42 protein-coding genes, 5 tRNA genes, 3 rRNA genes and 5 pseudogenes (1 of these 55 running past the window's edge) are annotated in these 57,671 nt (G+C 53.1%); 35 read left to right on the top strand and 20 right to left on the bottom strand.

Translation table 11 applies throughout. The features are described from left to right. The 3 genes in view from DAI21_RS00285 to nlpE are tightly spaced (at most 34 nt apart) and all read left to right on the top strand, a layout consistent with a single transcriptional unit that may run on beyond the window. Window positions 1-266, top strand: the end of a protein-coding gene (locus DAI21_RS00285; protein WP_107702215.1) for a YaeQ family protein. The gene continues 280 nt to the left of window position 1, outside the view; the window shows 266 of its 546 coding nt (coding positions 281-546); its start codon lies off the left edge, out of view; its stop codon occupies window positions 264-266. After that, entirely contained in the window at window positions 263-685 is a 423-nt protein-coding gene (gene arfB, locus DAI21_RS00280; RefSeq protein WP_100777540.1) for an alternative ribosome rescue aminoacyl-tRNA hydrolase ArfB, read from the top strand. Before DAI21_RS00285 ends, arfB begins: the two co-directional genes overlap by 4 nt. A gap of 34 nt (window positions 686-719) precedes the next feature. Beyond that, complete coding sequence (gene nlpE / locus DAI21_RS00275) at window positions 720-1,418, top strand: envelope stress response activation lipoprotein NlpE (protein ID WP_100777539.1); 699 nt, start codon at window positions 720-722, stop codon at window positions 1,416-1,418. Window positions 1,419-1,469: 51 nt separating this feature from the next. Here nlpE and proS read toward each other — a convergent pair whose 3' ends face one another. The 6 genes from proS to metN form a co-directional block, all read right to left on the bottom strand. Then, complete coding sequence (proS, locus tag DAI21_RS00270; RefSeq protein WP_107702214.1) at window positions 1,470-3,188, bottom strand: proline--tRNA ligase; 1,719 nt, start codon at window positions 3,186-3,188, stop codon at window positions 1,470-1,472. Between the two features lie 113 nt (window positions 3,189-3,301). Continuing rightward, window positions 3,302-4,009, bottom strand: a complete 708-nt coding sequence (gene tsaA / locus DAI21_RS00265; protein ID WP_107702213.1) for a tRNA (N6-threonylcarbamoyladenosine(37)-N6)-methyltransferase TrmO — start codon at window positions 4,007-4,009, stop codon at window positions 3,302-3,304. Beyond that, window positions 4,006-4,410 (bottom strand): Rcs stress response system protein RcsF, encoded by a 405-nt coding sequence (gene rcsF / locus DAI21_RS00260; RefSeq protein ID WP_107702212.1) that lies wholly within the window; start codon window positions 4,408-4,410, stop codon window positions 4,006-4,008. Before rcsF ends, tsaA begins: the two co-directional genes overlap by 4 nt. 107 nt (window positions 4,411-4,517) lie before the next feature. Then, the gene (gene metQ / locus DAI21_RS00255) at window positions 4,518-5,333 is read right to left on the bottom strand and encodes a methionine ABC transporter substrate-binding lipoprotein MetQ (protein ID WP_100777535.1); all 816 of its coding nucleotides are present in this window, start codon (window positions 5,331-5,333) and stop codon (window positions 4,518-4,520) included. A gap of 38 nt (window positions 5,334-5,371) precedes the next feature. Beyond that, a complete protein-coding gene (locus DAI21_RS00250; protein ID WP_003856130.1) occupies window positions 5,372-6,025 on the bottom strand; it encodes a methionine ABC transporter permease MetI in 654 nt (217 codons plus the stop codon). Then, complete coding sequence (gene metN / locus DAI21_RS00245) at window positions 6,018-7,049, bottom strand: methionine ABC transporter ATP-binding protein MetN (protein ID WP_102104640.1); 1,032 nt, start codon at window positions 7,047-7,049, stop codon at window positions 6,018-6,020. Before metN ends, DAI21_RS00250 begins: the two co-directional genes overlap by 8 nt. A 188-nt stretch (window positions 7,050-7,237) precedes the next feature. Here metN and gmhB point away from each other — a divergent pair, with 188 nt between their 5' ends. From gmhB to dkgB, 8 genes are all read left to right on the top strand, one after another. Continuing rightward, on the top strand, window positions 7,238-7,804 hold the full coding sequence (gene gmhB / locus DAI21_RS00240) for a D-glycero-beta-D-manno-heptose 1,7-bisphosphate 7-phosphatase (protein WP_107702211.1): 567 nt from the start codon (window positions 7,238-7,240) through the stop codon (window positions 7,802-7,804). A 372-nt stretch (window positions 7,805-8,176) separates the two neighbouring features. Continuing rightward, window positions 8,177-9,716 (top strand): 16S ribosomal RNA (locus DAI21_RS00235). A gap of 71 nt (window positions 9,717-9,787) precedes the next feature. Beyond that, window positions 9,788-9,864, top strand: a tRNA-Ile gene (locus DAI21_RS00230). A gap of 110 nt (window positions 9,865-9,974) precedes the next feature. Further along, window positions 9,975-10,050 (top strand) — tRNA-Ala (locus DAI21_RS00225). A gap of 207 nt (window positions 10,051-10,257) precedes the next feature. Next, a 23S ribosomal RNA gene (locus tag DAI21_RS00220) occupies window positions 10,258-13,162 on the top strand. A 95-nt stretch (window positions 13,163-13,257) separates the two neighbouring features. Beyond that, window positions 13,258-13,373: ribosomal RNA gene (gene rrf, locus DAI21_RS00215) — 5S ribosomal RNA — on the top strand. Together the 16S, 23S and 5S rRNA genes with 3 tRNA genes alongside form the textbook arrangement of a ribosomal RNA operon. 55 nt (window positions 13,374-13,428) lie before the next feature. Continuing rightward, window positions 13,429-13,505, top strand: a tRNA-Asp gene (locus tag DAI21_RS00210). Between the two features lie 163 nt (window positions 13,506-13,668). Continuing rightward, window positions 13,669-14,472 carry a 2,5-didehydrogluconate reductase DkgB gene (dkgB, locus tag DAI21_RS00205; RefSeq protein ID WP_107702210.1) on the top strand — a complete coding sequence of 268 codons (804 nt, stop codon included), beginning with the start codon at window positions 13,669-13,671 and terminating at the stop codon, window positions 14,470-14,472. Here dkgB and yafC read toward each other — a convergent pair. Next, window positions 14,469-15,406 (bottom strand): annotated as a pseudogene (gene yafC, locus DAI21_RS00200) (DNA-binding transcriptional regulator YafC). The gene dkgB and the pseudogene yafC sit on opposite strands and share 4 nt — an antisense overlap. 104 nt (window positions 15,407-15,510) lie before the next feature. On the opposite strand from yafC, the gene DAI21_RS00195 reads away from it, so the two are divergent. From DAI21_RS00195 to DAI21_RS00185, 3 genes are all read left to right on the top strand, one after another. Next, window positions 15,511-16,686, top strand: a complete 1,176-nt coding sequence (locus DAI21_RS00195) for an MFS transporter (RefSeq protein ID WP_107702208.1) — start codon at window positions 15,511-15,513, stop codon at window positions 16,684-16,686. A 138-nt stretch (window positions 16,687-16,824) separates the two neighbouring features. Further along, window positions 16,825-17,625 (top strand): endonuclease/exonuclease/phosphatase family protein, encoded by an 801-nt coding sequence (locus tag DAI21_RS00190; protein WP_100777529.1) that lies wholly within the window; start codon window positions 16,825-16,827, stop codon window positions 17,623-17,625. A 77-nt stretch (window positions 17,626-17,702) separates the two neighbouring features. Beyond that, complete coding sequence (locus DAI21_RS00185; RefSeq protein ID WP_107702207.1) at window positions 17,703-18,473, top strand: class I SAM-dependent methyltransferase; 771 nt, start codon at window positions 17,703-17,705, stop codon at window positions 18,471-18,473. A gap of 55 nt (window positions 18,474-18,528) precedes the next feature. On the opposite strand, the gene mltD is transcribed toward DAI21_RS00185, so the two are convergent. Both mltD and gloB read right to left on the bottom strand, forming a co-directional pair. Continuing rightward, window positions 18,529-19,887 carry a murein transglycosylase D gene (gene mltD, locus DAI21_RS00180; protein WP_102104398.1) on the bottom strand — a complete coding sequence of 453 codons (1,359 nt, stop codon included), beginning with the start codon at window positions 19,885-19,887 and terminating at the stop codon, window positions 18,529-18,531. A gap of 71 nt (window positions 19,888-19,958) precedes the next feature. Continuing rightward, window positions 19,959-20,714: a hydroxyacylglutathione hydrolase gene (gene gloB / locus DAI21_RS00175; RefSeq protein ID WP_107702206.1), complete on the bottom strand. Its 756-nt coding sequence runs from the start codon at window positions 20,712-20,714 to the stop codon at window positions 19,959-19,961. A gap of 32 nt (window positions 20,715-20,746) precedes the next feature. On the opposite strand from gloB, the gene DAI21_RS00170 reads away from it, so the two are divergent. Then, complete coding sequence (locus DAI21_RS00170; protein WP_107702205.1) at window positions 20,747-21,463, top strand: class I SAM-dependent methyltransferase; 717 nt, start codon at window positions 20,747-20,749, stop codon at window positions 21,461-21,463. Here the strand turns inward: DAI21_RS00170 and rnhA are convergent, their stop codons facing one another. After that, window positions 21,464-22,042, bottom strand: a complete 579-nt coding sequence (rnhA, locus tag DAI21_RS00165; RefSeq protein WP_164971799.1) for a ribonuclease HI — start codon at window positions 22,040-22,042, stop codon at window positions 21,464-21,466. Between rnhA and dnaQ the strand changes: the two genes are divergently transcribed. From dnaQ to DAI21_RS00115, 9 genes are all read left to right on the top strand, one after another. Further along, window positions 21,996-22,724: a DNA polymerase III subunit epsilon gene (gene dnaQ / locus DAI21_RS00160; protein WP_164971798.1), complete on the top strand. Its 729-nt coding sequence runs from the start codon at window positions 21,996-21,998 to the stop codon at window positions 22,722-22,724. The two genes, rnhA and dnaQ, sit on opposite strands and share 47 nt — an antisense overlap. 130 nt (window positions 22,725-22,854) lie before the next feature. Continuing rightward, window positions 22,855-22,931 (top strand) — tRNA-Asp (locus DAI21_RS00150). Between the two features lie 381 nt (window positions 22,932-23,312). After that, window positions 23,313-24,032 carry a FadR/GntR family transcriptional regulator gene (locus tag DAI21_RS00145; RefSeq protein WP_100777521.1) on the top strand — a complete coding sequence of 240 codons (720 nt, stop codon included), beginning with the start codon at window positions 23,313-23,315 and terminating at the stop codon, window positions 24,030-24,032. Beyond that, window positions 24,029-25,042: an ABC transporter ATP-binding protein gene (locus tag DAI21_RS00140; RefSeq protein ID WP_100777520.1), complete on the top strand. Its 1,014-nt coding sequence runs from the start codon at window positions 24,029-24,031 to the stop codon at window positions 25,040-25,042. The genes DAI21_RS00145 and DAI21_RS00140 overlap by 4 nt, the downstream gene beginning before the upstream one ends. Beyond that, window positions 25,039-26,121 (top strand): ABC transporter ATP-binding protein, encoded by a 1,083-nt coding sequence (locus DAI21_RS00135; protein ID WP_107702204.1) that lies wholly within the window; start codon window positions 25,039-25,041, stop codon window positions 26,119-26,121. Before DAI21_RS00140 ends, DAI21_RS00135 begins: the two co-directional genes overlap by 4 nt. A 2-nt stretch (window positions 26,122-26,123) precedes the next feature. Then, window positions 26,124-27,638, top strand: a complete 1,515-nt coding sequence (locus DAI21_RS00130) for an ABC transporter substrate-binding protein (protein ID WP_181827370.1) — start codon at window positions 26,124-26,126, stop codon at window positions 27,636-27,638. Window positions 27,639-27,659: 21 nt separating this feature from the next. Then, window positions 27,660-28,601 carry an ABC transporter permease gene (locus DAI21_RS00125; RefSeq protein WP_100777518.1) on the top strand — a complete coding sequence of 314 codons (942 nt, stop codon included), beginning with the start codon at window positions 27,660-27,662 and terminating at the stop codon, window positions 28,599-28,601. A 2-nt stretch (window positions 28,602-28,603) separates the two neighbouring features. Further along, complete coding sequence (locus DAI21_RS00120) at window positions 28,604-29,479, top strand: ABC transporter permease (protein ID WP_100777517.1); 876 nt, start codon at window positions 28,604-28,606, stop codon at window positions 29,477-29,479. 9 nt (window positions 29,480-29,488) lie between these two features. Further along, the gene (locus DAI21_RS00115; RefSeq protein WP_100777516.1) at window positions 29,489-31,090 is read left to right on the top strand and encodes a gamma-glutamyltransferase family protein; all 1,602 of its coding nucleotides are present in this window, start codon (window positions 29,489-29,491) and stop codon (window positions 31,088-31,090) included. Between the two features lie 56 nt (window positions 31,091-31,146). On the opposite strand, the gene DAI21_RS00110 is transcribed toward DAI21_RS00115, so the two are convergent. Together DAI21_RS00110 and fadE are read right to left on the bottom strand one after the other, a co-directional pair. Then, the gene (locus tag DAI21_RS00110; RefSeq protein WP_107704208.1) at window positions 31,147-31,917 is read right to left on the bottom strand and encodes an amidohydrolase; all 771 of its coding nucleotides are present in this window, start codon (window positions 31,915-31,917) and stop codon (window positions 31,147-31,149) included. Window positions 31,918-32,025: 108 nt separating this feature from the next. After that, a complete protein-coding gene (gene fadE, locus DAI21_RS00105; protein WP_100777515.1) occupies window positions 32,026-34,470 on the bottom strand; it encodes an acyl-CoA dehydrogenase FadE in 2,445 nt (814 codons plus the stop codon). A 318-nt stretch (window positions 34,471-34,788) separates the two neighbouring features. Between fadE and lpcA the strand changes: the two genes are divergently transcribed. Beyond that, complete coding sequence (gene lpcA / locus DAI21_RS00100; RefSeq protein ID WP_100777514.1) at window positions 34,789-35,367, top strand: D-sedoheptulose 7-phosphate isomerase; 579 nt, start codon at window positions 34,789-34,791, stop codon at window positions 35,365-35,367. Between the two features lie 46 nt (window positions 35,368-35,413). After that, complete coding sequence (locus DAI21_RS00095; RefSeq protein WP_100777513.1) at window positions 35,414-36,181, top strand: class II glutamine amidotransferase; 768 nt, start codon at window positions 35,414-35,416, stop codon at window positions 36,179-36,181. Here DAI21_RS00095 and dpaA read toward each other — a convergent pair. Then, complete coding sequence (dpaA, locus tag DAI21_RS00090) at window positions 36,152-36,892, bottom strand: peptidoglycan meso-diaminopimelic acid protein amidase (protein WP_100777512.1); 741 nt, start codon at window positions 36,890-36,892, stop codon at window positions 36,152-36,154. The two genes, DAI21_RS00095 and dpaA, sit on opposite strands and share 30 nt — an antisense overlap. A 276-nt stretch (window positions 36,893-37,168) precedes the next feature. Here dpaA and dinB point away from each other — a divergent pair, with 276 nt between their 5' ends. Continuing rightward, the gene (gene dinB, locus DAI21_RS00085) at window positions 37,169-38,227 is read left to right on the top strand and encodes a DNA polymerase IV (protein ID WP_102104390.1); all 1,059 of its coding nucleotides are present in this window, start codon (window positions 37,169-37,171) and stop codon (window positions 38,225-38,227) included. A gap of 113 nt (window positions 38,228-38,340) precedes the next feature. Here dinB and pepD read toward each other — a convergent pair whose 3' ends face one another. Continuing rightward, complete coding sequence (pepD, locus tag DAI21_RS00080) at window positions 38,341-39,798, bottom strand: cytosol nonspecific dipeptidase (protein ID WP_100777510.1); 1,458 nt, start codon at window positions 39,796-39,798, stop codon at window positions 38,341-38,343. Window positions 39,799-40,058: 260 nt separating this feature from the next. Here pepD and gpt point away from each other — a divergent pair, with 260 nt between their 5' ends. From gpt to crl, 3 genes are all read left to right on the top strand, one after another. Further along, window positions 40,059-40,517: a xanthine phosphoribosyltransferase gene (gene gpt, locus DAI21_RS00075; RefSeq protein WP_047174674.1), complete on the top strand. Its 459-nt coding sequence runs from the start codon at window positions 40,059-40,061 to the stop codon at window positions 40,515-40,517. A 108-nt stretch (window positions 40,518-40,625) separates the two neighbouring features. Then, window positions 40,626-41,870, top strand: a complete 1,245-nt coding sequence (gene frsA / locus DAI21_RS00070; protein ID WP_107702203.1) for an esterase FrsA — start codon at window positions 40,626-40,628, stop codon at window positions 41,868-41,870. Window positions 41,871-41,927: 57 nt separating this feature from the next. After that, on the top strand, window positions 41,928-42,329 hold the full coding sequence (gene crl / locus DAI21_RS00065) for a sigma factor-binding protein Crl (RefSeq protein WP_107702202.1): 402 nt from the start codon (window positions 41,928-41,930) through the stop codon (window positions 42,327-42,329). 76 nt (window positions 42,330-42,405) lie between these two features. Here crl and phoE read toward each other — a convergent pair whose 3' ends face one another. Further along, the gene (gene phoE / locus DAI21_RS00060) at window positions 42,406-43,458 is read right to left on the bottom strand and encodes a phosphoporin PhoE (RefSeq protein WP_100777507.1); all 1,053 of its coding nucleotides are present in this window, start codon (window positions 43,456-43,458) and stop codon (window positions 42,406-42,408) included. A 306-nt stretch (window positions 43,459-43,764) separates the two neighbouring features. On the opposite strand from phoE, the gene proB reads away from it, so the two are divergent. The 5 genes from proB to DAI21_RS00035 all read left to right on the top strand — a co-directional run bounded on the left by proB (window position 43,765) and on the right by DAI21_RS00035 (window position 48,520). Then, window positions 43,765-44,868, top strand: coding sequence for a glutamate 5-kinase (gene proB / locus DAI21_RS00055; RefSeq protein ID WP_100777506.1), 1,104 nt, complete (start codon window positions 43,765-43,767; stop codon window positions 44,866-44,868). A gap of 10 nt (window positions 44,869-44,878) precedes the next feature. Further along, window positions 44,879-46,132 (top strand): glutamate-5-semialdehyde dehydrogenase, encoded by a 1,254-nt coding sequence (gene proA, locus DAI21_RS00050; protein ID WP_107702201.1) that lies wholly within the window; start codon window positions 44,879-44,881, stop codon window positions 46,130-46,132. A 111-nt stretch (window positions 46,133-46,243) separates the two neighbouring features. Then, window positions 46,244-46,319, top strand: a tRNA-Thr gene (locus DAI21_RS00045). A gap of 576 nt (window positions 46,320-46,895) precedes the next feature. Continuing rightward, entirely contained in the window at window positions 46,896-47,129 is a 234-nt protein-coding gene (locus DAI21_RS00040) for an AlpA family transcriptional regulator (protein WP_107702200.1), read from the top strand. Between the two features lie 131 nt (window positions 47,130-47,260). Beyond that, window positions 47,261-48,520, top strand: a complete 1,260-nt coding sequence (locus DAI21_RS00035) for an inovirus-type Gp2 protein (protein WP_107702199.1) — start codon at window positions 47,261-47,263, stop codon at window positions 48,518-48,520. A 577-nt stretch (window positions 48,521-49,097) separates the two neighbouring features. On the opposite strand, the gene DAI21_RS00030 is transcribed toward DAI21_RS00035, so the two are convergent. The 5 genes and pseudogenes from DAI21_RS00030 to zorA1 form a co-directional block, all read right to left on the bottom strand. Then, on the bottom strand, window positions 49,098-49,478 hold the full coding sequence (locus DAI21_RS00030; protein ID WP_107702198.1) for a hypothetical protein: 381 nt from the start codon (window positions 49,476-49,478) through the stop codon (window positions 49,098-49,100). Between the two features lie 130 nt (window positions 49,479-49,608). After that, window positions 49,609-52,850: pseudogene (gene zorD / locus DAI21_RS00025) on the bottom strand (type I Zorya anti-phage system protein ZorD). Further along, window positions 52,850-54,509, bottom strand: a pseudogene (zorC, locus tag DAI21_RS00020) (type I Zorya anti-phage system protein ZorC). The pseudogenes zorD and zorC overlap by 1 nt, the downstream one beginning before the upstream one ends. Beyond that, window positions 54,506-55,244: pseudogene (gene zorB1, locus DAI21_RS00015) on the bottom strand (type I Zorya anti-phage system protein ZorB1). Before zorB1 ends, zorC begins: the two co-directional pseudogenes overlap by 4 nt. 12 nt (window positions 55,245-55,256) lie before the next feature. Next, a pseudogene (gene zorA1, locus DAI21_RS00010) lies at window positions 55,257-57,436 on the bottom strand (type I Zorya anti-phage system protein ZorA1). Window positions 57,437-57,671: the final 235 nt, after the last annotated feature.

Raw genomic sequence — 57,671 nt, 5'->3', positions numbered from 1 at the left:
AGGCCTGCACTCAGGCGGCTGAAGTCGCGATTTTCGCCTATAATCAACGTGCTGCGGAGATCTGGTGGCAGCAAAACCAGCGTAAATGCGCGCAGTATTCGCACCTGTCGGTATGGTATCTGGATGACGAACAGCTGGCGCAACTGACCGCGTTTGCCACCCGTACGATGGCACTGCAGGCGACGATTCAGGATGGGGCAATCTGGCTGTCTGATGCTCAGAATAATCTGGAAATTCATCTGACTGCGTGGCAATCCCCCTCATGATTGTGGTGTCCCGAACCGTTACCATTCCTGATAATGAGCTGGAAATTACCGCGATCCGGGCTCAGGGTGCGGGCGGCCAGCATGTAAATAAAGCCTCAACGGCGATTCATCTGCGCTTTGACATTCGGGCCTCCAGCCTGCCAGAGTCCTATAAAGAAGCCCTGCTGGCTGCCAGCCATCATCTGATTACCAGCGATGGCGTCATCATTATTAAGGCGCAAGAGTACCGCAGCCAGGATTTGAATCGCGAAGCCGCACTTTCCCGGCTGGTGGCGGTCATACAGGAGCTTACTGCGGTGCAAAAAAGCCGCCGGGCCACGCGACCGACGCGGGCGTCGAAAGAGCGCCGATTGTCATCAAAAGCGCAGAAATCCACCGTAAAATCACTGCGTGGAAAAGTACGTCGGCCCCAGGAATAACGTACCAGGATTACATTGTTATAAGGAATTCATCGTGAATAAAGCGATATTGTCAGTGTTGGCCGCGTCCACACTGTTTGCATTAATAGGGTGTAACAACCGTGCCGAGATGCAGACTCTGCAACCGACGCATTCGGAAGAGTTGAAGCCGATGCAGCAGAGCTGGCGCGGCGTTCTGCCGTGCGCAGACTGTGAAGGTATTGAAACGACTCTGTTCCTGGAAAAGGACGGTTCATGGGTGATGAACCAGCGCTATCAGGGCGCGAAAGAGCCCTCTTCCTTTGCGTCTTATGGTAAATGGGCACGCACGGCTGAGAAGCTGGTGCTGACGGATGCTGAAGGCGAGAAAACCTATTTCCGTGCCAAAGGCGAGGGCATGGAGATGCTGGATCGAGAAGGGAATCCAATCGAGTCCCAGTTTAATTACACCCTTGCGCCAGTTAAAGCGGCGCTGCCGTCCACCCCAATGGCAATGCGCGGCATGTATTTCTACATGGCGGATGCAGCGGTCTTCACCGACTGTGTAACAGGCAAAAAAGTGAGTGTCGCGAACAATGCCCAACTGGAACGTGATTATGCCGTGGCGCGCGGGAATGACAGCAAGCCGGTACTGTTGACGGTGGACGGTCACTTCACGCTGGAGCCGAACCCTGACAGCGGTGAGATGGTCAAAACGCTGGTGACGGATAAGAATGCGAAGTTTGTGGCGGGTAAAGACTGCGACAGCAAGTAGGACTGAATCAGACGTAAAAGAAAACCCCGCCGAGGCGGGGTTTTTTATGTCTTAACCTTTGATGGCTTTCACCAGGTAATCAAGAATGTCGCCAGTCTTGATCATCTGCTTCTCGCCGCTGCGACGGTATTTGTATTCAATCTCGTCGCTGTCGAGGTTACGGTCGCCGATGACGACTGTGTGTGGGATACCGATCAGTTCCATATCCGCAAACATCACGCCCGGACGCTCTTTACGGTCGTCCATCAGCACTTCGATGCCCTGCGCGCGAAGTTCGCTGTACAGTTTCTCAGCCAGTTCCTGAACACGGTAAGACTTGTGCATGTTCATTGGCAAAATCGCTACCTGGAACGGCGCGATATTGTCTGGCCAGACGATGCCGCGCTCGTCGTGGTTCTGCTCAATGGCAGCAGCCACAACGCGCGTCACACCGATACCGTAGCAACCCATGGTCAGGGTCTGGTTACGACCGTCTTCACCCTGAACGGCTGCGTTCAGCGCCTGGGAGTACTTCGTCCCCAACTGGAAGATATGGCCCACTTCGATACCGCGTTTAATCTGAAGATGACCCTGGCCGTCCGGGCTTGGATCGCCGGCAACCACGTTACGGATATCCGCCACTTCTGGCGTCGCGGTGTCGCGATCCCAGTTGATGCCAAAGTAGTGCTTACCGTCGATGTTAGCGCCAGCAGAGAAATCGCTCATGGCGGCAACGGTACGGTCGATAACGACTGGAACCGGCAGATTAACTGGACCCAGCGAACCTGGACCTGCATTAATCACCGCGCGGATTTCCGCTTCGGTGGCAAATGTCAGCGGGCTTGCAACCTGCGGCAGTTTTTCGGCTTTCACTTCGTTCAGCTCGTGATCGCCACGAACCAGCAGGGCAACCAGCGGATACGCGCTACCTTCAACGGATTTCACCAGCAGCGTTTTCACCGTTTTCTCAATCGGCAGATTGAACTGCTCAACCAGCTCGGCGATGGTTTTCGCGTTTGGCGTGTCGACCAGTTTCATCTCTTCGGTCGCCGCTGCGCGCGGAGTGGCTGGTGCCAGCGCTTCGGCAAATTCGATGTTCGCCGCGTAGTCAGAGGTATCGGAGAAGATCACATCATCTTCGCCGCTCAGAGCCAGCACCTGGAATTCGTGAGAGGCGCTACCGCCGATTGAACCGGTATCAGCCTGTACAGCGCGGAAATCCAGACCCATACGGGAGAAGATTTTGCTGTAGGCACCGTACATCACGTCGTAAGTTTCCTGCAGAGATTCCTGTGAGGTATGGAAAGAGTAGGCATCTTTCATCAGGAATTCGCGGGAACGCATCACGCCGAAACGCGGGCGAACTTCGTCACGGAACTTGGTCTGGATCTGGAAGAAGTTCAGCGGCAGCTGTTTGTACGAGTTCAGCTCGTTACGGATCAGGTCAGTGATCACTTCTTCATGCGTTGGGCCGAGCACAAACGGACGCTCGCCGCGATCAACAAAGCGCAGCAGTTCCGGGCCGTACTGCTCCCAGCGACCACTTTCCATCCACAGGTCAGCGGGCTGAACCACAGGCATGGACACCTCGATAGCACCGGCGTTGTTCATCTCTTCACGCACGATGTTTTCGACTTTTTTCAGGACGCGCAGGCCGGTCGGCAACCAGGTGTACAACCCGGAGGCCAGCTTGCGGATCATCCCGGCGCGCAGCATCAGCTGGTGGCTGATGACTTCAGCGTCGGCAGGTGTCTCCTTCAGTGTGGAGAGCAGATATTGGCTAGTACGCATGTTGTTACGGTTCCATTTCGACGATTGGACCAGGCTGAAACGTCAGACTGACACAAAAAAAGTGGTTTAGTTTACCAGTGTGGCAAAGATGCCAAAAGAGAGGAAAAATAAAATTAGCGCTCTTCCAGCGCAAAGACTTCAAAACCTGCCTCGGTGACGCGCCAGCGTACGTTAAAATCGAGCAACAGGACGGCGTATGTTTTGCCTGCCTCTTCCTCTTTTCTGTAGGCGGGTCGCGGATCTTGCGCCAGAACGTCGACAATAAAATCTTTCAGGCGAGGGTAACGCTTTTCCAGATGCAGGAGCTGTGTGCTGACCTCTGCCGTGAATCCAACGGGCATATCTGCCGATGGGGCCTGCTGGGCATAGCTCGCGCGAGCGTCGGGCAGCGCTTCGGCAAAGGGCAGATAGGGTTTGATATCCACCACGGGCGTGCCGTCGACCAGATCCAGACTGCCTAACTGCAGAATCACCTGATCCTTCTGGCAGCGAATGCCTTGTAGCTCAACGAGCGACATGCCTACAGGATTTGGGCGGAAGGTCGAACGCGTGGCAAACACCCCCATTCTGGCATTCCCGCCCAGTCGGGGAGGGCGTACCGTCGGGCGCCAGCCACCTTCCATCGTTTGATGAAAGATAAACAGCACCCACAGATGGCTGAATGCCTCCAGGCCACGCACCGCATCGGCCTGGTTATAAGGGGCAATTAAGTGAAGTTCGCCGCCGCCGCTTTTGACCAGACCAGGCTGGCGTGGCACGGCAAACTTCTCTTTATAAGGCGAGCGGATAACACCTATCTGCTCAAACTGAAATGCACTCATTTAGCCGTGACGTTAAGGGCGTTGCCCATACACACAGCCTGACGATAGCAGCCTGGCGTACCGCTGGTAACTTCACAGCTGTGCAGCAAGACGGCGTTGGCTTTCATTTTGGCGGCATTAATCTGCAGGCGTTTACGCGCCGTTGGGATATTTGGCGGAGAGTCCTGATTGCTGGCCTGGCAGGATTCACCGGTGACTTCACCCAGATCGCGGAATGGCTTGCCAATCAGATCTTCAGCTTTGGTGTAGATTTTTACCGGCGCAGGACGCGGCGGTTTTGGTTTTGCTGGCTCCACCTTCGGTGGGGTTGCAGTGCTTTTAACAGGTTCAACAGGAGATCTGCTTAGCATTGAACAGCCGCTCAGCATGAGTGCTAAAAGACAGATCGGTAAAGCACGCATAATATTTCCTCAATGAATAATCAAATCGTCAGTTATTGAATCAGTTGCCTGCATAAATGACAAGACGGGCTTTCGCCCGTCTTGAATGATATTACAGAAAGGTCAGATTACCAGCCTTTAACAGCGCCGCCGTTAAACACTTTGTTGGCTTCCTGGTAAACTTCTTCAGACTGGTATGCCTGAACGAATTTTTTCACGTTTTCCGCGTCTTTGTTATCTTCGCGGCTCACGATCAGGTTAACGTACGGGGAGTCTTTGTCTTCAACAAAGATGCCGTCTTTTGCTGGTGTCAGGCCAATCTGGCTGGCGTAAGTGGTGTTGATCACCGCCAGCGCAATCTGCGCATCGTCCAGAGAGCGTGGCAGCTGTGGTGCTTCCAGCTCAACCAGCTTCAGGTTTTTCGGGTTTTCAGTCACATCCAGCACGGTTGGCAGCAAGCCCACGCCATCTTTCAGTTTGATCAGACCCACTTTCTGCAGCAGCAGCAGCGAACGGCCCAGGTTGGTTGGGTCGTTAGGAATCGCGACCTGAGAACCCGGCTGCAGTTCTTCCAGAGATTTGATTTTTTTAGAGTAGCCAGCAATTGGATAAACGAAGGTGTTCGCTACGGCAACCAGTTTGTAGCCACGGTCTTTAATCTGCTGATCCAGATATGGTTTGTGCTGGAAGGCGTTAGCATCGATGTCGCCTTTGCTCAGCGCTTCGTTCGGCAGAACATAGTCGTTAAAGGTTACCAGCTCAACGTCCAGGCCATACTTCTCTTTTGCGACTTTCTGCGCAACTTCTGCAACCTGCTGCTCAGCGCCAACAATGACGCCCACTTTGATATGGTTTGGATCTTTTTCATCCTGACCGCAACCCACCAGAGCCAGGGAGCCGATCAGTGCGCCTACCGCAGCAAAGGTCTTCAATTTAAACGTCATGTTATATCCTTAATTCGTCGAGTTTGCGTTGTGTAACGTTATTTGTGAGTAACAGCCCGGACGATGCGATCGCCAGAGAATTGAATGAGATATACCAGCACAACCAGCAATACCAGAACGGTGTTCATTACGGTAGCGTTATAACCAATATAACCATATTGATAGCCGATCTGACCCAGACCGCCCGCCCCGACAGCACCGCCCATGGCGGAATACCCGACCAGCGTGATAAGGGTAATCGTTGCCGCATTCACCAGACCTGGCAGCGCTTCGGGTAACAGCACTTTGCGTACGATCTGCATTGGCGTCGCGCCCATGGCACGAGAGGCCTCGATCAGACCGGTTGGAATTTCCAGCAGAGCATTCTCAACCATACGCGCGATAAACGGCGCGGCGCCTACGGTCAGCGGCACAATGGCAGCCTGCAGACCAATCGATGTCCCCACGATGACACGAGTAAATGGAATCATCCACACCAGCAGGATAATAAAAGGAATCGACCGGAAGATGTTTACCAGCGCAGAGAGCGTGCGGTAAAGCTTCGCGTTTTCGATAATTTGCCCTGGACGCGTGACGTACAGCAGCACGCCAACCGGCAGGCCAATCACAAAACCAAAGAATCCTGATACGAAGGTCATTGCCAGCGTTTCCCAAACGCCGCGAACCAGCAGCCACATCATCGGCTCAGACATAACCCAGTACCTCTACTTTTACATGGTGTTCCTGCAGCCAGGCAATTGCGGCTTGCGTCTCTTCTTGTGTTCCGTGCATTTCCGTCAGCATGATGCCGAACTTCACGCCACCGGCGTAATCCATCTGAGCGCTAATAATGTTGTTATTCACATTAAAGCGACGTGCTGTTTCGGAAAGCAGAGGGGCATCAACGGACTGACCGGTGAATTCCATGCGCAACATTGGAACGCTGTCAGGAGCTGATTCCACTTTTAAACGCGCCAGATAATCTTCCGGGATATCCAGATGCAGAGTGGACTGAATGAACTGCTGGGCAAGGGGCGTTTTCGGATGCGAGAACACTTCGCTGACGGTGTCCTGCTCGATCAGTTCACCGTTGCTGATTACCGCAACGCAATCGCAAATGCGCTTAACAACATCCATCTCATGAGTAATAAGAAGGATGGTCAGCCCGAGGCGACGGTTTATGTCTTTCAATAATTCCAGAATAGAGCGGGTGGTTGCCGGATCCAGTGCGCTGGTGGCTTCGTCGCAGAGCAGCACTTTAGGGTTGCTTGCCAGCGCACGGGCTATCGCCACGCGCTGTTTCTGGCCACCGGACAGATTAGCCGGGTAGCTGTCATGCTTATCAGACAGGCCAACCAACTCCAGCAGCTCGGTTACCCGGAGTTTCACTTCTTCTTTTGGCGTGTTGTCCAGCTCCAGCGGAAGCGCAACGTTACCAAAAACAGTACGTGATGCCAGCAGGTTAAAGTGCTGGAAAATCATGCCTATCTGACGACGGGCCTGAGTTAATTCTTTTTCGGAAAGTTTGGTCAGTTCCTGGCCGCCAACCTGGACGCTACCTTCGGTCGGACGCTCGAGCAGGTTAACGCAACGGATGAGCGTACTTTTACCGGCACCCGATGCGCCAATGACGCCATAAATCTGTCCAGCCGGAACATGCAGGCTGACATTGTTCAGCGCCTGAATGGTTCGGGTTCCTTGCTGGAACACTTTGGTGATATTGGAAAGTTTAATCATTAGATTATTTTTATCGTATGTAAGTTAGCCGTGGCATTTTGTTCTGCCAGATACGGGGTTCAACCGTAAACAAAATGGATGTTAAGGCATCCAGACGTCTAAATCAATCCAACAGTGCGCGATGAGCACTTTCTTGCGCGGTGAAACATGAGATAATAGCGGCACATGCCTTTTTCAGGAGCAAACCCGTGGCAAAATCAGTACCCGCAATTTTTCTCGATCGTGACGGCACCATTAATGTCGATCACGGTTATGTGCATGAGATTGATGAGTTCGAATTCATCGACGGCGTTATTGACGCCATGCGCGAACTTAAAGCGATGGGGTATGCGCTGGTGGTGGTGACCAATCAGTCGGGGATCGCCCGGGGTAAATTTACCGAAGCGCAATTCGAAACGCTGACCGAGTGGATGGACTGGTCACTGGCCGATCGGGATGTAGAGCTGGACGGTATCTATTATTGTCCGCATCACCCGCAAGGGACCGTCGAAGAATACCGCCAGACATGTGATTGCCGTAAACCTCATCCTGGGATGTTTATCTCTGCGCAGGAATTCCTGCACATTGATATGGCCTCTTCTTATATGGTGGGCGACAAACTGGAAGATATGCAGGCGGCAACAGCAGCAGGCGTGGGCACTAAAGTATTAGTTCGCACCGGTAAGCCGGTTACCCCAGAAGCTGAAAGCGCGGCAGATCTGGTACTGAATAGCCTTGCAGACCTGCCAAAAGCGCTCAAAATGCAGCAAAAATAGGCGTCACGTTGAAAAAATGAGCGGTTGAAATAAAAATGTATTTTTCCGCTTGTCATTCCTCTGAAGCTCCCTATAATGCGCCTCCATCGACACGGCAGATGTGAATCACTTCACACAAACAGCCGGTTCGGTTGAGGAGAAAAAATCCTGAAATTCAGGGTTGACTCTGAAAGAGGAAAGCGTAATATACGCCACCTCGCAACGGTGAGCGAAAGCCGCGTTGCACTGCTCTTTAACAATTTATCAGACAATCTGTGTGGGCACTCAAAGTGACATGGATTCTAAACGTCGAAAGACGCTAAATGAATACTCAAAGTCTCTGAGTGAACATACGTAATTCATTACGAAGTTTAATTCACGAGCATCAAACTTAAATTGAAGAGTTTGATCATGGCTCAGATTGAACGCTGGCGGCAGGCCTAACACATGCAAGTCGAGCGGTAGCACAGAGAGCTTGCTCTCGGGTGACGAGCGGCGGACGGGTGAGTAATGTCTGGGAAACTGCCTGATGGAGGGGGATAACTACTGGAAACGGTAGCTAATACCGCATAACGTCGCAAGACCAAAGAGGGGGACCTTCGGGCCTCTTGCCATCAGATGTGCCCAGATGGGATTAGCTAGTAGGTGGGGTAACGGCTCACCTAGGCGACGATCCCTAGCTGGTCTGAGAGGATGACCAGCCACACTGGAACTGAGACACGGTCCAGACTCCTACGGGAGGCAGCAGTGGGGAATATTGCACAATGGGCGCAAGCCTGATGCAGCCATGCCGCGTGTATGAAGAAGGCCTTCGGGTTGTAAAGTACTTTCAGCGAGGAGGAAGGCATTGAGGTTAATAACCTCAGTGATTGACGTTACTCGCAGAAGAAGCACCGGCTAACTCCGTGCCAGCAGCCGCGGTAATACGGAGGGTGCAAGCGTTAATCGGAATTACTGGGCGTAAAGCGCACGCAGGCGGTCTGTCAAGTCGGATGTGAAATCCCCGGGCTCAACCTGGGAACTGCATTCGAAACTGGCAGGCTAGAGTCTTGTAGAGGGGGGTAGAATTCCAGGTGTAGCGGTGAAATGCGTAGAGATCTGGAGGAATACCGGTGGCGAAGGCGGCCCCCTGGACAAAGACTGACGCTCAGGTGCGAAAGCGTGGGGAGCAAACAGGATTAGATACCCTGGTAGTCCACGCCGTAAACGATGTCGACTTGGAGGTTGTTCCCTTGAGGAGTGGCTTCCGGAGCTAACGCGTTAAGTCGACCGCCTGGGGAGTACGGCCGCAAGGTTAAAACTCAAATGAATTGACGGGGGCCCGCACAAGCGGTGGAGCATGTGGTTTAATTCGATGCAACGCGAAGAACCTTACCTACTCTTGACATCCAGAGAACTTAGCAGAGATGCTTTGGTGCCTTCGGGAACTCTGAGACAGGTGCTGCATGGCTGTCGTCAGCTCGTGTTGTGAAATGTTGGGTTAAGTCCCGCAACGAGCGCAACCCTTATCCTTTGTTGCCAGCGGTCCGGCCGGGAACTCAAAGGAGACTGCCAGTGATAAACTGGAGGAAGGTGGGGATGACGTCAAGTCATCATGGCCCTTACGAGTAGGGCTACACACGTGCTACAATGGCGTATACAAAGAGAAGCGACCTCGCGAGAGCAAGCGGACCTCATAAAGTACGTCGTAGTCCGGATTGGAGTCTGCAACTCGACTCCATGAAGTCGGAATCGCTAGTAATCGTAGATCAGAATGCTACGGTGAATACGTTCCCGGGCCTTGTACACACCGCCCGTCACACCATGGGAGTGGGTTGCAAAAGAAGTAGGTAGCTTAACCTTCGGGAGGGCGCTTACCACTTTGTGATTCATGACTGGGGTGAAGTCGTAACAAGGTAACCGTAGGGGAACCTGCGGTTGGATCACCTCCTTACCTGAAAGAACCTGCCTTTGTAGTGTCCACACAGATTGTCTGATGAAAAATAAGCAGTAAAAAATCTCTGCAGGCTTGTAGCTCAGGTGGTTAGAGCGCACCCCTGATAAGGGTGAGGTCGGTGGTTCAAGTCCACTCAGGCCTACCAAATTTATCCTGATACTGCGTTGTGAAACGGCTCGCATACTTCAGTATGCTTCGTCCTTCCACGCCTTGTCTCAGTCTAAATTACCGGTAATGAGATTTAGCATTTGTGATGGGGTTATAGCTCAGCTGGGAGAGCGCCTGCCTTGCACGCAGGAGGTCTGCGGTTCGATCCCGCATAGCTCCACCATCCTTTTACTGCGAACAACAAGAAAACTTCAGAGTGTACCTGAAAAGGTTCACTGCGAAGTTTTGCTCTTTAAAAATCTGGATCAAGCTGAAAATTGAAACGACACGCTGCGTCTGTTCTCCGTAATAAGAACAGAGTGACGGTGTGTTCGAGTCTCTCAAATTTTCGCGACACGATGATGTTTTACGAAACATCTTCGGGTTGTGAGGTTAAGCGACTAAGCGTACACGGTGGATGCCCTGGCAGTCAGAGGCGATGAAGGGCGTGCTAATCTGCGATAAGCGTCGGCGAGGTGATATGAACCTTTGACCCGGCGATACCCGAATGGGGAAACCCAGTGTGTTCCGACACACTATCATGTCATGAATACATAGTGGCATGAGGCGAACCGGGGGAACTGAAACATCTAAGTACCCCGAGGAAAAGAAATCAACCGAGATTCCCCCAGTAGCGGCGAGCGAACGGGGAGGAGCCCAGAGTCTGAATCAGCGCGTGTGTTAGTGGAAGCGTCTGGAAAGTCGCACGATACAGGGTGAAAGTCCCGTACACAAAAATGCACACGTTGTGAACTCGAAGAGTAGGGCGGGACACGTGGTATCCTGTCTGAATATGGGGGGACCATCCTCCAAGGCTAAATACTCCTGACTGACCGATAGTGAACCAGTACCGTGAGGGAAAGGCGAAAAGAACCCCGGCGAGGGGAGTGAAAAAGAACCTGAAACCGTGTACGTACAAGCAGTGGGAGCCTCTTTATGGGGTGACTGCGTACCTTTTGTATAATGGGTCAGCGACTTATATTCTGTAGCAAGGTTAACCGTATAGGGGAGCCGAAGGGAAACCGAGTCTTAACTGGGCGTTAAGTTGCAGGGTATAGACCCGAAACCCGGTGATCTAGCCATGGGCAGGTTGAAGGTTGGGTAACACTAACTGGAGGACCGAACCGACTAATGTTGAAAAATTAGCGGATGACTTGTGGCTGGGGGTGAAAGGCCAATCAAACCGGGAGATAGCTGGTTCTCCCCGAAAGCTATTTAGGTAGCGCCTCGTGAACTCATCTTCGGGGGTAGAGCACTGTTTCGGCTAGGGGGCCATCCCGGCTTACCAACCCGATGCAAACTACGAATACCGAAGAATGTTATCACGGGAGACACACGGCGGGTGCTAACGTCCGTCGTGAAGAGGGAAACAACCCAGACCGCCAGCTAAGGTCCCAAAGTCATGGTTAAGTGGGAAACGATGTGGGAAGGCACAGACAGCCAGGATGTTGGCTTAGAAGCAGCCATCATTTAAAGAAAGCGTAATAGCTCACTGGTCGAGTCGGCCTGCGCGGAAGATGTAACGGGGCTAAACCATGCACCGAAGCTGCGGCAGCGACGCTTATGCGTTGTTGGGTAGGGGAGCGTTCTGTAAGCCGTTGAAGGTGTGCTGTGAGGCATGCTGGAGGTATCAGAAGTGCGAATGCTGACATAAGTAACGATAAAGCGGGTGAAAAGCCCGCTCGCCGGAAGACCAAGGGTTCCTGTCCAACGTTAATCGGGGCAGGGTGAGTCGACCCCTAAGGCGAGGCCGAAAGGCGTAGTCGATGGGAAACAGGTTAATATTCCTGTACTTGGTGTTACTGCGAAGGGGGGACGGAGAAGGCTATGTTAGCCGGGCGACGGTTGTCCCGGTTTAAGCATGTAGGCGGAGGTTCCAGGTAAATCCGGTACCTTTTTAACGCTGAGGTGTGATGACGAGGCACTACGGTGCTGAAGTAACAAATGCCCTGCTTCCAGGAAAAGCCTCTAAGCATCAGGTAACATCAAATCGTACCCCAAACCGACACAGGTGGTCAGGTAGAGAATACCAAGGCGCTTGAGAGAACTCGGGTGAAGGAACTAGGCAAAATGGTGCCGTAACTTCGGGAGAAGGCACGCTGGTGTGTAGGTGAAGTCCCTGCGGACGGAGCTGAAACCAGTCGAAGATACCAGCTGGCTGCAACTGTTTATTAAAAACACAGCACTGTGCAAACACGAAAGTGGACGTATACGGTGTGACGCCTGCCCGGTGCCGGAAGGTTAATTGATGGGGTTAGCGGCAACGCGAAGCTCTTGATCGAAGCCCCGGTAAACGGCGGCCGTAACTATAACGGTCCTAAGGTAGCGAAATTCCTTGTCGGGTAAGTTCCGACCTGCACGAATGGCGTAATGATGGCCAGGCTGTCTCCACCCGAGACTCAGTGAAATTGAACTCGCTGTGAAGATGCAGTGTACCCGCGGCAAGACGGAAAGACCCCGTGAACCTTTACTATAGCTTGACACTGAACACTGGTCCTTGATGTGTAGGATAGGTGGGAGGCTTTGAAGCGTGGACGCCAGTCTGCGTGGAGCCAACCTTGAAATACCACCCTTTAATGGCTGGTGTTCTAACGTAGACCCGTGATCCGGGTTGCGGACAGTGTCTGGTGGGTAGTTTGACTGGGGCGGTCTCCTCCTAAAGAGTAACGGAGGAGCACGAAGGTTAGCTAATCCTGGTCGGACATCAGGAGGTTAGTGCAATGGCATAAGCTAGCTTGACTGCGAGAGTGACGGCTCGAGCAGGTGCGAAAGCAGGTCATAGTGATCCGGTGGTTCTGAATGGAAGGGCCATCGCTCAACGGATAAAAGGTACTCCGGGGATAACAGGCTGATACCGCCCAAGAGTTCATATCGACGGCGGTGTTTGGCACCTCGATGTCGGCTCATCACATCCTGGGGCTGAAGTAGGTCCCAAGGGTACGGCTGTTCGCCGTTTAAAGTGGTACGCGAGCTGGGTTTAGAACGTCGTGAGACAGTTCGGTCCCTATCTGCCGTGGGCGCTGGAGAATTGAGGGGGCTGCTCCTAGTACGAGAGGACCGGAGTGGACGCATCACTGGTGTTCGGGTTGTCATGCCAATGGCATTGCCCGGTAGCTAAATGCGGAAAAGATAAGTGCTGAAAGCATCTAAGCACGAAACTTGCCCCGAGATGAGTTCTCCCTGACCCTTTAAGGGTCCTGAAGGAACGTTGAAGACTACGACGTTGATAGGCTGGGTGTGTAAGTGCAGCGATGTATTGAGCTAACCAGTACTAATGAACCGTGAGGCTTAACCTTACAACGCCGAAGATGTTTTGGCGAAGCAGAGACAGTCGATTTTCAGCTGATACAGATTAATTAATGCGCAGGAATGCGTGTTGATACAGAATTTGCCTGGCGGCTTTAGCGCGGTGGTCCCACCTGACCCCATGCCGAACTCAGAAGTGAAACGCCGTAGCGCCGATGGTAGTGTGGGGTCTCCCCATGTGAGAGTAGGGAACTGCCAGGCATCAAATTAAGTAGTAAACCGGTGCATGAATCCGGTGGTTACAGAAGTCTTCGGTGGAGCGGTAGTTCAGTCGGTTAGAATACCTGCCTGTCACGCAGGGGGTCGCGGGTTCGAGTCCCGTCCGTTCCGCCACTTATTAAAAGCCCTGAGTTAACGCTCAGGGCTTTTTCTTGTCTGAAATTTAATTATTGCTATAAACGCAAAAATCCTCTGCATATTTCACTCTTTTTCAACATACCTTTACCACGCGATAATCATCCTCAGTTAACGAACATAATGATTAAAGAGGATTTACATGACTATCCCTGCATTCGGTCTTGGCACCTTCCGCCTGAAAGACGACATCGTCATCGCATCTGTTAAAACCGCTCTCGAATTAGGTTATCGTACCGTCGATACGGCACAAATTTATGGCAACGAAGCAGCTGTAGGCCAGGCCATTGAAGAAAGCGGCTTACCACGTGAAGAATTATTCATCACGACGAAGATCTGGACGGAGAACCTCAGTAAAGACAAGCTGATCCCAAGCCTGAAAGAGAGCCTGGAAAAGCTGCGTACCGATTATGTCGATCTGACGCTGATCCACTGGCCTTCACCTGGTGATGCTGTTTCTGTTGAAGAAACTATGCTGGCACTTCTGGAAGCTAAAAAGTTAGGTTTGACTCGCAACATTGGGATCTCAAATTTCACTATTCCATTGATGGAAAAGGCGATTGCGGCCGTTGGCGTAGAGAATATTGCCACCAATCAGATTGAGCTTTCCCCGTACCTGCAAAACCGTAAAGTGGTGAACTGGGCCAAAGAGAAAGGCATTCACATTACGTCTTACATGACGCTGGCGTATGGTAAAGCGTTGAAAGATGAAGTCATTGCGCGTATTGCTGATAAGCACAATGCTACGGCGGCGCAGGTTATCCTGGCGTGGGCGATGGGGGAAGGTTATGCCGTGATCCCTTCCTCAACGAAACGTGAGAACCTGGCGAGCAACCTTCTGGCGCGGGATCTCAAGCTGGACGCTGAAGATCAAAAAGCGATCGCTGCGCTTGATTGCAACGACCGCCTGGTCAGCCCGGAAGGTCTGGCCCCAAACTGGGATTAATTTAACTCACCCTCTGTAGCCTCAAACCCTCTCACAGCTCCTTCGGGAGCTGTTTTATATGCTCACTCAGAAAGTCGATAAATGCCCGGATACGGGTACTGACTGCGCGGTCGCTGTAATAAACTGCACTAAAGGGCATCTCCACCGGCAGACGTTTGTCTTCCATCAACTCGACCAGCTCACCCCGGGCTAACTCTTTATTAATCATATAGTCAGACAGACAGGCAATCCCATTCCCGCTAAGACAGAGCTGTTTCAGTGTCTCCCCACTGTTAGAGGACAGCCCGCTGGTAATCTCATGAAGTTGACCGTCGCTGCAGGCAATCGGCCAGGTATTCAGCGATAACGGCTCTGTGAATCCCAGACAGAGATGGTTTTTTAACTCCTCTACCGTCTCAGGTTTACCATATTGCGCAATATAGTCGGGTGAGGCGATGATTTTGCGATAGCTGGTAAACAGCGGACGGGCGCGCAGGCTCGAGTCCGTCAGCGTTCCGGCGCGAATAGCCACATCCACTTTGCGCTCAATCAGGTTGATGAACGTCTCAGAGGATACAAGCGACAAGGTCATCTCTGGGTAACGTTCGCGAAAGGGTTTCACTAATGGCATCAGAAAATGCAGCACGACGGGAGTGGCCGCATCGATGCGCAAAAGCCCGCGCGGTGTACTCCGCGTTTCCATGATCTCTGTTTCTGCTGCGGCCATCTCCTGCAAAATCGACTGCACCCGGCGAAAATAGCGCTCACCTTCTTCGGTCAGGCTCAGTTGCCGCGTCGTCCGGTTCAGCAAACTCACCCCAAGCTTCATTTCCAGCTTTTTGACGGAACGGCTAATCGCCGAATTTGCTTGTCCCAGCTGCTCTGCAGCCCGGCTAAAACTCCCGCTTTCCACGACAGCCACGAAGATTGCCAGCTCTTCTGAGGTTGCTTTCATTATTGCACCACCCGCAAAATTCTATTGATATTTTGACCATTTTTGTTATTTAAACACTGGTGCATACTTCGTGTCATCTTAATCCTGATGATACGGAGTATTTTATGCCACTGGCGCTTCTTGCCCTGACGATCAGTGCCTTCGCAATTGGCACGACCGAATTTGTTATCGTAGGGCTGGTTCCTACGATTGCCGATCAACTTTCTATCTCTCTACCTTCTGCTGGTTTGCTGGTCTCCATTTACGCGCTGGGCGTTGCGATTGGCGCACCTGTTCTGACTGCGTTAACCGGACGTTTCCCACGTAAACAGCTGTTAATGGCGCTGATGGTGCTCTTTACCGCCGGGAACATCCTGGCCTGGCAGGCACCGGACTATACCACGCTGGTGATTGCCCGCCTGCTGACTGGCCTCGCGCATGGCGTGTTCTTCTCGATTGGCTCAACCATCGCGACCAGCCTGGTACCCAAAGAGAAAGCGGCATCTGCCATCGCCATTATGTTCGGCGGTTTGACGGTTGCACTGGTGACGGGCGTGCCACTGGGCACCTTTATCGGACAGCATTTTGGCTGGCGTGAAACTTTCCTGGCCGTCTCACTGCTGGGGGTCATTGCGCTGATTGCAAGCCTGATCCTTGTACCGTCAAATATCCCCGGTCGTGCGAGTGCCAGTCTTCGCGATCAGGTGAAAGTGCTGACGCACCCTCGATTGCTGATTATCTATGCCATCACGGCTCTGGGTTACGGCGGTGTCTTTACGGCGTTCACCTTCCTGGCGCCGATGATGCAGGATTTGGCCGGCTTCTCGCCGAGTGCAGTGAGCTGGATCTTGCTGGGATACGGGGTTTCTGTCGCAATCGGTAATATCTGGGGCGGCAAACTTGCCGATAAACACGGTGCAGTACCGGCGCTGAAATTCATCTTCGCGGCTCTGGTTGTGCTGCTGATGGTGTTCCAGTTTACCGCCTCCATACAGTACGCGGCGCTGGGCACGATTCTGGTGATGGGGATTTTCGCCTTCGGCAACGTACCCGGCCTGCAGGTCTACGTAGTGCAGAAGGCCGAACTGTATACACCTAACGCCGTAGATGTCGCCTCTGGCCTTAACATCGCCGCATTCAACGTAGGGATCGCGCTGGGTTCCATCATCGGCGGGCAAACGGTTGAGCACTTTGGTTTAGCGCAAACGCCGTGGATTGGTGCCGTGATCGTCCTCGCTGCTTTCCTGCTGATTGGCCTGAGTGGTCGCCTCGATAAAACGGCTCGTGTAGCACTGGGATAAGTATCAGTAAGCGCTTGCTTACAAAACCAGACAGAGGTTTATGAGTAATTGCGTTGAAAGTGTGACCTAAAATCCCTATAACAGTAGAACCAGTCCGTTTTCCGGGCTGGTTCAATGCTATAGAGGTCGTTTCGAAAAGTGCGAAAAAATACCTATGCCATGCGCTATATTGCCGGACAACCTGCGGAGAGAATTTTGCCTCCGGGGTCGTTTGCGAGTCTTGGCCAGGCATTGCCCGCTGGCGCCCCCTTGAGCAGCGATGACAAAATTCGCGTACTGGTGTGGAATATCTTCAAACAGCAGCGTGCAGAGTGGTTATCCGTGCTGAAGAATTTCGGTAAGGATGCGCATCTGGTGCTGTTGCAGGAGGCCCAAACCACACCTGAACTGGTTCGGTTTGCAACTACCAACTACCTCGCCGCAGACCAGGTTCCCGCTTTTGTCTTGCCCCAACACCCCTCGGGCGTAATGACGCTTTCCGCTGCGCACCCGGTTTACTGCTGTCCACTGCGTGAGCGCGAGCCTATTCTGCGTCTGGCAAAATCGGCATTAGTCACCGTCTATCCTCTGCCCGATACCCGCCTGCTGATGGTGGTAAACATTCACGCCGTGAATTTTAGCCTGGGTGTCGATGTGTATAGTAAGCAGTTACTTCCCATTGGCGATCAGATCGCGCATCACAGTGGGCCGATTATTATGGCGGGGGATTTCAATGCCTGGAGTCGTCCGCGCATGAATGCGTTGTATCGCTTTGCGCGCGAAATGTCCTTACGCGAAGTGCGTTTCACCGACGATCAGCGGCGCAAAGCGTTTGGTCGTCCGCTTGATTTTGTCTTCTATCGTGGTCTGAATGTGCACGAAGCCTCTGTACTGGTGACGCGCGCCTCCGATCACAATCCACTACTTGTTGAATTCAGTCCCGGCAAACCTGAGAAGTAATGGTGCGTCAGGTCTGCCGTCGGGCAGGCCTGTGCAGGTACTGCCCTTTATTTTTCTCACAACCAAAGGACAGTACGATGACAACACAATCCCATCATGACAATGTAGAAAAACAGTTCGGTTCCCAGGCAAGTGCCTATCTGACCAGTGCGGTACACGCCTCTGGCCGCGACCTGGTGCGTCTCGGCGAGCGCCTGTCTGCATTTGCGCAGGCGCAGGTTCTTGATTTAGGCTGTGGAGCAGGGCATGCCAGCTTTGTCGCTGCACAGCATGTCGCGCACGTTACCGCTTACGATCTGTCTGGCCGGATGCTCGAGGTTGTCGCCCACGCTGCGAAAGACAAAGGGCTGAATAATATTTCGACCCGCCAGGGCTACGCTGAATCACTCCCTTTTGACGACGAAACCTATGACGTGGTGATCAGCCGCTACTCCGCCCATCACTGGCACGATGTCGGCCAGGCACTGCGCGAAATCAAACGCGTGCTGAAGCCGGGCGGGATTTTTATCATTATGGATATCATGTCACCCGGAAACCCGGTTCGTGATATCTGGCTGCAGACCGTTGAAGCCCTGCGTGATACCTCGCACGTGCGCAACTATTCGAGCGGTGAATGGTTCGCGATGATCACCGAAGCCGGTTTAGTTTCGCGCTCTCTGGTGACGGACCGCCTGCCTCTGGAGTTCTCCTCATGGATTGCGCGTATGCGCACACCCGACACGTTAAGCCAGGCGATTCGTTTGTACCAGGAGAGTGCCTCGGCGGAAGTGAAAGCGTACTTTGAATTGCAGGAAGAGGGATCGTTTACCAGCGATACGATCCTGGCGGAAGCGCAAAAAGCCGGATAAGAAAAAACAAAAAAGGCACCGGGGGAATCGGTGCCTTTTTCTATGGGTCTGGCTGTCAGGAGTCTGGCGTCGTGCTGTTTTTAACAAACAGTGTCAGCTGATCGCCTGGCTGCAGATTGGCCGTATCGTCATTCCAGCGCATCACATCTTTGATGTTTACGCCGTGCGTTTTCGCAATACTGGACAGTGAATCGCCTTTGCGTACACGATAAGTAATGCTATCGCTGTTGCGGGCGAGACGCTGTGCGCTGCTGCCAGCGCCAACCGTCAGGTTCTGGCCAACTTTCAGGTTTGAACCGCGCAGATTGTTCCACTGCTGCAGGTCCTTCGTGCTCACGCCAAGACGTGATGCAATGCCTGAAATGGTATCGCCGGAACGAACCTTATAGCTACGGCTGCTGACGGATGAAACATCTGCAATCAGCGTTGACTGAACGGCAGCAATTTCACCTGATGCGAGAGACTCACGTAACTGTGCGGCATGCTTCTGCGGCACCAGTACGTACTGAGGCCCATTGGCACCCAGCGTTGAGCCTTTCACGCCTGCGTTAAAGGTCTTCAGCTTTGTCACCGACATTCCCGTCATATCTGCAACCTGTTTCATATCAACCGGGCTGCTGAGGCTCACTCTGGCCAGCGCGCGACTTTCGTCAGACGTTGGCAGATTTACACCATAACGTTTACTGTTTTTGAGAATATCGCTCAAAGCCAGCATCTTCGGTACGTAAAGCTTGGTTTCCTGTGGCAATGAGAGAGACCAAAAATCGGTGGGTTTACCACGCGCCTTGTTCGCTTTCATTGCCTTCATTACCCGACCTTCACCGCTGTTATACGCTGCGACCGTTAACAACCAGTCACCGTCAAACATCTTATTCAGACGTTGCATCATGTCGAGAGCGGCAGTCGTAGAAGCGACCACATCCCGACGCGCATCGTAGCCGCGAGTCTGTTTCAAACCATAATTGCGCCCTGTGCTCGGAATGATCTGCCAAATGCCTGCGGCATTGGCACCAGACGTTGCGTGCGGGTCAAAAGCGCTCTCCACTATGGGTAGTAGTACCAGTTCCATAGGCATGTTACGTTTCTTAACTTGCCCTGCTATCCAGTACATATACGGCTCTGCCCGTAAAGTTACATCGTGGAGATAGCTCTTATTACTTAAATACTTCTGTTTCTGATCGCGAATCCGGTTGTTTTCCGGAATCCCCATCTTCAGCTCGTCGCTAATAGAGGCCCACAAGTCCTGTTCCTGCGCGAATGATGTCCCATCGTCCATCCAACGCGCCTGACTTGTAAACTTCCCTGCTTCCCCTTGACCAGCTGCAGAAAGGCTCTGTGCGTGCTGCTGTATGTTGCCAGTGTTCTGGCACCCAGCAAGCAGGACAGAGGCGAGTAATATCGCTTTTGCCTTCATGTGTGTGTCAATAGTTGCTTAAAAGACGAGCGATAATAACGGCGAAACTTTCAAAAGGCAACCCGCAATTGTCAGAAGTCATCTTTCTTTGACCGTAACCATGCAAAACGCTCTTCAGGTTGTTGCAAATTTGTTTCTTGGTTAATTTTGTTAATTAAATCAATATCATTGGTTCTCAAAAATAAATTTATTATGCGCTCATTTTTCAGAATTACGGGCAGTGTATTTTGTTTTTTTACCCGTAACTCATTCACTTTGTGGTAATAATCCTGAATCGCAGGATCGTCAGGCAAGATGCTCAATGCAAACTTCATATTTGCTAATGTATATTCGTGGGCGCAGCAAACGAGGGTATCATCCGGGAGAGCATTTATCCTCTGGAAGGATTGGTACATCTGGGTTGGTGTCCCTTCGAACAATCTTCCGCACCCGCCGGAGAACATCGTGTCACCGCAGAAAAGATAAGGGAAACTGAAGAAGGAAATGTGTCCGGAAGTGTGACCGGGTGTAGCAAATACAGAAAAATCGTATCCCAGTATGAGGATTTTTTCGCCATCTTCGACTACCCGAGTCGTGCCCTTATCTTGTGTCTCCTGCGGACCATAAACCACTAAATGGGGAAATTTCGCCCGCAAAGCAGGGACACCGCCGACATGATCGTGATGATGGTGAGTCAGCAAAATGGCCTCTGGCTGCCAGCCGTTTTCCTCGATAGCCTGCAATACCGGTGCCGCATCGCCTGGGTCGACAATAATGCAACGCTTATCATCGCCGACTAAAACCCAGATGTAGTTGTCCTGAAACGCGGGAATGCTGATAAGATTCATAAATTACCTCTCATTACGTAACGGGTGTGTTGATGAAGCCGGCAAGGATACCTCAGATTGTCTCAGCACCAGAGAACTGGTCCCAGTTGCGGTGGGGTGAATACTATCGCGAGGCGCTTGAGCGTCAGCTCAATCCCTGGTTTGCAAAAATGTATGGTTTTCATCTGCTTAAGATTGGCAATTTGAGCGCGGAAATCAACTCCGAAAGCTGCGCCATCTCCCATCAGGTGAATGTATCCCTTAACGGTCACCCCCTTCAGGTTAAAGCCGATCCGCTTCATTTGCCATTCGCCGAGAAATCCGTCGACGCCTGTCTGATGGCCCACACGCTCCCCTGGTGCAGCGACCCGCACCGTTTACTGCGTGAAGCCGACCGCGTGCTAATCGATGACGGCTGGCTGGTCCTCAGCGGTTTCAATCCGATGAGCCTGATGGGATTGCGCAAGCTGGTGCCCGTTTTGCGCCGCACGCCGCCCTATAACAGCCGCATGTTTACGTTTACACGTCAGCTCGACTGGCTGTCATTACTGAATTTTGAAGTGATGTACTACAGCGGCTTCCAGGTTTTACCCTGGGCGGGGAAGGGCAGTAAAATGCTGACAACCCATCTGCCAGCACTTGGCTGCATGCAGCTTATCGTGGCGCGTAAGCGAACGGTTCCACTTACGCTGAACCCGATGAAGCAGAGCAAATCAAAAGCACAAATCCGTCAGACGGTCGGGGCGACGCGACAGTACCGAAAACCCTGATCAGGATTCCGGCTGATAGCCCACGTCATCGTGGATCGGATTCATCGCCGCTTCGCGCGCCAGAACGTCGCAACGTTCGTTTTCCGGATGCCCCGCATGCCCTTTGACCCATTCCCACTTAATGGTGTGATGGCTCAGTGCCGCGTCCAGACGCTTCCAAAGATCGACATTCTTGACCGGTTTCTTATCGGCCGTTTTCCAGCCACGCTTTTTCCAGTTATGGATCCACTGGGTAATCCCCTGGCGCACATACTGGCTGTCGGTACTGATAACCACATCGCAATCTTCTTTTAATGCTTCCAGCGCGACGATCGCGGCCATCAACTCCATGCGGTTATTGGTGGTCAGACGAAAACCTTCATTAAAGGTCTTCTCATGCTCACGGTAACGCAAAATGGCGCCGTAGCCGCCCGGTCCTGGATTGCCGAGGCAAGATCCATCGGTGAAAATTTCTACCTGCTTAATCATCTCTGGTAGACTTCCTGTATTTGAAACGATCAGTAAAACGACGAGTCTGACATAAATGACCGATATGAGCACTGCAATTACACGACAGATCGTCCTCGATACCGAAACCACCGGTATGAACCAGATTGGCGCACATTACGAAGGCCATAAGATCATTGAGATCGGTGCCGTCGAAGTGGTGAACCGTCGTCTCACCGGCAATAACTTCCACGTGTACCTGAAGCCCGACCGTCTGGTGGACCCGGAAGCATTCGGCGTTCACGGAATTGCCGATGAGTTCCTGCTGGATAAACCGACCTTCGCCGACGTTGCCGATGAGTTTATGGACTACATCCGCGGGGCTGAACTCGTCATCCATAACGCTTCGTTCGATATCGGCTTTATGGACTATGAGTTCAGTAAGCTCAACCGCAATATCCCGAAAACCAATACCTTCTGTAAAGTCACCGACAGCCTGGCGCTGGCAAGGAAGATGTTTCCGGGCAAGCGTAACAGCCTCGATGCCCTCTGCTCGCGCTACGAAATAGATAACACCAAGCGTACGCTTCACGGCGCACTGCTCGATGCCCAGATTCTGGCGGATGTCTATCTGACCATGACGGGTGGCCAGACTTCGATGGCGTTTAGCACCGAAAACGACTCCCGTCAGGCGGGTGACACCGGAATTCAGCGCGTGGTGCGTCAGGCGAGCCGTCTGCGGGTGATTTTAGCCAGTGACGAGGAGATCGCCGCCCATGAATCGCGTCTCGATATCGTGCAAAAGAAGGGCGGCAGCTGCCTCTGGCGCGCATAACAGATGCCGTTATGCTGTAAAAAGCACCGTGTGGGCGAATTTTGCAGCAACTGATTCAAAAGTTGAGAAAAAGCGTTGACGGGATCGGAACCAAACCGTAATATTCGCCTCGTTCCCAAGGGAACAATGCGGAGCGGTAGTTCAGTCGGTTAGAATACCTGCCTGTCACGCAGGGGGTCGCGGGTTCGAGTCCCGTCCGTTCCGCCACATTAGAAAGCCTGAATCAGAAATGATTCAGGCTTTCGTCATTTCAGGGCCTTATCTCTCTTATCTCCTCTCTGATGTTAGTTAACAAAAAGTTAATATTAGCAGTGCAATTTATTAACAATTGTTCGATATTGGTGCGATGGTTGCACTTTTAGTGTGCAATTCCGTCTCATCCCTTCGCTCCAAACGTTTCCTCTTGTAACAATCCTGTAAAAATAAGTCTCAAATAATCATTAGCTTACTTACGATTTTCCAGAAAGTTCCTGAACCAATGATTTATTGGTTCATTAATTGCTTAACTCTATGTGCAATAAGACGTTATCTATATCAATAACTTATTGTTAATAAAAATAAAGCAATGATGAGAGCAGGCGAACCAATATGGAAAAATCGTCACGGTTTCTGGCAAATTCCAGCACCGCACTTGAGCAGTTGCGCGGTCTGATCAACCAGCACGAGTCAACACCAGGCATTCCGCTGCCCACCGAACGTGAGCTGTCGGAAACACTCGGCGTAGGGCGACGCGAAGTTCGTCGTGCGCTGGACGTGCTGGAAGAAGAGGGACGCATCTGGCGCAAGCAGGGCAAAGGCACTTTCATTGGCCCTGCCGCACCGGTTGAACCTCTTGCGCTTCAGGGGCTGGTGCAGCAAACCAATCTGCTGGAAGTGATGGAAGCCCGCCTGCAGCTCGAACCCGGCTTAGCCCGTCTTGCGGCACTGCGTGCCACCAGGGAAAACCTCGCGCTGATGCAGCGCATGCTGGAACGCATCGACAAGGTCAGCCCGGATGACCGCGATCTTAACGAACTGTGGGACAGCGCCTTTCACCGCGCCATTGCTGAGGCTGCGGGTAATCGCCTGATGCTGGGGTTGTTCGATGCTATTGATGCAGTCCGGCGCGAACCTAGCTGGCAGCACCTGCGTGAGCTGGCGCGTACGCCGGAGCGCGTCGACAGCTACAACGATCACCACCACAAAATCATGACGGCGATTATCCACCGCCAGCCCAATGAAGCAGCCGCCGCGATGCGCGAACACCTGCTGACCCTGCAAACTGCCCTGATTCAGGCCATCAACCTTGAGGATGATTCCCTGTTATGACGACGATCCCTTTTAAGGAGGCAGCGCCGGTCCTTCGCCTGCACAATCTCAATGTGAAATTCGCTGGATCGCCGGTCAGCGTGCTCGACGGCATCTCCCTGACCGTGAAATCCGGTGAAACGCTGGCGCTGGTGGGGGAGTCCGGCTGCGGAAAAAGTATCACGTCGCTGGCGCTGATGGGGCTGCTGCCTGCCAGTGCGCAAATTGTCAGCGGTGAAATGCAGTTCCGTCGCCACGATCTGCGCAAGCTCTCCCCGCGTGAATACGCCGATCTGCGCGGCAGTGAACTGGCGATGATCTTTCAGGAGCCGATGACCTCCCTCAACCCGGCTTTTACTCTCGGCGATCAGCTTAGCGAAGCGGTGATCCGCCACCAGAAAATGTCGAAATCCGATGCCATGAACGTGGCGCTGCAAATTCTGGAAAAGGTGCAGATCCCGGCGCCGGAGATGCGTCTTAAATCTTATCCCCATCAGCTTTCCGGCGGGATGCGCCAGCGTGTGATGATTGCGATGGCGCTCATTAACCATCCGCGCCTGCTGATTGCCGACGAACCGACCACCGCGCTGGACGTGACAATCCAGGCACAAATCCTGACGTTGCTGAATACCTTAAAAGCCGAAACCGGCACCGCCGTGCTGATGATCACCCACGATCTGGGGGTGGTGGCGGAAGTCGCGCAGCAGGTGGCGGTGATGTATGCCGGACAGGTCGTGGAGCAGGGCAGCGTCGAGAGTATTTTTGCCGATCCGCAGCACCCCTACACCATCGGTCTGATGGGGTCGATTCCGTCCCTCGGTGCGCGTAAAGGCCAGCTTTCGACCATTCCGGGCAGCGTGCCGTTGCCCGAATCGATGCCGAAGGGCTGCCGTTTCGCCACCCGTTGTCCGTTCGCCCAGACGCGCTGCCACGATGAAAAACCGCAGCTTCACACCCTTGGAGCGGGCCATCAAGTGGCCTGTTTCCGTGTGCCCCTTGAGCAACACATTGCGCTGGGAGAAATCGCATGACCACCCCGATCCTTGAAGCTCTCGATCTGAGCAAACTCTTCCCCGGCCCGAAAAAACTCTTTGCGCCGGCCCGTTTTGTCACCGCCGTCGACCGGGTTTCACTCGCCGTGATGCCGGGCGAAACGCTGGCCATTGTCGGTGAGTCCGGTTCCGGGAAATCCACCCTCGGTCGACTGCTGCTTCGCCTGCTGGCGGCCAGCGAAGGGCGCGTGTTCTATCAGGGCGAAGAGATTACCCACGCGTCAGGTTCGCGCCTGAACCAGCTCCGCCGTGAACTGCAAATCATCTTTCAGGACCCGTTCGCCTCGCTCAATCCGCGCATGACGGTAGAGCAGATCGTCGGTGAACCCCTGTGGCTGCACCAGAATATGAAAAAAGCCGACCGCCAGTATCGCGTCGCGGAGCTGCTGAAAACCGTCGGGCTGCCTGCCGCCTGGGCCGGACGCTATCCGCACGAGTTTTCCGGCGGACAGCGTCAGCGTATCGGCATTGCGCGTGCGCTAGCCTCCGGGCCCAAACTGCTGCTGGGCGATGAGCCGGTTTCCGCGCTGGATGTCTCCGTGCAGGCGCAGGTAGTGAACCTGCTCGAAAGCCTGAAACATCAGCTGGGGCTGACAATGGTGATTGTCGCTCACGGACTGGCGGTCATTCGCCACATGAGCGATCGCGTGGCGGTGATGTATCTCGGCCAGATTGTTGAGCTGGCTACCGTCGATGAAATCTTTGACGCGCCGCTGCACCCGTACACGCAGGCGCTGATTGCCTCTGCGCCCCAGATGCAGCCGGGCATGGAGCGCGACGCGCCGCTGTTGCAGGGCGACTTACCGAATCCGGCGAATCCCCCTTCCGGATGTCGGTTCCACACCCGCTGCCCGTATGTCACGGATGAATGCCGCCAGGTCGAACCGATCGCACAGGTTCTGGAGGGCGGGCGTCAGGTCGCCTGCCATCACTGGCAGGAAATTAACCGCGATCGCAGTGTTATCCAGATAGCACCGCCATCCGCTGCCTTTTTGCGCCGCCGCGCGCTGTTTGAACATGCGGCATCACTCTCGTCTCTTCCAGCAAGGAACTCATGATAATGACAATGCGTAATTCTCTTTTGACCGTACTGGGAAGTGTTATGTTGTTGGGCGCAGCACTCCCTGCGCACTCGGAAAGCGTTCTGCGAATTGGTCTGGGCGCAGACCCGGATATGCTCGATCCTCATCTGGCGCGCACCTACTATGGCCGCTTCGTCTTCGCCTCTCTGTGCGACAGGCTGGTGGACGTGGATGAAAATCTGAAGGTCGTGCCGGGCCTGGCAAAAGACTGGTCCTGGAGCGACGACAACAAAACCCTGACCATGAATCTGCGTGAGGGGGTGACCTTCCACGACGGCGAAAAATTTGACGCTGAAGCGGCGAAATATAACCTCGAACGCGCCCTGACCTTAAAAGGCTCGCTGCGTAAAAGTGAAATCTCTTCTGTCGAATCGGTGGAAGTGAAAAGCCCGACCCAAATTGCTATTCATCTGAAAACGCCGGATGCCGCACTGCTGATGCAGTTGACCGACCGCGCAGGCGCGATGATGGCGCCGGAAGCGGCCAAAAAGCCGGATTTTGCCGCCCATCCTGTCTGCTCTGGCCCGTACAAATTTGACAGCCGCGTCTCTCAGGACCGCATCGTTCTGAGCCGTTTCGACAACTACTGGAACAAAGACGCCTATCACTTCGACAAAATCATCTATCTTCCGATCCCGGATGCCTCGGTGCGTCTGGCAAACCTGCGCGCGGGTGACCTCGATCTGACAGAAGGTATCGCCGCCAGCGACGTGAAAACCGTCGAAGCCGACAGCAAACTGGCGTTGGCGAAAGTGACCGGTCTCGGTTATCAGGGGATCACTTTCAACATCAATAACGGCAAAGTTCCGGCCAACGATCCGTTCAAGGATGCGCGTGTGCGCGAAGCGTTCTCACTGGCCATCGACCGCGATGCGCTGAATCAGGTGGTGTTTGAAGGGTTGTATACCCCGGCAAACCAGGCGTTTTCGCCGGTCAGCCCTTACCACGTCAAGGTGCCGGTTCCGGCCCGCGATGTGGAAAAAGCGAAAGCCCTGCTAAAAGCGGCGGGCATCAACGGGCCGCTGAACGTCAATCTGCTGGTGCCGAACAACCCAACGTCACAGCAGGTGGGCCAGGTTCTGCAGGCGATGACGGCGGAAGCGGGCTTTAACCTGAATCTGCAAATGACGGAATTCGCCACGTTGCTCGATCGTCAGCAGAGCGGTGACTATCAGCTGAGCTTCTCTGGCTGGTCCGGTCGTCCGGATCCAGACGGCAGCATCTTTGGTTTCATCAACAGCAAAGGCAACCTCAACGATGGCCGATACAGCAACGCGCAGGTCGACGAGTGGCTGACCCAGGCGCGCCTGAGCACCGATCCCGCCGCCCGCCAGCCGCTGTACGACAAGGTCGTAAAACAGCTGCAAACGGACATGCCGATTGCTTATCTCTACTTTGAGCCGCGCATTTTTGGCCTGAACAAGAGCGTGCAGGGCTTCAAACCGTACCCGGACGGCATCGTGCGTCTGGCGGGCTTGTCGCTTGCTAAGTAACTGAGGGCGTGAGGAGAAACCATGCTGGAACTGATTTGCAAACGCCTGCTGCTGGCGATCCCGACCTTACTGCTGGTGAGCATGATGGTCTTCGGGCTGCAAAAACTGCTGCCCGGCGATCCGCTGATTGCGATGGCGGGCGAAGAGCGCGATCCGGCGGTGATTGCTCAGCTGCGCGCAGAACTGAATCTCGATGCGCCGCTGCCGGTGCAATATTTTGACTGGCTGACGCGTGCGCTGCAGGGCGATCTTGGGGTCTCTTTACGCACTCACGAGCCTGTGACGTCGCTGATTGCCAGCAAACTTCCGGTCACGATGGAGCTGTCCCTGCTGGCGATGATCATTGCGCTGGTGTTCGGCATCAGCATGGGGATCCTCGCGGCGGTTAACAAAAACAGCTGGGTCGATCATGGCGCCAACTTTGTGGCGATCTCGGGGATCTCGATACCGCACTTTTGGCTGGGGATCCTGTTGATTCTGGTCTTCTCGGTCAATTTGCAGTGGCTGCCCGCCTCCGGCTATGTGCCGTTCAGCGAAGATCCGCTGCAAAACCTGCGCACGCTGCTGCTGCCTGCGTCGGTGCTCGGCACCGGCCTGGCGGCGACGCTGATGCGCCACACGCGCGCCTCGATGATCGCCGTGCTGAAGGCCGATTACATCCGTACCGCCCGGGCAAAGGGGCTGCTGCCGAAAGCGGTGATTCTCAAGCACGCGTTTCGCAACGCGCTGGTGCCGGTGATCACGCTCACCACGCTGCTGTTTGGTGAACTGCTGGGCGGCGCGGTGCTGACCGAGCAGGTCTTCACAATTCCAGGCTTTGGCAAAATGATCGTCGATTCGGTGTTTAACCGTGATTACGCGGTGGTGCAGGGCGTGGTGCTGATCGTGGCGATTGGCTTCCTGATGCTGAACCTGCTGGCTGACGTGCTCTACGTCCTCATCAACCCGAAAATGCGAGGTTAATCGTGGCTGAACTGACGACTCAAACCGTAGTACCTGCGTTGCCGCGCGCGCAGAATCGGGTGCTGAAGAAATTTCTCGCCAATAAAAGCGCGGTGATTGGCGCGGTGATTGTCGGCATCTTTGTGCTCATCGCCCTGATTGCCCCCTGGCTTGCGCCCTTTGATCCAGTCAAAGCTAACTTCCTGGCGGTGCGTAAGCCGCCGTCAGAGCTGTATTGGTTTGGCACCGACGAGCTGGGCCGCGACATTCTCTCGCGCATCGTCTGGGGCGCGCGAACGTCCCTGATGGCGGGCTGTATGTCGGTGGTCATTGCCGTGGTGATCGGGGTACCGCTCGGGCTGGTGGCCGGTTACTTCCAGGGGATCTGGGACGGCGTGATCTCACGCTTTATCGAAGCGCTGCTGGCATGCCCGTTCCTGATCATGGCGATCGCCCTGGGGGCGTTTTTAGGCCCCAGCCTGACTAACGCGATGATCGCCATCGGGCTGTCGGCCATGCCGATCTTTGCCCGTCTGACGCGCGGCCAGGTGATCGCCATTCGTAATGAAGAGTACATAGACGGCGCGAAGGCGATTGGCCTGCCGGATCGCTGGATCATCGTGAAATATGTGCTGCCCAATGTGATGTCACCAATTCTGGTGCAGGCCACGCTGGCGATTGCCTCCGCCATTATCGCCGAGGCCAGCCTGTCGTTTCTTGGCCTTGGTCAGCAGCCGCCGAATCCGTCCTGGGGCTCGATGCTCAACACGGCAAAAGGTTTTCTGGAACAGGCGCCATGGATGTCTGTTTTCCCTGGTATCGCCATTTTCCTTGCGGTACAGGGCTTTAATTTACTCGGTGACGGGCTGCGCGATGCGCTCGATCCGCGCCACGACTAAGGAGTCATGATGACCAAAGCGCTTGATTTTACGACCGGTTACGATTCACGACGCCCGCCAATGATGGGGCACAACGCGGTCGCCACTTCGCAGCCGCTGGCGGCGCAGGCCGGGATGCGGATGTTGCAGCTCGGCGGTAACGCCGTTGATGCCGCCATAGCCACGGCCATGGCCCTGACGGTGGTTGAACCGACGGGCTGCGGCATCGGCAGCGACGCCTTTGCCATCGTCTGGGACGGCGAAAAGCTGCACGGTCTGAACGCGTCAGGCCGATCGCCTGCCAGCTGGCATGCGGATCTGTACGCGGGCAAAACCGACGTGCCAGAGCTTGGCTGGGACGCGGTGACGGTGCCGGGCGCCGTCTCCGGCTGGGTAGCACTGGCCGAGCGTTTTGGCACGCTGCCGCTGACGACCCTGGCGCAACCGGCCATTGAGTACGCGCGTAACGGTTTCCCGGTGTCGCCGCTGATTGGTCATCTGTGGCAGCGCGGCTTTAACAAACTAAAAGATCAGCCGGGCTTTAGCGCCTGCTTTGCGCCAGAGGGCCGCGCGCCGCGCATCGGTGAGATATTCCGTAACCCGGCGCAGGCCAACTCTCTTGAGCTGATTGCCAAAACCAACGGCGAAGCCTTCTATCGCGGTGAGCTGGCGCAGAAAATCGCTGCCTTCGCCAAAGAGCACGGCGCGCATCTGACGGCAGACGATCTGGCGAATCATCGCGTCGACTGGGTGGAGCTGCTGTCGCGCGATTTCGCCGGTGGCTCGGTGCAGGAACTGCCGCCAAACGGTCAGGGGATCGCCACGCTTATTGCGCTGGGGATTCTGGAGCAGTGCGGGATCGAAAAACATCATCCGGACTCTGTGCAATCTCTGCATCTGTCGATCGAGGCGATGAAGCTGGCGCTGGCGGATCTCGATCGCTACGTGGCCGACGAAGAGCACATGGAGTTTGCCGCGAAAGAGCTGTTAAGCGACCACTATCTGAAATCGCGCGCGGCGCTGATCGATCAGGATAACGCGTCTGATTTCACCTACGGCGCGCCGACGCAAAGCGGTACGGTTTACCTCTCTGCCGCCGATTCCAGCGGGATGATGATCTCCTTTATCCAGTCCAACTTTATGGGCTTTGGCTCAGGCGTCGTGGTGCCGGACACGGGCATTAGCCTGCAAAACCGCGGCTGCGGCTTTGTGCTGGACCCTAAACATCCTAATGCCCTGGCGGGCAGTAAGCGTCCGTTCCATACCATTATTCCAGGCTTCGCGATGGACGGGCAGGGTAAACCGCTGATGTCGTTTGGGGTGATGGGCGGGCCAATGCAGGCGCAGGGGCACATGCAGATGGCGCTGCGAATTATGCTGCACGGGCAAAACCCCCAGGCGGCGATCGATGCGCCGCGCTGGCGCGTGGTGAAGGGCCGGGAAGTGATCGTTGAATCGAGCTTCGACCGCAATACTATTGCGGCGCTGCGCGAACGCGGGCATCAGATTACGGTGGAAGATCCGCTGCAGGATTATAACTTTGGCGGCGCACAGGTGATTTACCGCATGCCGGAAGGGCACTACGTCGCCGCAACTGAAAGCCGTAAAGACGGGCAGGCGTTAGTGAGTTAACACGCCGCTATCAGCATGTGAAAGCCGGGTGAGGCGCTGCCGCACCCGGTTTTTTTTCATCCAATGCTAAACGGATCGGCGTCCTGCCATGCCGGAAACTTCTCCCGGTACTCTTTCAGTGCCGTCAGCGAAAGTTCGGCGTCGATACGCGTCGCCTGATGCGGTTCGGCGGTGGCAATAATTTCCCCCTGCGGATTCACCACCCGGCTATCGCCGCGGTAGTGATGCCCGTTGCCATCGGTGCCTACGCGGTTACAGCCCACCACATACGCCTGATTCTCAATGGCGCGCGCCACCAACAGCGCTTGCCAGTGCAGCGAGCGTGGCGCAGGCCAGTTGGCGACGTAGAGCGCCAGATCGTAATCATTACGGTTGCGTGACCAGACCGGGAAGCGCAGGTCGTAACAGACCAGCGGAAGAATGCGCCAGCCGCGCCACTCAAACACCACCCGCTCGTTACCCGCCTCGTAGTGATGATGCTCATCGGCCATGCGGAACAGGTGGCGTTTATCGTAAAAATGCAGCGTGCCGTCCGGCTCGACGAGCAGGAAGCGGTTCACCGGCCCACGCTCGGTCTGCAGCGCGGCGCTCCCCGCGACGAGCGCGTTCGTCTGCCGGGCCTTGCTGTGCATCCACGCGACGACGTCATCCTGCGCCAGAGACTGCTTTGCCGCCTCCATGGCGAACCCGGTAGTGAACATCTCCGGCAGCACGATCACATCGCGTCCGGTGATCTCTTCGAGCTGACGATCAAAATGGCGCAGGTTGGCGGGACCGTCCATCCACACCAGGGGCTGTTGTAAAAGGGTAATCTTCAAACCAGGCACAATCATGACTCCTCGAAAGACGGCTTTTTGACACTGTAGCACGGGAAAAAGAGAAAATGTGGCAATAAAAAACCCCGCACGCGGCGGGGTTTGTGGAAGCGATGCGGGTTAGGCCGCTTCAGGTTTGCGGACTTTCTCCGGCAGCTTTACCGGCCGGGTCGCCAGCTCGTCGTGCTCGAAATCATCCACGTTAATGCTGCGCAGACGGCTCTCTTCCGCTTTCACCAGTACCGCAGCTTCATTCTGATCGATGATCCCACCCGCCAGCGCCTGTTTGGCCAGTTCATCCAGGCGAGTAAACGGCAGGTTTTTGCCCAGCTGTTTACAGATTTTCTGGTGAACAGGATCGGCTGCCATCACATCCAGCAGCGCCTCTTCCAGCAGACCAACCGGGTTATGCTCGGTAGGCTTCAGGTATTGACCGCGACCGATACGGGAGCGGGTTGCACTTGGAACCTGCAGGATCTTCGCCACTTTGTGATCCAGGATATCGGACGGTGCCAGATGATGACGACCGGTTGGGAAGATCACCACGCGCAGTGCGCCTGCCACAAAGCGGTTCGGGAAGTTCGCCAGCAGATCGTCAATCGCCTGCTCTGCCTGATAGAGCGCATCCTGCACGCCCCAGTGGACTAATGGCAGATCCGCTTCATGACGGCCTTCATCGTCGTAACGTTTCAGGACTGCAGAGGCAAGGAACACCTGGCTCAGGACATCGCCCAGACGCGCAGAGATACGCTCGCGACGCTTCAGGCTGCCGCCGAGGACTGCCATCGACACGTCTGACAGCAGCGCCAGGTTCGCGCTCAGGCGGTTGAGATGCTGGTAGTAACGTTTGGTCGCATCACCCGTTGGTGTGGCGCTGGTGAGACCGCGCGTCAGGCCCAGCCAGAAGCTGCGCATTTTGTTGCTGCCGACATGGCCGATGTGTTTAAACAGCAGCTTGTCGAACGCATTCACGTCGTTGTTTTGCGCCGCAGCCATCTCTTCCAGTACATACGGATGGCAGCGAATCGCGCCCTGACCGAAGATCATCATGCTGCGGGTGAGGATGTTGGCGCCTTCCACGGTGATGGCAATCGGTGCGCCCTGATAGCCGCGCGCCAGGAAGTTACCTTCGCCGAGCATAATGCCTTTACCGCCAGCAATATCCATCGCATCAATAATTGACTGCTGCGCACGATGGGTACAGTGATACTTGACGATAGCCGACAGCACAGCCGGTTTTTCGCCCAGCATGATGCCGTAGGTGATCAGCGACGCCGCCGCATCCATCACGTAAGCGTTGCCCGCGATGCGCGCCAGTGGCTCTTCGATACCTTCCATCTTACCGATGGAGATTTTGAACTGACGGCGGATGTGGGCGTAAGCACCAATCCCCATCGCGACGGATTTCAGGCCACCGGTAGAGTTCGACGGCAGGGTAATACCGCGACCGACCGACAGACATTCCACCAGCATACGCCAGCCCTGTCCGGCCATTTTCGGGCCGCCGATGATGTAATCAATCGGTACAAAGATATCTTCACCACGGGTCGGACCGTTCTGGAACGGTACGTTCAGCGGGAAGTGACGACGACCAATTTCGACGCCAGGCGTAGAGGTTGGGATCAGCGCACAGGTGATGCCCAGATCTTCCTCGTCGCCCAGCAGTCTGTCCGGATCAGAGAGTTTGAACGCCAGGCCCAGTACGGTGGCAATCGGTGCCAGCGTAATGTAACGCTTGTTCCAGGTCAGGCGCATACCCAGCACCTGCTGGCCCTGCCACTCGCCCATGCAGACTACGCCGGTATCGGGGATAGCACCCGCATCAGAGCCAGCTTCCGGGCTGGTCAGCGCGAAGCAAGGGATTTCCTGACCACGCGCCAGACGCGGCAGATAGTGATCTTTTTGCTCTTCGGTGCCGTAATGCTGCAGCAGTTCGCCCGGGCCTAAAGAGTTTGGTACGCCAACGGTGATCGCCAGGATCCCTGACACACCCGCCAGTTTTTGCAGCACGCGAGCCTGAGCGTAAGCGGAGAACTCCAGGCCGCCGTACTCTTTCTTGATGATCATCGCGAAGAAGCGATGCTCTTTCAGATAGGCCCACAGTTCCGGAGGCAGATCGGCCATTTCATGGGTGATCTGGAAGTCGTTCGCCATGCGGCACGCTTCTTCTACCGGACCATCAATAAAGGCTTGTTCTTCTGCTGTCAGCCGTGGCTGCGGGTAGTTGTGCAGCTTCTTCCAGTCCGGGTTGCCCTGGAACAGATCGCCTTCCCACCAGGTGGTACCCGCGTCGATGGCTTCTTTTTCCGTGCGTGACATCGGTGGCATCACTTTACGGAAGCCGCGGAACACCGGGGCGGAAATCATCGACTTACGCATCGAAGGCACGTTGAGCGGCAGCAGGATAATTGCCAGCGGCAGCACAACCCAGATATTCCACAGACCAGACAGGCCAAGCGCAGCCGTCCAGGCCAACAGAATCAGGCTACTCAGTAATAAACTGACGCGGTGATAGAACAACACACCGAGCAGAACAACGGTTGCGATAATGCTCAAAATCATCATAAAGAAAAGCTCCCTTGCTTGTAGGAGGTCTGACCACTTGTGATGATATGGTTGTAGTGGATGTTATTTCTTTTAGCAATGCATTCACAAAATAATTACAACCTGGTTCACATTGTTCAGGTTTTGACAGGCACGAATAATCAAAACGCCGAAGGATCTGCATCGCCATGACCAGGAGCAGACTTAAGCCAGTGAGAGGGTGAGAGCAGGCACTGCCAGCGCATATACCACGTCAAGTATGACGGGTATAGCTTCTCGCTTTTCTCGCGATCCGGTACACTCCCTGTGTTATTTCATCAATACTGAAGGATTATCCTCATGTACCAGGATCTTATTCGTAACGAACTGAACGAAGCGGCGGAAACGCTGGCCAACTTTCTGAAAGATGAAGCCAATATTCACGCGATTCAGCGCGCGGCGGTTCTGCTGGCAGACAGTTTCAAAGCCGGCGGCAAAGTGCTCTCCTGCGGTAACGGCGGTTCACATTGCGATGCGATGCACTTCGCTGAAGAGCTGACCGGTCGCTACCGTGAAAACCGTCCGGGCTACCCGGCGATCGCGATTTCTGACGTTAGCCACATCTCCTGCGTGGGTAACGACTTCGGTTACGATCATATTTTCTCGCGCTATGTTGAAGCGGTAGGGCGTGAAGGCGATGTGCTGCTGGGGATCTCCACGTCGGGTAATTCCGGCAACGTCATCAAAGCCATTGACGCTGCGCGTGAGAAGGGGATGAAAGTTATCACTCTGACCGGCAAAGATGGCGGTAAAATGGCGGGCTCGTCGGATATCGAAATCCGCGTGCCGCATTTTGGTTATGCTGACCGTATTCAGGAAATTCACATCAAAGTGATTCATATCCTGATTCAGCTGATTGAAAAAGAGATGGTTAAGTAAGACTTCGCTGGGGGCACTCTTGCCCCCGCTGTTGTGGAGGTGATGTATGTGCGAATTGCTCGGGATGAGCGCCAATGTGCCAACCGATATCTGCTTTAGTTTCACCGGGCTGGTGCAGCGCGGTGGAGGAACCGGGCCGCATAAAGACGGCTGGGGCATTACCTTCTACGAAGGCAAAGGCTGTCGCACGTTCAAAGATCCGCAACCCAGCTTCAACTCTCCTATTGCCCGACTGGTCCAGGATTACCCGATAAAATCCTGCTCGGTCATTGCCCATATTCGTCAGGCGAATCGGGGGGAAGTGGCGCTGGAAAATACCCATCCGTTTACCCGTGAACTGTGGGGCCGCAACTGGACTTACGCCCATAACGGGCAGCTGACCGGCTATAAATCGCTGGAAACGGGCAATTTCCGTCCGGTGGGTGAAACCGACAGTGAGAAAGCGTTTTGCTGGTTACTGCACAAGCTGACAGAGCGCTATCCGCGCACGCCGGGAAATATGGAAGCAGTGTTTAAATACATCGGCACGCTGGCCTGTGAGCTGCGTGAGAAGGGCGTGTTTAACATGCTGCTGTCAGATGGGCGCTATGTGATGGCGTTCTGCTCGACCAATCTTTTCTGGATCACGCGTCGCGCGCCCTTTGGTGTGGCAAAACTGCTGGATCAGGATGTGGAAATTGATTTTCAAACCGAGACCACACCCAACGATGTGGTCACGGTAATCGCCACTCAGCCCCTGACGGGCAATGAAACCTGGCAAAAGATTATGCCAGGCGAGTGGGCACTATTTTGTCTCGGGAACCGTGTAGTTTGACGCCAGCTGCGGGTGGACGACTTCATGACTCAGCGGTTTGCTGACAATGTATCGACCATCCGCGACCGAGACGGTCGGTGGCTTGTGCGTCTGCTGGAAGTAGTCGTAACCCGGTTTCAGCTGTTTCCAGAAATCCGCGTAGGTCGAATACTTGTGGCGCTGCATGTTGGCATCGGTCATGCGGAACGGATAGATGCTCACCTGCACGCCCGCCTGGCCGAAGACTAACGCGCCGGTCACAAACTGGAAAATCTCATCAATACCGCTGTCTGTCATGGCGTAGCAGCCGATAGACACGCAGGCACCGTGAATCATCAGGTATTTACCTTCGTAACCATGGGCCCGATCGTAGGCGTTCGGGAAGCCGATATTGATGGCTTTATAGAAGCGGCTGTCGGGTTTGAGCTGATTGCGCTGAACGGTATAAAATCCTTCAGGACTTTTGAAATCACCCTGACGTTGTTTCGGACCTAATCCGCCGGAATAGTTACAGATTTTGTAGCTATCAAGCAGTTGATATGTCTCGCCCATTTTAACAAATAGATCGAGCGTGCGTTCTTCCTTGAAGATCTGAATATAAACCGGTGATCCCATTAATTGTTGTTTATATTCTTTGCTGACCGGTGTGGTTGAACTGTTGCTGCCAAGCAGCCCTGCGAACGAGACACACGGGATCAGAAGCATCGCAATGAACAATGCGATTTTACGCATACTACAAGTTCCTTGATAAAGCCAAACCAACTTGCCAGGACGGCAAAAGAGACCCGAAATCAGAATTTTCTGGATTAGGAGCGCTCACATTAGCATCGCTGCATTTTTTCGCAAGAGTGAACTAATGAGTTTACAAATTAGTTGGCATTTATAGCTTATCAGGCCGCGTTTGAAACCAGGAACTTTGCGTAATTGTGGAGGATGTGAAGACGCTGATACTTTTCAATTCTGAATTTTTAACTGTATACTTATCCAGTGAAAAGGTGAGGGTTAAGTATGCGCAAAATAATCCATGTCGATATGGACTGCTTTTTTGCCGCCGTAGAGATGCGTGATAATCCGGCGCTGCGGGATGTCCCCATCGCCATTGGCGGCAGCCGCGTTAAGCGTGGTGTTATCAGCACTGCCAACTATCCGGCGCGCAAATTTGGCGTGCGCAGCGCCATGCCCACGGCGATGGCACTCAAACTCTGCCCTCATCTCATTCTGTTGCCCGGCCGCTTTGATGCTTACAAAGAAGCCTCGGCCCATATCCGGGAAATCTTCTCCCGCTACACGTCGCTCATCGAACCCCTTTCTCTCGACGAAGCCTATCTCGACGTCACGGACAGTCTGCACTGCCACGGCTCCGCCACGCTGATGGCGCAGGAGATCCGCCAGACCATTTTTAAAGAGCTAAATTTAACGGCCTCCGCCGGGATTGCGCCGGTCAAATTCCTCGCCAAAATCGCCTCGGATCTGAATAAACCGGATGGGCAATATGTCATCACGCCTGATGAGGTCCCGGCCTTTTTGAAGACTCTGCCGCTCGGCAAAATTCCTGGTGTCGGCAAAGTCTCGGCCGCGAAGCTGGAAACGCTGGGGCTGCGCACTTGCGAAGACGTGCAGAACAGCGATCTGGCGATGCTGCTTAAACGCTTTGGCAAATTTGGCCGGGTGCTGTGGGAGCGCAGTCAGGGGATTGATGAGCGCAGCATTAACAGCGAGCGGCTGCGTAAATCGGTGGGAGTGGAGCGCACCCTTGCGGAAGATATCCACGAGTGGAGTGACTGCGAAACCATTATTAACGAGCAGCTTTACCCCGAGCTGGAGCGGCGTCTGGCGAAGGTGAAACCCGATCTGCTGATTGCCCGGCAGGGGGTGAAACTCAAGTTTAACGACTTCCAGCAAACAACCCAGGAGCATGTCTGGCCGCGACTCAATAAAGACGACCTGATCGCAACGGCGAAAAAAGCCTGGCAGGAGCGCCGTGGGGGAAGGGGAGTGAGGCTGGTGGGTTTACACGTCACGCTGCTGGACCCGCAACTGGAGCGACAGCTGGTGCTGGGGTTATAAAACGTATAAAAAAGCCCGGTAGCGCTTCGCTTACCGGGCCTATTGTCTACATATCGCTATGGCACTGATTCTGCTGGCCCGACAACGCACTGCCGCCGGGCACGTGCAGCGTCTTACTTAGCCGGAATCGCTTTCAGCAGTTCTGTCAGCAGCGTCCAGTAGTGGCCCACGCTTTCGATATGCACCTGCTCGTCCGGAGAGTGTGGCCCGGTAATGGTCGGCCCAATGGAGACCATATCCATATCCGGATACGGTTTCTTGAACAGACCGCACTCCAGACCCGCGTGGATCACCTGAATGTTCGGCGTGCTGTTGAACAGACGCTGATAGGTTTCACGCACCAGCGCCATGACCGGAGAGGTCGCATCTGGCTGCCAGCCTGGGTAGCTGCCCTTGGCGGAGGTTTTCGCACCAGAGAGTTTGCCCAGTGATTCCAGCATGCTCACGACATACTCTTTACCGCTGTCAATAAGAGAACGGATCAGGCAGATGATTTCCGCGCTGTCGTCGCTCATGGTGACAACGCCGACGTTCAGGGAGGTTTCCACCACGCCTTTCGCCACGTCAGAGTTGCGGATCACGCCGTTTGGTGTGGCGTTCAGCAACTGCACAAAGCGGTCGCGTGACTCGGTCGTCAGCGCGGCTTTATCGCTGGATACGGCTTCCAGAACCACGGTCAGGTTTTTCTCTTTCACTGACAGTTCGTTTTTCAGGATATCCAGGTAGACGTTCGCCAGGTTTTTCAGCTCGTCGGCTTTGTTTGCTGCAACAGCAACGGTGGCGAAGGCTTCACGAGGGATCGCGTTACGCAGGGTACCGCCGTTGAAATCCACCAGACGCAGATCCAGCTCAGCCGCGTGACCGGCCAGGAAGCGCGCCAGCAGTTTGTTGGCATTGCCCAGACCTAAATGGATATCGCCGCCCGAGTGACCGCCTTTCAGCCCTTTCAGCGTCAGCTTGAAGGTCTGGAAGCCAGCCGGAACCGCTTCACGAGTCAGAGGCAGGGTAGAGATGAAATCAATACCCCCCGCGCAACCCATGTAGATCTCACCCTCTTCTTCAGAGTCGGTGTTGATCAGGATATCTGCCTGCAGCCAGTTGGCCTGCAGACCAAAAGCACCGTCCATACCCGCTTCTTCGGTCATGGTCAGCAGCACTTCCAGCGGGCCGTGCTCAACGCGATCGTCAGCCAGCACCGCCAGCGCGGAGGCCATACCGATGCCGTTATCTGCGCCCAGCGTGGTGCCGCGTGCTTTAACCCATTCGCCGTCGATGTACGGCTGAATCGGATCTTTCGTGAAGTCGTGGTCGGTGTCATTGTTTTTCTGCGGCACCATATCCAGGTGCGCCTGCAGCACAACCGGTTTGCGGTTTTCCATGCCTGCGGTGGCCGCTTTACGAATCAGAATATTGCCAACCTGGTCACGCTCTGCGTGCAGGCCTTTTTCCTTCGCCCAGCCCATAATATGTTCGGCAAGCTGTTCTTCGTGATAGGAAGGGTGAGGAATGGAACAGATTTTGGCAAAAATATCCCACAGCGGCTGTGGCGATAATTGAGACAGTTCAGACACGATAAGTCTCCTTGTCGTGGCGCTGCAAACAAGCTTGCAGGTCACAGGGTTAGCAGAGTGATAGTCAGCACAAGTCGGGCTTGCGAGATGAGGTTGAGAATACCACTTTCTCCGTTCGCTGCTAGCATTAAGCACGTAAAAACTCCGCCCCGCGCCGCTAAACACTGGTTTTTAGTGCGTCAGATCTCTATAATCTCGCGCAACCTATTTCCCCCTCGAACACTTTTTAAGCCGTATATAAACAGGCTGGGACACTTCACATGAGCGAAAAATACGTCGTCACCTGGGACATGTTGCAGATTCACGCGCGCAAACTGGCTGCACGCCTGATGCCTTCTGAACAGTGGAAAGGCATTATTGCCGTGAGCCGTGGCGGTCTGGTACCGGGCGCATTGCTGGCTCGTGAACTGGGTATTCGCCATGTCGATACCGTCTGCATCTCCAGCTATGATCACGATAACCAGCGCGAGCTGACCGTGCTGAAACGCGCTGAAGGCGACGGCGAAGGCTTTATCGTCATTGACGATCTGGTCGATACCGGCGGCACTGCCGTTGCGATCCGTGAAATGTATCCAAAAGCACATTTCGTCACCATCTTCGCCAAACCAGCTGGTCGTCCGCTGGTCAACGACTATGTTATCGACATCCCGCAGGATACCTGGATTGAACAGCCGTGGGATATGGGCGTGGTCTTCGTACCGCCGATTTCTGGCCGTTAATTACAGAACGAAATTATTTTTAACGCCCGGTGATGCCGGGCGTTGTTTTTTTTAGCCTCCAGCGCGTTACAATGCCTCTATGTGACGTAATCATGGAGGCAGCGCGCAATGACCCAGGCGAATCTTAGCGAAACCCTGTTCAAACCTCGTTTCAAACACCCGGAAACGTCGACCCTTGTTCGTCGCTTCAACCCTGGCACTCAGCCTGCTGTGCAGTCCGCTCTGGACGGCAAAAACGTGCCGCACTGGTATCGCATGATTAACCGTCTGATGTGGATCTGGCGCGGCATTGATGCCCGTGAAATTCTCGACGTCCAGGCGCGCATCGTCATGAGCGAGGCCGACCGCACCGACGGCGATCTCTACGATACGGTCGTCGGCTATCGCGGTGGTAACTGGATTTACGAATGGGCGACGCAGGCGATGCTCTGGCAGCAAAAGGCCAACCAGGAGCAGGACCAGACCCTCAGCGGAAAGCACTGGCTCCACGCCGCCAACCTTTACAGCATCGCCGCCTATCCGCATCTGAAGGGCGACGATCTGGCGGAACAGGCGCAGGCGCTGGCAAACCGTGCGTATGAAGAAGCGGCCCAGCGTTTGCCGTGCAACGTGCGTGAACTGGAGTTCACCATTCCCGGCGGTGCGCCGGTCACCGGCTTTTTACACATGCCCCCTGGCGACGGCCCGTTCCCGACGGTGATGATGTGCGGCGGGCTGGACTCCCTGCAGATTGATTATTTCAGCCTGTTTGAGCGCTACTTTGCACCAAAAGGGATCGCGATGCTGACGCTCGATATGCCGTCGATCGGGTTTTCCTCGAAGTGGAAGCTGACGCAGGACTCCAGCTTATTGCACCAGCATGCGTTAAAATCGCTCGAAAATATTCCCTGGGTGGACCACACCCGCGTGGCGGCATTTGGCTTCCGGTTTGGCGCCAACGTCGCGGTACGCCTGGCATATCTGGAATCGTCGCGCCTGAAAGCGGTGGCCTGTCTTGGGCCGGTAGTTCATGCGCTGCTCAGCGATCCCACCCGTCAGGGGAGCGTGCCGGAGATGTATTTAGACGTGCTGGCGAGCCGCCTTGGCATGCATGATGCATCAGACGAAGCGCTGCGCGTTGAACTGAACCGTTATTCATTAAAGACCCAGGGCCTGCTGGGACGCCGCTGTCCGACGCCAATGCTGTCAGGTTTCTGGAAAAACGATCCTTTCAGCCCAGAAGAAGAGTCGCGTTTAATCACCTCGTCATCTTCCGATGGCAAGCTGCTCGAGATACCCTTCAGTCCGGTGTATCAGAATTTTGACAAAGCATTGAACGAGATTACACGCTGGATCACCAAGAGATTGTGTTAAGAGATTGCTAAATTTTGACGGTTTGGTAAAACAGTGGCTTCACAAAAGGAGATCGCAATGACGTTACCGAGTGGACACCCGAAAAGTAGACTGATTAAGAAGTTCATGGCTCTTGGCCCGTATATTCGAGAAGAGCAGTGTGAAGAGAATCGCTTTTTTTTCGACTGCCTGGCTGTTTGCGTCAACGTGAAGCCTGCACCCGAAAAACGGGAGTTCTGGGGCTGGTGGATGGAAATGAACGCGGAAGAGAAGCGTTTTACGTATAGCTATCACTTTGGCCTGTTTAACAAAGATGGCCACTGGGAAGCGACAACTATCAAGGACCAGGAAGTGATCGACCGCCTGGAGCTAACGCTGCGTGGATTCCACGACCGAGCGCGCGATCTGCTGGCGACCTTAGATTTAAAGCTCGAACCGGCTGATAATTTTACTAACCAGCTGGTCAAACTCTCCGCTTAACGCCTTTCCCGCAAAAAAGCGACAGACAATAAAAACCCGGCTGCTCTCGCGCCGGGTTTTTTTTCATTCATCGATATCAGAACTGGTAGGTCATACCCAGAGCGACGATATCATCGCTGCTCACGCCCAGTTTATTATCGTCATCAATCTGGTTGATTTTATAATCAACAAACGCAGACATGTTTTTGTTGAAATAATAGGTCGCGCCGACGTCGATATATTTCACCAGATCTTCATCGCCGATGCCTTCAATATCCTTGCCTTTTGACTGGACATAGCCAAGGGACGGACGAAGACCGAAATCGAACTGATATTGTGCGACAACTTCGAAATTCTGCGCTTTATTCGCGAAACCACCGGAAATTGGCGTCATATTACGGGTTTCAGAATACATCGCCGCCAGGTAGATATCATTGGCGTCATATTTCAGACCGGTTGCCCAGGCTTCGGCTTTTTCGCCTTCACCGCGTGCCAGCAGGTTCTGTGCGTTGGTACGGTCAGAGTTGGTGTACGCACCGCTGACGGCGAAATCGCTGCCACCGAAATCATAGGTCAACGAGGTGCCGAAGCCGTCGCCGTTCTGTTTTTTCGCATCGCGGCCTTCGTTTTTGCCCTGATACTGCAGGGTCATGTCCAGGCCATCAATCACGCCGAAGAAGTCGGTGTTGCGGTAGGTGGCGAGGCCGGTGGCACGTTTGGTCATGAAGTTATCGGTCTGTGCCGACGAGTCGCCGCCGAATTCCGGGAACATATCAGTCCAGGCTTCCACGTCATACAGTGCGCCCAGGTTACGACCGTAGTCGAAGGAGCCGATATCTTTCAGCTTCAGACCGGCAAAGGCCAGTCGGGTTTTTTGCGTGGAATCACTCTCGGCTTTATTGCCGGAGAATTCTGCTTCCCAGCGGCCGTAACCGGTCAGCTGATCGTTAATTTGTGTTTCGCCTTTAAAGCCGAAACGGACATACGTCTGGTCGCCGTCTTTGGTATCATCATCACTCAGGTAGTGCATTGCTTTTACTTTGCCGTACACGTCCAGTTTATTTCCGTTCTTATTATAAACTTCAGCTGCGTGTACAGATGCGGAAGCCACAACGCCCATTACCACTAATGCCAGAGTGCTCTTTTTCATTTTCAATCCTGATGTTTTATAAAACGCGCTAATATTCGCTGAGCAATAAGATTCAGCTTATTACCCCGTGAAAAACAGGAAGGGTTTTATCGTCTGCGGGTGAACGTTTTATGACAAAGTAAGAATATGTTTAAAAAAGTCAGTTTTAATTTTTCAGTCATAAAACTGTCAAAATCTGCCGCTACGCTTCCTGATCCCGCGCAACAAAGTCGCGAGCTTTGTGCGCCAGCAGTTGGCAACGGCGCTGAGTCCTGTTAAAACGTCTGATTGACATCATTTTCCCTTATTGTTGAATGGCAGAGAATCATGAGTGACAGCCAGACGCTGGTGGTAAAACTCGGTACCAGTGTTTTAACAGGCGGATCGCGCCGCCTTAATCGCGCCCACATTGTTGAACTTGTCCGCCAGTGCGCACAGCTTCATGCCGCAGGTCATCGTATTGTGATTGTCACGTCAGGGGCGATTGCCGCCGGGCGCGAACATCTTGGCTACCCCGAACTCCCCGCCACCATCGCCTCTAAGCAGCTGCTGGCCGCGGTCGGGCAAAGCCGACTGATTCAACTGTGGGAACAGCTGTTCTCTATCTATGGTATTCACGTCGGGCAGATGCTTCTGACACGCGCCGACATGGAAGATCGTGAACGCTTCCTGAACGCGCGAGACACCCTGCGTGCGCTGCTGGATAACAACATCGTTCCGGTAATTAACGAGAACGATGCGGTGGCAACCGCTGAAATCAAAGTCGGCGATAACGATAATCTCTCTGCGCTGGCGGCGATTCTGGCCGGGGCAGACAAGCTGCTGCTGCTCACGGATCAGCAGGGGCTGTTTACCGCCGACCCGCGCAATAACCCGCAGGCGCAGCTGATTAAGGACGTTTACGGCATTGATGACGCGCTGCGTGCGATTGCCGGAGACAGCGTTTCCGGGCTGGGCACCGGCGGAATGGGCACCAAGCTGCAGGCCGCCGACGTGGCCTGCCGCGCGGGTATCGATACCATCATCGCAGCGGGCAGCCGTCCGGGCGTGATTGGCGACGTGATGGAAGGAATTTCCGTCGGCACCCGTTTCCACGCGCAGGCTTCTCCGCTGGAAAACCGCAAACGCTGGATTTTTGGCGCACCGCCAGCCGGTGAAATCACCGTCGATGAAGGGGCGACCGCCGCGATTCTGGAAAGAGGCAGCTCATTGCTTCCAAAAGGAATTAAAAGCGTGACAGGTAACTTCTCCCGTGGTGAAGTGATTCGTATCTGTAATCTTGAAGGTCGCGATATTGCCCACGGCGTCAGCCGCTACAACAGCGACGCGCTGCGCCGCATTGCCGGGCATCACTCACAGCAAATCGACGCCATCCTGGGCTATGAATACGGCCCGGTTGCAGTGCATCGTGACGATATGATCATTCGCTAAGGAGCCAATCATGCTGGAACAAATGGGCGCCGCTGCCAAAGCCGCCTCTTACAAACTGGCGCTCCTTTCCAGCCGCGAGAAAAACCGCGTTCTGGAAAAAATCGCTGATTATCTGGAAGCACAGTCTCAGCAGATCCTGCTCGCCAACGAACAGGATTTGGCCGACGCGCGTAACAATGGCCTGAGCGAGGCAATGCTCGACCGCCTGGCTCTGACGCCCGCACGTCTTAAAAGCATCGCGGATGACGTGCGCCAGGTCTGCAACCTCGCCGATCCGGTGGGGCAGGTGATCGACGGCGGGCTGCTCGACAGCGGCCTGCGCATCGAGCGTCGCCGCGTCCCACTCGGTGTGATCGGCGTGATTTATGAAGCGCGCCCGAACGTGACCGTCGACGTCGCCTCCCTGTGCCTGAAAACCGGTAACGCCGCCATTCTGCGCGGGGGTAAAGAGACGTGGCGAACCAACGCGGCCACCGTTAACGTCATTCAGCAGGCGCTGGAAGAGTGCGGCCTGCCAGCCGGTGCGGTACAGGCTATCGAAAGTCCGGATCGTGCGCTGGTGAATGAAATGCTGCGCATGGATAAATACATCGACATGCTGATCCCACGCGGTGGCGCGGGCCTGCACAAGCTGTGCCGCGAACAGTCGACCATTCCGGTGATCACCGGCGGGATTGGCGTGTGTCATATCGTGGTGGATGATAGTGCAGAGATCGCGCCTGCCCTGAAGATTATCGTCAACGCCAAAACCCAGCGCCCGAGTACCTGCAACACCGTTGAAACGCTGCTGGTGCATCAGGGTATCGCGCAGACGTTCTTACCTGCGCTGAGCAAGCAGATGGCCGAGAGCGGCGTGACGCTGCATGCAGATGAGAATGCGCTGGCGTTGTTGAAAGACGGCCCAGCGAAAGTGGAAGTGGTCAAAGCACAGCAGTATGACGACGAATATCTGTCACTGGATCTGAATGTGAAAGTGGTCGCCGATTTGGACGATGCTATCGCCCACATTCGCACCCACGGCACGCAGCACTCTGACGCGATTCTGACCCGCACCCTGCGCAACGCCGATCGGTTTATCAATGAAGTGGATTCTTCTGCGGTCTACGTGAATGCCTCAACGCGCTTCACCGACGGCGGCCAGTTTGGACTGGGCGCAGAGGTGGCAGTGAGCACGCAAAAACTGCACGCCCGTGGCCCGATGGGGCTGGAAGCGCTGACCACCTACAAGTGGATCGGCTTCGGCGATGATACGATTCGTGCGTAAATAAACGTGGGTGATGCAAAATTAGGCTTTTGATTCGCAAGGCTATTGACGCATCACCCCGTTAGTTTTAACCTTTTGCCCCGTGGTTACACTCGTAACCGGCCTCTCAGGGCCGATATAGCTCAGTTGGTAGAGCAGCGCATTCGTAATGCGAAGGTCGTAGGTTCGACTCCTATTATCGGCACCATGAAAATCAAGCAGTTACAACCTTACCTCTTCAGTAAAACTCTCTGATTTTCTTCTCGCGTACTTACTCGCGTACTTGTTTAGCATGATATAGCTTTCTCCAGCTGTTGCCTTTAACGATGCCCGATATCAGCATGGGAAAAATGTCGATAGATGAAAAAACATCCTCCCCAAAGTTGGGGGATGGATTGCTTCGTCCGTACCCATCTGTCTTAGACCCTTGACCTACATTTGCGTGGATGTGTTAGTTACCCTGATTTTTGCAGCATTAATTGGGTGCGATTTAATTAATGCGCTAAAAATGGAAATAAATGGACGGTATGCACAAGGTTGATAAGAAACGTGAGTATTTTATTTAACTTTTTATAAAGTATTTTTCTTTGCCTGTCTGTTTGGTGCTGGTATAAATCATCACGAAGCAAAACATATCCATCCAGGTTATTAGTAATCTCTATAGCCTATTGATACTCAAATGTTTTCGCTTGCCTGCCACCAATTGAGCTAACTTTTTCTCGCATCACTTTGTGATGGGGCTGTGCGCACCTTTGGTGGTCGCTTTTTAAACTAAGAGGATATTATGGCAGCAAAAATGACACCGTCTGGGAAAGTGATTGCACTGCATCAGCCGCAACGTTTAATCCGTATCGAGATGATGCTGCAATTACTGAATTGCAGCCGTACAACGCTATACCGCTGGGTCAAAGGTGGCGATTTTCCTGAGCCTCTAAAGCGTGGTGGACGAACGCTTGGTTGGCCTGCAAAACTTTATGAAGAGTGGCTTGAACGATTAAAGAACAAAGAAATGTCCTAAACCTGGTTTGGTCAACCTGTTGCTCGCTTGGTTATGGAACAAGATGAAACATAACATTCGTATATCGCCCAGCTTGATGCATTCTGAGACAAAATAAAAACCTTAAATATCAGTAACCCCTACGCCATTTTATGAAAGATAAAACTACGGTATTTAATAATATTAGCCCGGCTAAAAGCCCTTTCGATTATCCGCCTCAGGGTCAGTATTGTTTTGGTGATGTTTTATGGCCAGTACTTCCTGCAGAGCGAGATCAAGATGCGAATATCCTGAAAAGGATTTTTGAGACGATAGAACAAGCTTCTTTGCAAAGTAGTCGCTTTCTCGCTATACGCTATGATTTTCATTTGAAGGAATACTCTTCCGATAATAAAGCAATTAGCCGGTTTCATAGCTTAGTATTTCCCTGTTTATGGAAGAAATATCCGCGTTCATTTATCAGCTTTTTTTGGGTTCGTGAACAGGCTGAGTCCGATCCACAGCATTACCATTATCTACTCATGCTAAACGGCAATGTTGTAAAGCATTCTAAGAGAGTAAATCAGATAGTCATGGCGTGTTGGGAACAGGCAAATAGGGGGACCTGCTGGGTGCCAGATAACTGTTATTACTTAGTTAAGGATATCAGCTCCCATCGAGACTTACTGATGCGTACTAGCTATCTTGGCAAGAAGCGTACAAAAGAAACTATTGGTAAAGGAATCAAGCGGTTTGGTTGTGGCCTGCGAAAGCCTAAACCGACTAAACGTAAAGCTACAAACACAACAAGAATTGCTACTTTACCTTTAGTACCAAAGGAAAATACTGTCAATCAACTCGATGGAATGAATCGGTATCCCGGCTATCTGGATGCTTATTTTACAGGTGATGCTTCGCTGCTAATATACCATCAGCCACCAGCACACTCTGAGTTGTATGACCACACTAAATGGTGGAATCCACTTTCGCCGTTATGGGAAGGTCATAGAAGGAATTATTTGGCTGAGGTGATTATCACTGGTCTTAGCCTCTCACAATATGCGTACAAGTATCATCTTTCTACCAGCCGGGTATATGCCAATTTTAAACGAGTAGGAGGTCAAAGCTTAAAGATCATCCATTGGGCATGGCATCGTTATCGGTTTGCGCAAAGTAATAGTACATTGGATAATTATCTAAAAAATAACCGATTGCATCATAGAACCGCTAAAAGGCAGTTACAAAGGAAACCCATGAGTGAATTTTGGCGTGGTCATTTTGATAACTATTACCACCATTTCTGGCTGTACGGATGGAAAGTCACTGAGTATTGTCGGAAGTACAACCTCAATGCGAGCACTGCCCGTCGGTATCTGGTCGCTTTCCCATTTATAGGGATCATCGATCCGTTTGTTCTCCGTAGATGGCTCTAAGCAAAGAAGACTGGTTTTAGGAGAGTAGAATATCCGATAAATCAAACGACGAAGTTGTTTGGTAAAATAATTATAAAACAGAATGTTATCTTTGACTTATCAAACAGGTTAACGCTTCGTTGGTTATTAGTCATTTAAAATCAATTGATTACTTAGCATGGTGTTGTCGGATCATTTCATTTCGAAAGAGCTGCCGTATCACTGTGATGCATTTTAAAGCAATAGATGCCAGGAAAAGAAAAATGATCCGCTACTTCAGATGGCGACAATGATCCTGCATATACAGCGGCGTTAAGGTGCAATGGATCACTCCGTGGGATTAATTAAATCTTGAAGATGTCAGGTTAGTTGCAGAGTGTAGCCCCAAATGAGTCGGCATCTGCAGGATGCTGTCTGAACCTGAGCACCCGTTATTCGTATGCTGCCGAACCTGTAGTACGTGATACTGAACCACAGCAGCCACGAGTGGGTCAAATGAGCTGTGGCGGGAAAGGTGGGGTTTGTCTTGTGACATTATCCATGTAAAGGAAGAACTGGGGATAGTGCCTTGCAGCCCACCCCGCCGAAGTGGGTCCGATTAACGCAGACGCTCTATCTCTTTTTCCCAATGGTGGATAACTTCTTGTGCTCGCTGGTATCTAAACTTCAGCTCACTGGATTCTCTATCTGTATCAACTTGATTATAAAAATTCTGCTTAGCGTCAGCATCAAGGGCATTCCACATAATCGTAAATGATGCCCCCTGAGCCTCTGCCCGGCGTCTTTCAGCAAAGTTCCTTTCTGATCGCCTTGTTGCGTCCAAAAATTCGAATACTAAATTGAATGACACCAAAAAAGTTGTGATTATGACGGTTATAGGGGCGTTAAGCTTGAAGTAGTAGATAGCAACAGCATTAAGAGTAATTACGATCGCCGTATAAATAAGCGATATAATTAATGCCTTAGATAGTCTTCCCATGGGTTCCTGCGTTTAGCCTTTTCAATGAGTCAGATATTCTAGCGGGAGTAGCTGTGATCAGTTTATGTTAGCCACTACAATACGGCCAGTGTGCGGCTAACAATCTCTCTTGTGTCGAAAATTTAAAAAGTCATGTCCCTTTTAAAATGTCCTCAAAATCAGCGCTGCTTAGATCCGGTGCAGAGCATAACATATCCCTCGCCAATGCCCGGCGACGCTGAAGCAGTTCGTCCAGCGTTTCTTCAAACGTCGTGATTTCAGAGTCCATTACCGTCGGATAATACACATACACATCTTTTGTCTGGCCGATACGGTAAGCGCGGTCAGTTGCCTGATCTTCTTTTGCCGGATTCCAGCAGCGGGTGAAATGAATAACGTGGTTGGCTTTCTGAACGTTAACCCCAAACCCAACAGCGACAGTGGAGAGAATGATCACGCCAAAACCGGGTTGGGCCTGGAAATCATCAATCAATCTCTGGCGGCTATTCTGGCTCTGACTTTTAGTACTGGTATCGCCATTGATGATCACCGGACGGAAACCAAATCTCTGTTGAACAGCACGCTGTATTTCTCTCTGGAGATCGCGCAGCTCAGTAAAGATAATTACTTTGTCTTTGCTGGTGTGCTTAATTTCATCCAATGTTTTCAACATCCAGTTAAGCTTTGGCGACCCTTCCTGATAACGCGGCTCAGGGTTAACAACTGCCGGATGTGCACAAATGAGTTTAAGACGGTGTAATAACCCCAGCATTCCCGCACCGGCCTGCTGCATTCCCTCACTAAGTGCCTGCTGCTGTTGCCAGTTCGCTATCGAAGAAAGATAAAGTTGCTTTTGAGGACCAGAAAGCGGCAGCTGCTTACAGCTGACGACTTCGATTTTTTGCGGCAAATCACGCGCAACCTCTTCTTTCGTTCGACGTAATGTCTGGGGTTCAATGAGCGCTCGTAAGCTTTCAAGTCGCGCAGTATCACGACCCGCTTCGTTCTCAATAGGGCGAACATAGTTTTTGCCAAATTCATTGAGTGCCCCTAACAGACCAGGTTGAGCGAAATCAAAGAGGCTCCAGAGGTCTACAAGCGTGTTTTCGACAGGCGTGCCGGTACATGCCACTTTGAATCTTGCTTGTATCGCATTGGCTGCATGAGTGATTAATGCTGCCGGGTTCTTTATTTTTTGTGCCTCGTCGCAGACCATGATGGACCATGGCTGGCGGGCCAGTGAGAACTCCTGATCGCGAAGCGTTTCGTAGGTTGTCAGAATGATTTTCGCCTTACCCTGCCAGCCAGGTTTTAGCAAATTTTTGATTCCCTGAGACTGCAGATGAGCAGGAATAGCCTGTTTCGGGTATTTTACCGCTTTGATGGTGTCGCCATACAATTTCATCACCGAAATCCCAGAGGTGTAGAAGAAATTGTCGAGTTCGCGTTCCCAGTTATCCAAAAGAGAAACGGGGGCAACGATGAGGCTTGGTGCCTCGTCTGGGAATTTTTCAATGAACCAGACCAGGAAGCTCAGGATCTGCAGCGTTTTCCCCAGCCCCATATCATCCGCTAGCAGGCAACCTGCAGTTTCCTGAGGTGAACGAAGGAAAAGCTGCTGAAGCCAAGCCACCCCTTCACGCTGATGGTCTTTGAGTCGGATATGTTCTTTAAGGCTCAGAGGAATTTCAGGGTTAGCGTTACGTGCATTGAGAAGTGAATCGCGGCGCTGTTTGATGTAAGACACTTCATCAATGTTCTGTTCAATTTTGAGGACAGCCCGGGCGGCTATATCAACAGAACTATTCTCTGATTCCTGTGCTGCCTTTTGCTGTTTTTCCCAGTTCTTACTGAAGGTTTTCGCGGCATCCAGCGGCAACTCAGTATCATTCCAGGGGGAGATAATATGCGTTTCGCCAGTCGCTTCGGCCTGGGTTATTCTCTCCTGCAGTTCATCGAAATGTTGCAGGTTTTCAGGTTGCCAGTCCGTTAGCGTCTCCACCGAAAATGCGGAGAAATCGATGTCATCAGGAAGCCAGTTTTCGCTTTGCGCCTTGGTTAGCCAGGGAGAAGATATTTTTTCGAATTCACCGATGCCGATGACGCGATCGCCATATTTACCAAGATCCATGACATCGTTAAATTCTTTACCGTCAACCTCCTGTTGCCAACGCAACAACAGCGACTGGCAATCATGCCATTGTTGCTCAGTAAATTGGCTCAGTTCAAGCTCATAGCCCTGCCAGGATCCTGCTGGCATTTGTGCGGCAACACTTATCCCTAAGGCCTGAACAAATTTATCCAGTTCCCATGGCGCAGAGAAGAGGAATGACACCTCCGGTTGTGGCACCGGTGAGACAGGTTCCAGCACTAGCGTAATGTTCTCTATCTTATTCTCATCATTGATTTGGGGTTGAAGCCTAAAGTGATGAAAGAAAATATGGGCATCAAACAGTGCTTGTTCGTGTTCCTCGGGGGCAATAACACTGGCGGCATCTTCGCCCAGGAAAGTATAGGGGTTGCGAACAAAGGAAAGCGCTTCACTGCCGGCCACCCGACGACCTGGGATTGAGTGAATTGAATTCAGGACTTCTTTTACTTCGGGAGGGATGATGACATGGCTGAGTTCGCCGTTCTCCCCGGGTATACGATAGCTATCGTGAACCTGAGCGTTCTTATCAAAACTGCCGAGCCAGTTAGTGGGCTGGTCCTCGAAGTGTGGCTCAATCTCGATAACGGCAGTATCAGCAATCGTTGCCTTACGCAGGCGTAATGATAACGACGTCGGTTTGATAACGTGCGTCTTTTCTAAGTAGTCATCAAATTTTGCAGCAGCATGTTTTGCACATTTGCGAATAGCGGCCCATCCCAGCTGATTAGTGGTTTCGCCAGGCGTCTGAAGTTGCTGGGTACTAAGCTGCTCTATTGCCTGTAAGAGTGCCCAGTTTTCCTGCGATAACAGGTGCTGTTGATTTTCATAAGTAAAAATAGCGCCGGTACGACTGAAACGAATCGACTGGCGGGCAGAAATCGAAGTCCACTCCGCAATCCAGACACGAAAATCACTATCATTTAGCGCCCTCGCGAACTCAGGCTTGCACGTAATGGTAATACCTCTGGGACGCCAATAAGAGGCAGGCTACTGGAGTGTTCCTCGTCTTCCACCAGGCGATACAAAGCATCCCAGCTCAATAACCAGCGGTCTGTAAGTGATATCAGATAGTCTTCTTCAGCCAGTTGCTCAAGCCAGGATGCCAGAGCCCAAAGCTCTGAGTCATCAACCAACGATTGTGGAAAACTGAGTCCGTTTTCCTCAATCTGGTACTGATTCTTCAGGTGGCGTTCTATCTGCTGACGGTTTCCCGTCAGTTTACTTAACAGGCGTTTCAGCATTATTTGATCCAATAGCGATGCGGTTCTTTGGTCACAGGGGCGAAACCGAGTCGAAGCAACTCTCTTTCTGTTGTGTCGTCAGCTGATTTGAGCTGAACGGACAGCACTCCACCTTTTTGTCGGTTATCGCTGACGATGCATGAGGTATTTTCAACCAGGCGCTGTATTGCTGTATCCCGCAATGGATTGATGATTTTGATGTCAGATACCGAGGCGGGTGAGGGCGCTTTGTTATCTACAAATTTGACGGCTCTTCAGCCATCCAGCGGATACCCAGCTGACGTAATTCATCGTCATATTTCAGCATCCAGCCAGTGATTCGGGTCTTGTTGTACCCTTCGGCTCGTGGGGTATGTGGAAGACGAAGTACATTACGGTATTTATCTTTTAATTGGATATTAATATCCAATGAGTGTGACTCGGGTTAAATGGAGCCTGACCCACCCGGTAGGCATACATCGCGTTCCCGTCCCGGAAAATTCAACGAAAATGTAATCGTTAATTTGCATGATCATGGCGTTATCGAAACTACGCCCACCGCGCAGATGGCTCAATCTCCCACGATTCTCCTCGCGGAATTTCACAAAGTCGCTGCCACGATCTTGCCAGGCATCCGGTCCATCACGATACGGGTAAAATCCCATCTGGTTCGCGAAGCGTAGCCAATAGTGCAATCTGGCCTGGTCAACATCGCCATTGCACGTAATAGCTCAAAGAAGTGCATCAGGTCTTGTTTTTGCTAACCAGCCCCGCACCATCGCTGCGACGGGTTCAGAACATACTGATGCCATTTGTTCTGTTGGCTTTTCAGCTGCGGGTTATCCCAGTATTCCAGTGCGGCCTGTTCAGAGCGGAATGCGCTTGATCGCGATAGGTAGAATGGTAATAGCGGGTCAGCGTCGCCGTTATGATGTCATCGCGAAAACGTACCCACTGCGCCGCCAGGCCTAATAGCAACTGATTTTGTCCAGATATTGCGGATCGTCCAGAGTATCAAGCTGCGCCAGCAACACCGTGAAAATACGCTTCCATAACCAGCTGCTATCGGATTTGCGCTATTTTTTCTAATGATGATAAAGAGTTACTCTCACCGAAAGGAGCTGCTGGATATCACACCGCCAGCTTGAGGCGTAAAAATGTCGTGATAAACTCAATGGTTTTCATCCACGACTTTTCTCTGCGGATAGCGGCTTTTACTACGGGATACCCTTGGCGATATGACCACGCAGCACACACCAGTGCGGGTTTTATTCTGGGATTCGTGTTTATAGGCAAAATAACTTGAACAGAGTGCTGCCCAGTCCTTGCGTTTCAGTGTCCTGGATTCAATCTTTTTTTGATAGCGCTGTCGACATGGGGAAAATGTATCATCCTCCAGTAATACTGGACTGTCAGGGTAGAGCGGATCGGTATCGGCGAGGCCATAAAACACCATCCGCCATTCACGTTCACTCAGTTCTTCCGCAAGACGAAAACGACGCAGGGCTGCCAGCCGCATTTCATGTGGGGGCGTGGGGATTTCTGCTTTATCAAAGCTTTTCCATCTCATGGCCAGCAGAAGCCAGCGCGTGAAAATCATTGCGCAGATAATGATCCTCCTGCTGACTGGAGGACAGCTTAGCCAATGCGTTTTGCAAGAGAACTCAGCGCGGGCGTCATTGTGGCATTACCAGCTGGCAAACTTCTTTATTAACGACGGGAGGAAAATCCACCTCTTCGGCCCCATCACGTTTATCCTTCAGCCCAAAGAAACTGCATGCGCAACTCAACGCGTCGACTGGCTTCTTTGCTTTCTTTCGCGTTATTAAACGAAACCCACCGGCCAGGAAAAGCTTACGGATTTGGATCTGCTGCTCCGCTGAGATGCTGTTTTGCAAAGGGCTACGGCTATCGAGCAAACTGCACATTACCCATTCGGAACGTTGCAGCGAGAGGTGTAAATTGTAGAGATAGGAGCCGTCGGTATCGGTAAACCCCTTCAATCACGATCTGCTTAAACCACTTTTTGCCTTCTTCGCTGTCAGAGGCCTCCAGCACCAGCGGAACGACATCTTGGAGTGCTTTTTGCCCTTCGGCATTCAGGAAAAAACGGTTGTGATCGAAACGACCCGCTTCCCCAAAGCTGATGCGGTTATCGTGGCAATCCACCACGATGGTTTTGTTCACGCTGCGGGCATGCAGCTCCAGACGCGCATAATCTGGCGATATCCTGCCCCCTGATTTTTTCCCTTGCTCCGCGCGTTGAATACGCTGTGTAACGGAGCTCAGCGACGCGACCATCACCACCAGAAAACACCATCATGGCGGTCATTAGATCGGCGTAAGAGATCCAGAAGGGCTTCTCAGCTTCATCACACTGCGGCGCTTTTTAACGCCAAATGCATTCCCAAACATCAGCTCACCCCCTCAGGCACGCACGCGAGACAGAACGTCATCAAGCTCGCTGACGCTTTCTCCGATCTGTTCGACAGAGCCTGCAAGCAGATTAGAGGCTTTCGCCATTTCGACGTCCAGTTTGCCCAGCGTTTTATCCAGGCTGCGCGAAACACCTTCCGAGAAGTCTTCAAAGCCTTTGCCGAGCACGTCACTGACATTCTCCATGAAGGTCTGCGCTTCGCGGTTATAGCTCTGCAAGCGCTCTCCATGCTGTTTAAGATCGGTGATGAACTGGCTGCGGTGGTTTGTTCAGACTGGGTATTTGCTGCGAGCAACTCCAGCATGGCAATGGATTTGCTGACAGCTTCACGATTGTTTCTGTAATCGGCTACTACCGAGGTGAGTTCGTTGGTGGCAAGCGAAAGCGATGAACCCGCCGATTGCGCTTTATTCAGTACGTCAGCCGTGAGGTGATTCGCTTCGGACACCTTATCGCTGCATGCTCAAAGCGCTCGGCAGCGACACGCATTTTGTCCGCGCCGTTTTGCATATCCTGGATCTGGCGGTTGGTTTGTTCTGCGAGTTTGTTAAGTGTTTCAGTTGTACCCTGATGCTGGCTGGCAACGGTTTCAATCAACTGTTTGATCTGATCGTCTACTTCACTCATCACCTGCTGCGTCTGTTCGTGCAGGGACTGCTGATTAGCCTGCTGGTTTACTGATATTTGCTGCTGACCTTTATCAATCTGTCCAAACAAGCTACCTAACTGCTCACCGAGTGCTTCGACAGAAGTTGCCATTTTTTCCATTGTGGCACTTTGGCCCTGCTGTACTGAATTCTGAATGGCTTCAATAAAGGCAGACATATGCTCAGCCTGGGCTTTTTCCCGCGCTTCGCTGTCGGCAAACATTTTCTCAAGCTGGCGCCATGCGTTCGCCGGCACCTTCGCCTTCAGCGCCAATTTTGGCGACAGAGGACTGTAAGCTGGTAAGCATGTCATTCATGCCAGCCTGCATGGCCTGTTGGCCCGATTCATTTCAGAAAGCAGTTGTTCAATTAACTGTGCGCTGCCCTGGCGGGAATCGTCGCTGACCTGACGCATATCCTGCAGCAGAGCGGAGAAGCCGCTTTGCATCGTCTGGATCGCGCCAACGGTTTGCCCCATCATTTCGTTGAGGTTGGTAAACTGCTGGCCAAAGGTGGTATCGAGCTTAGCCATAAATGCGGTCAGCACATCCTGCAGCATGTTCTGTACCATACCGCTTTGATCGCCGCTGGCGGTCTGAACTGCACCCGCAATTTTATCCAGCGGTGACTTCAGACTATTTTCGATTGCGCCGCTCACCTGGTCGGCAAACTGTGCGCCTGATTCGGTAGGTGTTGCTCAATGTGTTCGCGAGACGTTCATTTTCAACTTTCTGGCTTTCAGCCAGATGCAGCAGCATGTCGCGAAGATCGGTAACCAGGCTCTCTTTCAGGTGGCGCGCCTGAGTGGCGCTTTCGTTGCTTGATTTCACCAGTGAGGCGAGATACTCCTCACCCACGCCGCTGTCATAGAGGGAATCAAGAGCTGCGGTGAATTGTTCCAGGTATTTGTAGCATTTCGCCAGATAAAATTTCTCTAGCCATGTGATTATGATTGAGAACCAATCGCGAAAGCCGAGCCAAGGAAAGCATACAACACATCGTGCAGAAGGTTGTTGACGCTACTGGTGACCTGCTCCGGCGTGCTGGGGTCAAAATGGTTCAGCCCAATCATCAACCCATAGAACGTGCCGATAATCCCCACACCGGTCAGAATGCCGGGGAGATGCTTGAAGAATTCAGTGTTAAGCGGAATATCCACCAGCTGTTTTCGGAGAAGTAGCTGGCACTGGGGGCAGTTGCGCGGATCCGCGCGATTTTTTCTTCGCTCCCCACGAGCTCACGCTGCAGGTGCAACGACTCCTCAAACTCGCTCCAGGCGTGTTTGAGTTCTGGCTGGATGAACAGGTTTTGCAAATGCTGAAGTTGCGCCTCTGGCTCATTCTTTTCAATGCTTTAATTGACTGTGTATATTTTTTCAGGCCGTTAACAATTTTCACCGCTCTGAAAAGATAAAACAGAATAAAGCAGAGAAAAGCAAAAGTGACGAGACCAATAACGGTTGCAGGCACCATAAAGGGCTGCACAGATGTCAGCGCCACTAAAATAGAATTAAGCCAGGACATAAGTTTCCCTGATATATTTTTCAAAAATGACACGATAGAATTACCATCGACAAACATTTCGATTACCTTTAATCAAAATTCACTTCGGTAATTCACTTCAGCAATAGGTTGGTATGTCGTTCCGCAGTGTCCGGACAGGCCTGACGGTTCAGAGGATGAACGCGTGCATGAGGTCGAAGGGGCAATGCATACCAACGGAACGGCGGTTTAGTTTCCTATTATTCACCTCTCAAAT

It is taken from the genome of Lelliottia sp. WB101 (assembly GCF_003051885.1).
GTDB classification, from domain to species: Bacteria; Pseudomonadota; Gammaproteobacteria; order Enterobacterales; family Enterobacteriaceae; genus Enterobacter; species Enterobacter nimipressuralis.
The sequence above is the reverse complement of the archived record's forward strand: the minus strand, read 5'-3'. Positions and strand labels throughout refer to the sequence as shown.

Excerpts from the sequence above, each read along its gene's own strand:
- arfB (WP_100777540.1), top strand. The coding sequence starts at position 263 with ATGATTGTGGTGTCCCGAACCGTTACCATTCCTGATAATGAGCTGGAA.
- proS (WP_107702214.1), bottom strand. The coding sequence starts at position 3,188 with ATGCGTACTAGCCAATATCTGCTCTCCACACTGAAGGAGACACCTGCC.
- tsaA (WP_107702213.1), bottom strand. The coding sequence starts at position 4,009 with ATGAGTGCATTTCAGTTTGAGCAGATAGGTGTTATCCGCTCGCCTTAT.
- rcsF (WP_107702212.1), bottom strand. The coding sequence starts at position 4,410 with ATGCGTGCTTTACCGATCTGTCTTTTAGCACTCATGCTGAGCGGCTGT.
- metQ (WP_100777535.1), bottom strand. The coding sequence starts at position 5,333 with ATGACGTTTAAATTGAAGACCTTTGCTGCGGTAGGCGCACTGATCGGC.
- DAI21_RS00250 (WP_003856130.1), bottom strand. The coding sequence starts at position 6,025 with ATGTCTGAGCCGATGATGTGGCTGCTGGTTCGCGGCGTTTGGGAAACG.
- metN (WP_102104640.1), bottom strand. The coding sequence starts at position 7,049 with ATGATTAAACTTTCCAATATCACCAAAGTGTTCCAGCAAGGAACCCGA.
- dkgB (WP_107702210.1), top strand. The coding sequence starts at position 13,669 with ATGACTATCCCTGCATTCGGTCTTGGCACCTTCCGCCTGAAAGACGAC.
- DAI21_RS00195 (WP_107702208.1), top strand. The coding sequence starts at position 15,511 with ATGCCACTGGCGCTTCTTGCCCTGACGATCAGTGCCTTCGCAATTGGC.
- DAI21_RS00185 (WP_107702207.1), top strand. The coding sequence starts at position 17,703 with ATGACAACACAATCCCATCATGACAATGTAGAAAAACAGTTCGGTTCC.
- mltD (WP_102104398.1), bottom strand. The coding sequence starts at position 19,887 with ATGAAGGCAAAAGCGATATTACTCGCCTCTGTCCTGCTTGCTGGGTGC.
- gloB (WP_107702206.1), bottom strand. The coding sequence starts at position 20,714 with ATGAATCTTATCAGCATTCCCGCGTTTCAGGACAACTACATCTGGGTT.
- DAI21_RS00170 (WP_107702205.1), top strand. The coding sequence starts at position 20,747 with ATGAAGCCGGCAAGGATACCTCAGATTGTCTCAGCACCAGAGAACTGG.
- dnaQ (WP_164971798.1), top strand. The coding sequence starts at position 21,996 with ATGAGCACTGCAATTACACGACAGATCGTCCTCGATACCGAAACCACC.
- DAI21_RS00145 (WP_100777521.1), top strand. The coding sequence starts at position 23,313 with ATGGAAAAATCGTCACGGTTTCTGGCAAATTCCAGCACCGCACTTGAG.
- DAI21_RS00140 (WP_100777520.1), top strand. The coding sequence starts at position 24,029 with ATGACGACGATCCCTTTTAAGGAGGCAGCGCCGGTCCTTCGCCTGCAC.
- DAI21_RS00135 (WP_107702204.1), top strand. The coding sequence starts at position 25,039 with ATGACCACCCCGATCCTTGAAGCTCTCGATCTGAGCAAACTCTTCCCC.
- DAI21_RS00130 (WP_181827370.1), top strand. The coding sequence starts at position 26,124 with ATGACAATGCGTAATTCTCTTTTGACCGTACTGGGAAGTGTTATGTTG.
- DAI21_RS00125 (WP_100777518.1), top strand. The coding sequence starts at position 27,660 with ATGCTGGAACTGATTTGCAAACGCCTGCTGCTGGCGATCCCGACCTTA.
- DAI21_RS00115 (WP_100777516.1), top strand. The coding sequence starts at position 29,489 with ATGACCAAAGCGCTTGATTTTACGACCGGTTACGATTCACGACGCCCG.
- fadE (WP_100777515.1), bottom strand. The coding sequence starts at position 34,470 with ATGATGATTTTGAGCATTATCGCAACCGTTGTTCTGCTCGGTGTGTTG.
- lpcA (WP_100777514.1), top strand. The coding sequence starts at position 34,789 with ATGTACCAGGATCTTATTCGTAACGAACTGAACGAAGCGGCGGAAACG.
- DAI21_RS00095 (WP_100777513.1), top strand. The coding sequence starts at position 35,414 with ATGTGCGAATTGCTCGGGATGAGCGCCAATGTGCCAACCGATATCTGC.
- dpaA (WP_100777512.1), bottom strand. The coding sequence starts at position 36,892 with ATGCGTAAAATCGCATTGTTCATTGCGATGCTTCTGATCCCGTGTGTC.
- dinB (WP_102104390.1), top strand. The coding sequence starts at position 37,169 with ATGCGCAAAATAATCCATGTCGATATGGACTGCTTTTTTGCCGCCGTA.
- gpt (WP_047174674.1), top strand. The coding sequence starts at position 40,059 with ATGAGCGAAAAATACGTCGTCACCTGGGACATGTTGCAGATTCACGCG.
- frsA (WP_107702203.1), top strand. The coding sequence starts at position 40,626 with ATGACCCAGGCGAATCTTAGCGAAACCCTGTTCAAACCTCGTTTCAAA.
- crl (WP_107702202.1), top strand. The coding sequence starts at position 41,928 with ATGACGTTACCGAGTGGACACCCGAAAAGTAGACTGATTAAGAAGTTC.
- phoE (WP_100777507.1), bottom strand. The coding sequence starts at position 43,458 with ATGAAAAAGAGCACTCTGGCATTAGTGGTAATGGGCGTTGTGGCTTCC.
- proB (WP_100777506.1), top strand. The coding sequence starts at position 43,765 with ATGAGTGACAGCCAGACGCTGGTGGTAAAACTCGGTACCAGTGTTTTA.
- proA (WP_107702201.1), top strand. The coding sequence starts at position 44,879 with ATGCTGGAACAAATGGGCGCCGCTGCCAAAGCCGCCTCTTACAAACTG.
- DAI21_RS00040 (WP_107702200.1), top strand. The coding sequence starts at position 46,896 with ATGGCAGCAAAAATGACACCGTCTGGGAAAGTGATTGCACTGCATCAG.
- DAI21_RS00035 (WP_107702199.1), top strand. The coding sequence starts at position 47,261 with ATGAAAGATAAAACTACGGTATTTAATAATATTAGCCCGGCTAAAAGC.
- DAI21_RS00030 (WP_107702198.1), bottom strand. The coding sequence starts at position 49,478 with ATGGGAAGACTATCTAAGGCATTAATTATATCGCTTATTTATACGGCG.